Source organism: Paenibacillus profundus, from assembly GCF_021369635.1.
GTDB lineage: Bacteria > Bacillota > Bacilli > Paenibacillales > Paenibacillaceae > Paenibacillus_B > Paenibacillus_B profundus.
The window spans coordinates 110-57780 of the sequence record NZ_JAJNBZ010000016.1; the positions used below are offsets into that span (position 1 = coordinate 110).

General features: G+C 48.9%; 51 protein-coding genes (1 of these 51 cut by a window edge). 35 read left to right on the forward strand and 16 right to left on the reverse strand.

The genetic code is table 11. The features are described 5' to 3' along the window. The 6 genes from LQV63_RS18005 to LQV63_RS18030 form a co-directional block, all read left to right on the forward strand. A partial coding sequence (locus LQV63_RS18005) for a hypothetical protein (RefSeq protein ID WP_233697770.1) occupies positions 1–329 on the forward strand: 329 nt, incomplete at its 5' end. A 405-nt stretch (positions 330–734) separates the two neighbouring features. Next, positions 735–1370: an FMN-dependent NADH-azoreductase gene (locus tag LQV63_RS18010; protein WP_233697771.1), complete on the forward strand. Its 636-nt coding sequence runs from the start codon at positions 735–737 to the stop codon at positions 1368–1370. A gap of 127 nt (positions 1371–1497) precedes the next feature. After that, positions 1498–1923, forward strand: a complete 426-nt coding sequence (locus tag LQV63_RS18015) for a cell wall hydrolase (protein ID WP_019422702.1) — start codon at positions 1498–1500, stop codon at positions 1921–1923. Between the two features lie 252 nt (positions 1924–2175). Then, positions 2176–2565: a spore coat protein GerQ gene (gene gerQ, locus LQV63_RS18020; RefSeq protein ID WP_233697849.1), complete on the forward strand. Its 390-nt coding sequence runs from the start codon at positions 2176–2178 to the stop codon at positions 2563–2565. A 285-nt stretch (positions 2566–2850) separates the two neighbouring features. After that, the gene (locus LQV63_RS18025) at positions 2851–3141 is read left to right on the forward strand and encodes a hypothetical protein (RefSeq protein ID WP_233697772.1); all 291 of its coding nucleotides are present in this window, start codon (positions 2851–2853) and stop codon (positions 3139–3141) included. Positions 3142–3223: 82 nt separating this feature from the next. Continuing rightward, entirely contained in the window at positions 3224–4048 is an 825-nt protein-coding gene (locus LQV63_RS18030) for an aldo/keto reductase (RefSeq protein ID WP_233697773.1), read from the forward strand. A 134-nt stretch (positions 4049–4182) separates the two neighbouring features. On the opposite strand, the gene LQV63_RS18035 is transcribed toward LQV63_RS18030, so the two are convergent. Further along, positions 4183–4851 (reverse strand): 3'-5' exonuclease, encoded by a 669-nt coding sequence (locus LQV63_RS18035; protein ID WP_019422708.1) that lies wholly within the window; start codon positions 4849–4851, stop codon positions 4183–4185. 663 nt (positions 4852–5514) lie between these two features. On the opposite strand from LQV63_RS18035, the gene LQV63_RS18040 reads away from it, so the two are divergent. The 7 genes from LQV63_RS18040 (at position 5515) to LQV63_RS18070 (ending at position 13778) form a co-directional block, all read left to right on the forward strand. Continuing rightward, positions 5515–6564 carry an ABC transporter permease gene (locus LQV63_RS18040; RefSeq protein ID WP_233697774.1) on the forward strand — a complete coding sequence of 350 codons (1050 nt, stop codon included), beginning with the start codon at positions 5515–5517 and terminating at the stop codon, positions 6562–6564. Then, on the forward strand, positions 6565–7854 hold the full coding sequence (locus LQV63_RS18045) for an ABC transporter (protein ID WP_233697775.1): 1290 nt from the start codon (positions 6565–6567) through the stop codon (positions 7852–7854). Between the two features lie 4 nt (positions 7855–7858). Then, positions 7859–8521, forward strand: coding sequence for an ABC transporter ATP-binding protein (locus tag LQV63_RS18050; RefSeq protein ID WP_233697776.1), 663 nt, complete (start codon positions 7859–7861; stop codon positions 8519–8521). A gap of 263 nt (positions 8522–8784) precedes the next feature. Then, positions 8785–9684 carry an EamA family transporter gene (locus LQV63_RS18055; RefSeq protein ID WP_233697777.1) on the forward strand — a complete coding sequence of 300 codons (900 nt, stop codon included), beginning with the start codon at positions 8785–8787 and terminating at the stop codon, positions 9682–9684. Between the two features lie 183 nt (positions 9685–9867). Beyond that, positions 9868–10557, forward strand: a complete 690-nt coding sequence (locus LQV63_RS18060; RefSeq protein ID WP_233697778.1) for a hypothetical protein — start codon at positions 9868–9870, stop codon at positions 10555–10557. 90 nt (positions 10558–10647) lie between these two features. After that, on the forward strand, positions 10648–11142 hold the full coding sequence (locus tag LQV63_RS18065) for a hypothetical protein (protein ID WP_233697779.1): 495 nt from the start codon (positions 10648–10650) through the stop codon (positions 11140–11142). Between the two features lie 212 nt (positions 11143–11354). Then, positions 11355–13778 carry an S-layer homology domain-containing protein gene (locus LQV63_RS18070; RefSeq protein WP_233697780.1) on the forward strand — a complete coding sequence of 808 codons (2424 nt, stop codon included), beginning with the start codon at positions 11355–11357 and terminating at the stop codon, positions 13776–13778. Positions 13779–13859: 81 nt separating this feature from the next. On the opposite strand, the gene LQV63_RS18075 is transcribed toward LQV63_RS18070, so the two are convergent. Beyond that, the gene (locus LQV63_RS18075) at positions 13860–15320 is read right to left on the reverse strand and encodes a SpoVR family protein (protein ID WP_233697781.1); all 1461 of its coding nucleotides are present in this window, start codon (positions 15318–15320) and stop codon (positions 13860–13862) included. Continuing rightward, positions 15307–16467, reverse strand: coding sequence for a sporulation protein YhbH (gene yhbH, locus LQV63_RS18080; RefSeq protein ID WP_019422718.1), 1161 nt, complete (start codon positions 16465–16467; stop codon positions 15307–15309). The genes LQV63_RS18075 and yhbH overlap by 14 nt, the downstream gene beginning before the upstream one ends. A 429-nt stretch (positions 16468–16896) precedes the next feature. Here yhbH and LQV63_RS18085 point away from each other — a divergent pair, with 429 nt between their 5' ends. Further along, the gene (locus tag LQV63_RS18085) at positions 16897–18174 is read left to right on the forward strand and encodes an SEC-C metal-binding domain-containing protein (protein WP_233697782.1); all 1278 of its coding nucleotides are present in this window, start codon (positions 16897–16899) and stop codon (positions 18172–18174) included. Positions 18175–18561: 387 nt separating this feature from the next. Here LQV63_RS18085 and LQV63_RS18090 read toward each other — a convergent pair whose 3' ends face one another. The 3 genes from LQV63_RS18090 to LQV63_RS18100 form a co-directional block, all read right to left on the reverse strand. Further along, positions 18562–20019: a sulfatase family protein gene (locus LQV63_RS18090; protein ID WP_233697783.1), complete on the reverse strand. Its 1458-nt coding sequence runs from the start codon at positions 20017–20019 to the stop codon at positions 18562–18564. Positions 20020–20034: 15 nt separating this feature from the next. Next, a complete protein-coding gene (locus LQV63_RS18095; protein WP_233697784.1) occupies positions 20035–20793 on the reverse strand; it encodes an IclR family transcriptional regulator in 759 nt (252 codons plus the stop codon). Positions 20794–21082: 289 nt separating this feature from the next. Then, positions 21083–22756, reverse strand: a complete 1674-nt coding sequence (locus tag LQV63_RS18100) for a DUF4091 domain-containing protein (protein ID WP_233697785.1) — start codon at positions 22754–22756, stop codon at positions 21083–21085. 327 nt (positions 22757–23083) lie between these two features. Here LQV63_RS18100 and LQV63_RS18105 point away from each other — a divergent pair, with 327 nt between their 5' ends. From LQV63_RS18105 to LQV63_RS18120, 4 genes are all read left to right on the forward strand, one after another. After that, a complete protein-coding gene (locus LQV63_RS18105; RefSeq protein ID WP_233697786.1) occupies positions 23084–24040 on the forward strand; it encodes an aldo/keto reductase family protein in 957 nt (318 codons plus the stop codon). A gap of 274 nt (positions 24041–24314) precedes the next feature. Continuing rightward, positions 24315–24683, forward strand: coding sequence for a nitrous oxide-stimulated promoter family protein (locus LQV63_RS18110; protein ID WP_019422726.1), 369 nt, complete (start codon positions 24315–24317; stop codon positions 24681–24683). A 150-nt stretch (positions 24684–24833) separates the two neighbouring features. Next, entirely contained in the window at positions 24834–25202 is a 369-nt protein-coding gene (locus LQV63_RS18115) for a DUF423 domain-containing protein (protein ID WP_019422727.1), read from the forward strand. Between the two features lie 40 nt (positions 25203–25242). Then, a complete protein-coding gene (locus LQV63_RS18120; RefSeq protein WP_233697787.1) occupies positions 25243–27204 on the forward strand; it encodes a putative bifunctional diguanylate cyclase/phosphodiesterase in 1962 nt (653 codons plus the stop codon). A 61-nt stretch (positions 27205–27265) separates the two neighbouring features. Here LQV63_RS18120 and LQV63_RS18125 read toward each other — a convergent pair whose 3' ends face one another. Then, entirely contained in the window at positions 27266–27943 is a 678-nt protein-coding gene (locus LQV63_RS18125; RefSeq protein ID WP_233697788.1) for a hypothetical protein, read from the reverse strand. 263 nt (positions 27944–28206) lie between these two features. Here LQV63_RS18125 and LQV63_RS18130 point away from each other — a divergent pair, with 263 nt between their 5' ends. Beyond that, positions 28207–28509: a YunC family protein gene (locus LQV63_RS18130; RefSeq protein WP_019422730.1), complete on the forward strand. Its 303-nt coding sequence runs from the start codon at positions 28207–28209 to the stop codon at positions 28507–28509. Positions 28510–28679: 170 nt separating this feature from the next. Here LQV63_RS18130 and mtnK read toward each other — a convergent pair whose 3' ends face one another. Further along, complete coding sequence (gene mtnK, locus LQV63_RS18135) at positions 28680–29930, reverse strand: S-methyl-5-thioribose kinase (protein WP_233697789.1); 1251 nt, start codon at positions 29928–29930, stop codon at positions 28680–28682. A 306-nt stretch (positions 29931–30236) separates the two neighbouring features. On the opposite strand from mtnK, the gene LQV63_RS18140 reads away from it, so the two are divergent. The 7 genes from LQV63_RS18140 to LQV63_RS18170 all read left to right on the forward strand — a co-directional run bounded on the left by LQV63_RS18140 (position 30237) and on the right by LQV63_RS18170 (position 37309). Beyond that, a complete protein-coding gene (locus tag LQV63_RS18140; protein WP_019422732.1) occupies positions 30237–30725 on the forward strand; it encodes a Dps family protein in 489 nt (162 codons plus the stop codon). A 359-nt stretch (positions 30726–31084) separates the two neighbouring features. Further along, positions 31085–31867, forward strand: coding sequence for a Fe-S cluster assembly ATPase SufC (sufC, locus tag LQV63_RS18145; protein WP_019422734.1), 783 nt, complete (start codon positions 31085–31087; stop codon positions 31865–31867). A 41-nt stretch (positions 31868–31908) separates the two neighbouring features. Beyond that, positions 31909–33222, forward strand: a complete 1314-nt coding sequence (gene sufD / locus LQV63_RS18150; RefSeq protein WP_233697790.1) for a Fe-S cluster assembly protein SufD — start codon at positions 31909–31911, stop codon at positions 33220–33222. Beyond that, positions 33219–34445, forward strand: a complete 1227-nt coding sequence (locus LQV63_RS18155; RefSeq protein WP_233697791.1) for a cysteine desulfurase — start codon at positions 33219–33221, stop codon at positions 34443–34445. The genes sufD and LQV63_RS18155 overlap by 4 nt, the downstream gene beginning before the upstream one ends. After that, positions 34432–34854, forward strand: coding sequence for a Fe-S cluster assembly sulfur transfer protein SufU (gene sufU, locus LQV63_RS18160; RefSeq protein ID WP_233697792.1), 423 nt, complete (start codon positions 34432–34434; stop codon positions 34852–34854). The genes LQV63_RS18155 and sufU overlap by 14 nt, the downstream gene beginning before the upstream one ends. A 46-nt stretch (positions 34855–34900) precedes the next feature. Beyond that, entirely contained in the window at positions 34901–36298 is a 1398-nt protein-coding gene (sufB, locus tag LQV63_RS18165; protein WP_019422738.1) for a Fe-S cluster assembly protein SufB, read from the forward strand. 177 nt (positions 36299–36475) lie between these two features. Then, positions 36476–37309: a polysaccharide deacetylase family protein gene (locus LQV63_RS18170; protein WP_233697793.1), complete on the forward strand. Its 834-nt coding sequence runs from the start codon at positions 36476–36478 to the stop codon at positions 37307–37309. A 15-nt stretch (positions 37310–37324) separates the two neighbouring features. On the opposite strand, the gene LQV63_RS18175 is transcribed toward LQV63_RS18170, so the two are convergent. Continuing rightward, complete coding sequence (locus LQV63_RS18175) at positions 37325–38422, reverse strand: HD-GYP domain-containing protein (RefSeq protein ID WP_026011186.1); 1098 nt, start codon at positions 38420–38422, stop codon at positions 37325–37327. Positions 38423–38628: 206 nt separating this feature from the next. Here LQV63_RS18175 and LQV63_RS18180 point away from each other — a divergent pair, with 206 nt between their 5' ends. The 5 genes from LQV63_RS18180 to yfkAB all read left to right on the forward strand — a co-directional run bounded on the left by LQV63_RS18180 (position 38629) and on the right by yfkAB (position 46136). Further along, entirely contained in the window at positions 38629–40128 is a 1500-nt protein-coding gene (locus LQV63_RS18180; RefSeq protein WP_233697794.1) for a bifunctional metallophosphatase/5'-nucleotidase, read from the forward strand. Between the two features lie 23 nt (positions 40129–40151). Then, entirely contained in the window at positions 40152–40979 is an 828-nt protein-coding gene (locus LQV63_RS18185) for an undecaprenyl-diphosphate phosphatase (RefSeq protein WP_233697795.1), read from the forward strand. A 150-nt stretch (positions 40980–41129) separates the two neighbouring features. Further along, positions 41130–42257, forward strand: coding sequence for an HD-GYP domain-containing protein (locus tag LQV63_RS18190; RefSeq protein WP_233697796.1), 1128 nt, complete (start codon positions 41130–41132; stop codon positions 42255–42257). A gap of 289 nt (positions 42258–42546) precedes the next feature. Continuing rightward, positions 42547–44787, forward strand: coding sequence for an MMPL family transporter (locus LQV63_RS18195; protein WP_233697797.1), 2241 nt, complete (start codon positions 42547–42549; stop codon positions 44785–44787). Positions 44788–44951: 164 nt separating this feature from the next. After that, a complete protein-coding gene (gene yfkAB, locus LQV63_RS18200) occupies positions 44952–46136 on the forward strand; it encodes a radical SAM/CxCxxxxC motif protein YfkAB (protein ID WP_233697798.1) in 1185 nt (394 codons plus the stop codon). A gap of 888 nt (positions 46137–47024) precedes the next feature. On the opposite strand, the gene LQV63_RS18205 is transcribed toward yfkAB, so the two are convergent. After that, positions 47025–48008 carry a YpdA family putative bacillithiol disulfide reductase gene (locus LQV63_RS18205; protein ID WP_019422746.1) on the reverse strand — a complete coding sequence of 328 codons (984 nt, stop codon included), beginning with the start codon at positions 48006–48008 and terminating at the stop codon, positions 47025–47027. Between the two features lie 217 nt (positions 48009–48225). On the opposite strand from LQV63_RS18205, the gene LQV63_RS18210 reads away from it, so the two are divergent. Beyond that, a complete protein-coding gene (locus tag LQV63_RS18210; RefSeq protein WP_233697799.1) occupies positions 48226–48939 on the forward strand; it encodes an HAD family hydrolase in 714 nt (237 codons plus the stop codon). Between the two features lie 59 nt (positions 48940–48998). Here LQV63_RS18210 and LQV63_RS18215 read toward each other — a convergent pair whose 3' ends face one another. Genes LQV63_RS18215 through LQV63_RS18235 form a run of 5 tightly spaced genes read right to left on the reverse strand, consistent with a single transcriptional unit; the run spans position 48999 to position 55260 of the window. Further along, positions 48999–50207 (reverse strand): YheC/YheD family endospore coat-associated protein, encoded by a 1209-nt coding sequence (locus LQV63_RS18215; protein ID WP_233697800.1) that lies wholly within the window; start codon positions 50205–50207, stop codon positions 48999–49001. A gap of 20 nt (positions 50208–50227) precedes the next feature. Continuing rightward, positions 50228–51331: a YheC/YheD family endospore coat-associated protein gene (locus LQV63_RS18220; RefSeq protein WP_036704857.1), complete on the reverse strand. Its 1104-nt coding sequence runs from the start codon at positions 51329–51331 to the stop codon at positions 50228–50230. A 2-nt stretch (positions 51332–51333) separates the two neighbouring features. Continuing rightward, positions 51334–52710: a YheC/YheD family endospore coat-associated protein gene (locus tag LQV63_RS18225; RefSeq protein ID WP_233697801.1), complete on the reverse strand. Its 1377-nt coding sequence runs from the start codon at positions 52708–52710 to the stop codon at positions 51334–51336. Next, the gene (locus LQV63_RS18230; protein ID WP_233697802.1) at positions 52707–53879 is read right to left on the reverse strand and encodes a YheC/YheD family endospore coat-associated protein; all 1173 of its coding nucleotides are present in this window, start codon (positions 53877–53879) and stop codon (positions 52707–52709) included. The genes LQV63_RS18225 and LQV63_RS18230 overlap by 4 nt, the downstream gene beginning before the upstream one ends. Positions 53880–53892: 13 nt before the next feature. Continuing rightward, a complete protein-coding gene (locus tag LQV63_RS18235; protein WP_019422752.1) occupies positions 53893–55260 on the reverse strand; it encodes a YheC/YheD family endospore coat-associated protein in 1368 nt (455 codons plus the stop codon). 147 nt (positions 55261–55407) lie between these two features. On the opposite strand from LQV63_RS18235, the gene LQV63_RS18240 reads away from it, so the two are divergent. The 3 genes from LQV63_RS18240 to LQV63_RS18250 all read left to right on the forward strand — a co-directional run bounded on the left by LQV63_RS18240 (position 55408) and on the right by LQV63_RS18250 (position 57409). After that, a complete protein-coding gene (locus LQV63_RS18240) occupies positions 55408–56586 on the forward strand; it encodes a DUF445 family protein (protein WP_233697803.1) in 1179 nt (392 codons plus the stop codon). A gap of 79 nt (positions 56587–56665) precedes the next feature. Further along, a complete protein-coding gene (locus tag LQV63_RS18245; RefSeq protein WP_019422754.1) occupies positions 56666–57001 on the forward strand; it encodes a YlbF family regulator in 336 nt (111 codons plus the stop codon). Between the two features lie 102 nt (positions 57002–57103). Beyond that, complete coding sequence (locus LQV63_RS18250; protein WP_233697804.1) at positions 57104–57409, forward strand: hypothetical protein; 306 nt, start codon at positions 57104–57106, stop codon at positions 57407–57409. An 82-nt stretch (positions 57410–57491) separates the two neighbouring features. Here LQV63_RS18250 and deoD read toward each other — a convergent pair whose 3' ends face one another. Beyond that, positions 57492–57671 carry the 3' portion of a purine-nucleoside phosphorylase gene (deoD, locus tag LQV63_RS18255; RefSeq protein WP_233697805.1) on the reverse strand. Its footprint extends 525 nt past the window's final position, so the window shows 180 of its 705 coding nt (coding positions 526–705); its start codon lies off the right edge, out of view — the gene reads right to left on this strand; the stop codon is at positions 57492–57494.

Consider the following 57671-nt stretch of genomic DNA (forward strand, 5'->3'; position numbering starts at 1 on the left):
GCATTACGTCGCAAACGCATGGTCCTGAGCAAAATGTAGTGCCAAACAGCTTCCAACCGACAGGCCAGATGCAAAGCATCACGGCGCAAACGCACGGTCCTGAGCAAAATGTAGTGCCAAATAGCTTCCAGCCAACGGGCCAAATGCAAAGCATTACGTCGCAAACGCATGGTCCTGAGCAAAATGTAGTGCCAAACAGCTTCCAGCCAACGGGCCAAGTGCAAAGCATTACGTCGCAAACGCATGGTCCTGAGCAAAATGTAGTGCCAAATAGCTTCCAGCCAGCGGGTCAAGTGCAAAGCATCACGGGACAAACGTATACTTCGTAATGGATGTGAGCGGTTCGTATCGTACGGGCCGCTTTTTACATTGGCGTCAAAGTGCCTTGGGTCACTCTCCCCACGCTTCAGTAACTCCATTTTCGCAGCTTCATTAAGCAACAACTTTCACCTGATGAAAGGGGAGATCGAAGCTAGAGACACAAAAGCAGACAAACTGTTTTGCGATAGATGCCTCATGTCGTCTTGGTAGGCCGTCGCGCTGTTTACTAGGTATTTTCTTATTTTGAAAATAATTTATATTTATGTACTTGACAAAAGTAAGTGGGAATATGTTATTATACTTACATAAAGTAAGCATGTGTTATTAAATAAGCAAGTGGTCTGAGTCAACGTCAACTATCTTGCCATGTTTTCTTCATCAAAAATCAAATTTATTTACGAGGTGGAATCATAATGAAAAAAGTTCTTGTCGTCAACTCCAATCCAAAACCAAATGAAATGTCCTTCGGCTTGCGTCTAGGCGAGCACTATCTTACATCGCTGAAAGCGGCAACCGATGTTCAAATTGAACGCGTCAATCTGTATGAAGAGAACATTCCTCTTATCGATGGCAGCGTATTGGACGGATGGGGCAAAGCGGCAGCAGGCGAGACATTGTCCGAGCAGCAGCTTCAAACAATGGGCCGCATGAACGAAATCTTGGAACAATTCATCGCGGCAGACGTTGTCGTATTCATTACGCCAATGTGGAACTTGAGCTACCCGCCGCTTCTTAAAGCATACATCGACAACGTAATTATCGCGGGTCGTTCGTTCAAATATACAGCAGAAGGCCCTCAAGGCTTGCTGAATGGCAAAAAAGTCGTTCACATCGAAGCACGCGGCGGTTTCTACTCGGAAGGTCCTGCACAGGCTATGCGTTTTACAGATTCTTATCTGAGCGCCGTGATGGCATTTGTAGGCATTACCGAATACGAGAACGTTGTAGTTGAAGGGATGAACGCAGTTCCGGATCGTGCGGAAGCATTGCTTGAGGAAGCGAAGGAACGCGCAGAAGCTAGTGTTAAACGCATGTTTGCGTCGGTATAAGACGGAGCATAGTATAGATTCATTCAGAAATACCGGTCCGCATGGGCCGGTATTTTTTTGTGCTGCCGTCACCAAATAGGCTATCGCACATATGATGGTATCGTGTGAAGGGAGGGAAGCGAACGGCATGGCGGTCATTAAGACGAATTCCGGAGACGTGAGTCTGCTCGCGCGTTTGATGCGGGCCGAAGCCGAAGGTGAAGGCGAGCTTGGCATGCTCATGGTCGGCAACGTGGGCGTAAACCGGGTGTTGGTGAATTGCCTGGACTTTACGGATATCCGCTCGATGAATGATATGGTGTTCCAAAGTCCGGGCGGATTTGAAGCAGTTCAAAAAAGTTATTTTTATCAAAGGGCGCGCGACAGGGACGTTCGGCTGGCCAGGCGGGTCATCAATGGTGAGCGCACGTGGCCGGCAACCTATGCATTGTGGTTTTTTCGTCCGGCAGGCGAGTGCCCGAGCACATGGTACAATCAAGAAAACTCCGGCCGCTTCAAAGCTCATTGTTTCTTTTCGCCGTCAGGGGATGCATGCCCAGACGTGTACAGGTAACAACAAAGTGGTTCACACTCAAATAATCAGTCCGACAAGAGACTGTAAAGGAGAGAGCGTAAAATGTCTTATATGACGTATTGTTATCCTAACCAGCCGGTATATTCGGCGGCGCCGATGAGCACGCAGTCGAGAGGTGGCGCTTGCTATGGAGCATCCAATGTCAATATGAAAATGATGCCGTATACGATGCAGCAAGCTCCTCAGACGATGCAGGCAATTCCTCAAACGATGCAGGCAATTCCTCAAACGATGCAGGCAATTCCACAGACGATGCAAGCAATTCCTCAGACGATGCAGCCTGTATCCACTCCGCCTCCAGTAGCGAGCGGCAATGTGATGACTCCTTCAGGGATGGTCCTCCCTGGCGCCCTTGGCGAGCAGTCTTATATCGAAAATATTTTGCGCCTGAATCTGGGCAAAGTCGGAACGTTCTACATGACGTACGAGAACAACTCGGAATGGAATGCGAAAGTGTTCCGCGGCGTACTGGAAGCCGCCGGTCGCGACCACATCATTATAAGCGACCCAATGACTGGGCAGCGCATTATGCTGTTGATGGTGAACTTCGATTACGCGACATTTGACGAGCCTCTGAACTATCAATATCCGTTTACCCCAACCCCTCGGACGGAGGATTAGCATCATTCCATAGACGTCAGCTAGCAAGCCGCAGCCTCGCCGGAGGAAAGCGGCTTCTCTTCTTTCTTATAAAAATCTTTAAAACTGTTTAAAGCTGCGTTAAAGAAGGGCGATTATAATACGGGTAACAGGGGGAATTCGGATCGGGGGAGGCGAAGGAATGCTGCATTCGGAGGGCAAGCTGATCAGGTGGATATGGGACACAAGCCATATCCGAACAGCTTATCGAGCGGTTGACTGCCATTCCCGAGCATCAATGCGCCGTCATTTGCGGACGCAATGCGCGTGCCGCTCTTCCTTGTCCGTCCCCAACCAGGCCAAGAGCGGGAGAATGCGTGTTACTTCGCGAAGCAGGGCGCTGCTATAGTTGCCCGGCATGAGCTGGAGTTAGCCGAACAGCTTATGGAAGCCTATGCTCGTCCGGAACGCTTGTCAGCCATGCAAGCACGAATGGAGCACATAGCTCGGCCGTATGCTGCGGAGCGCATTGCGGATGATGTCATGCAGAGAATGGCAACGGAATGTGTGCTGACATTGCCGCGATGTGAATGGAATTTGCGTCATACTGCTGTTTAATACTATACTGAAATAGAGCGGCGCGGGGGTCCGCGGCGGTCAGTGTAAGGAAGTTTTTTATGATATGAAGGAGGGGTTCACAATGCTCATAACTTTGAATAATGGCGTAAGCATGCCGCAGCTCGGACTCGGTGTATGGCGGGTCGAAGAAGGACAGCAAGTCAAAGATGCGGTGAAGACGGCACTGGACACCGGTTATCGTCTTATTGATACGGCGGCAATTTATAAGAACGAAGCGGGCGTAGGTGAAGCCATCCGTGAATCGGGCGTAAAGCGCGAGGACATTTTTTTGACGACGAAAGTTTGGAATTCCGATCAAGGCTATGACGCCACATTGAAAGCTTTTGATGAAAGCTTACATAAATTAGGGACGGACTACATTGATTTGTATTTGATTCATTGGCCGCTTCCTTCGCAGGACTTGTATGTGGATACGTATAAGGCGCTCGAAAAATTGGTTCAAGACGGACGAGTTCGCGCCATTGGCGTATCGAACTTCCATATCCATCACTTGGAGCGAATCTTACAGGAGTGCACCGTGAAGCCGACCGTCAATCAGGTCGAATGTCACCCGCGCCTTGCGCAGAACAAGCTGCGTGAGTTCTGCCAGCAGAACGACATTTATTTGGAAGCTTGGAGCCCGTTAATGCAGGGCGGAGACATTTTGACTCATGAGACGGTTGCTTCGATCGCGGCAAATCATGGCAAGACTCCGGCTCAAGTCATTATTCGTTGGCATTTGCAAAAAGGAAATATCGTCATTCCGAAATCGATTACGGCATCCCGCATTAAAGAGAATTTTGACGTGTTCGACTTCGAATTGAGTGAGGACGAATTGGCGGGCATTAACGCGATGAACGAGGACAAGCGTGTCGGTCCGGATCCGGACGAATTCGCAGTTACGTAATAACATAGTTTTGCTTGATTATAGCGTGAGGGGAACGGCAAGGCATTTGCAGCGTGCAATGCTTGTGCCTTCCCCCTTTTTCATTTTGGGATAGAGAAAAGCACGGCTTGCCCCGTAAATAGGGAAAACCGTGCTTATTTGTCGGTATTCTTATTCCAACTGGCGAGCGCGGCGAACGGATTGATCGGTTCATCTTCCTGTGCATCGCGATAGACGACTTCACTTTCATAGTTCGGATGCTCCTTCACCTCGTTACGCTTCAGTTGGATGTGCTCCTTCATGCGGATATAGATGAGTGCCGTATTGTAGGCATCGTCCAATGCGCGGTGGTGTTTGCCGACAAAAGGCACCTCAAGCGCTTCAAGCGCGGCTTTGAGGCCGACCTGCTGATTGTTCTCTCGCTTCATGGCAAGAGAGACCTGCTTCTGCAAGTTGTTATGATTGCGCAGCCAGTGCATCGGAATGCGCTTCTGGCGGCATTCTTTCAGAAATTGGGTCTTATCGTCCGGACCCCACGAACATAGCGCGTAATCGTCTGTATCGATCCACGCTACGAACTGGTCCAGCGCGTCCTGCAGATGGTCAGCTTGATTGACGTCGTCCTGCGTAATGCCTGTGAACTTCACCGTATCTGTCGTCAACTTAGGGGAGAGCACGGGTTTGACGAAAGATTGAAAGGTATCCACGATGACCGTGCTGCCTTCCTCTTCCGCCACTTTAACCGCTCCGATTTCGATGATTTCCGCGAATTCCCCTTTTTTACGCTTCACGGTCATTTCCAAATCATAGATAATCGCTAACATGCAGCTGCTCCTATTCTATTCATTCTTTATTTCTTTTATTTTAACATAAGTTGCGAGAAAGGTTGGTAGGAACTACTTGGATGCCTTGGATGCATTAGCGGAAACAAGGAGATCTTTTCTCGTGAACTCGTCGTTTTAATACAAGAAAAGTACAAATTCTTATCTCAAAACTCGTGCTAAACAAACAAAATGAGACAATATTCATTTTCTTATATATACATTTCATGGAAACTATGGTACAAATATAATGTATGTAATATATGTAATTTCCTATATATTACACAAATGCAAATATTGAAGGCAAAGGATATTTTAATACTCCCAATGTTGGTTTTTCTACTCTAAATGAAAAGACATATCCAGAAAAACATAAAGGCGACGCAGAATTCGACGATCGTGAATATGGTCAGGTTAAACGCGCTGTGGCAGAAACTTGGTGGAAGGGCGTCTATCATTACTCTAGAGCAAAGTTAGTATGGATTTGGGATAGGGAAGACTCAGGAAGAGAATGGGATGATGACTACACTTACGCTGCGACAGACTGGGGAAATACAAGTTGGATCGCATACACCTATTGGGGTAATGAGGAATAACAATTAACTAATAACAAGGGTGAGATCCCAAGTTCAGCTTGAGGTCTCATCCTTTTATACGAGGTAATCGATGAAAATGAAATTATCAACCTATCATGGAGAAGGCACGTTGTATCTCGTTATACTGTATTCCTTACTGAGCATTATTATCGTTACGGCAAGTTATTATATCGCCAAGCAAGAAGAGTTAAATATATTGTCAAGAGGATTGTATGCTGAGGACAATCTATTTTTTGTAATAGAGGATACGGAGTTAACGGACATTCCTTGGAATAACCTTTCGGCAGCCCAATCGTATACGATTTTCAAAGAACTGCAAACGGGTAAAGAGACGATTAGAGCTGTATATTACAATCATGATACTTATCAACCACCTATCCGGTCAGGGAGGTATTTCAACAAGCATGATTTCTATGCCGGCAAGAGTGTTGCCGTGGTTGGTACAGAGATTGAACGCGCTAACATAGTGGACAAGCAAGGCAAGCCATATTTAACCTACCAAGGAGAACAATTCGAAATTATCGGAAAGATGGGGGCCTCGTATCCGTCCTTGATAGATCATATGATATTGCTGAATTTAGATGCGGCAGATCAGCAACATCATAACGATTCCTCGATATATGCAATCAACGCACAAGCTGGAAATTCATTGATAAATAATGGTTTGCTATCCATTGGGGATGCGGAAATGAAAGTGCGTATGTTCAAACGGGGTGACAGCGGATCGCAAAGATTTTTGGGGACAGACATGTATAGCAACATGATTATCCTTGCCATAACTGTGCTCTTAATAGGTTCAAGTATTTTATTTTCTTTTCATTGGATGAAAAGAAAGCAGCAGGAACTTCACGTGCTTTGGATTGCCGGCATTCGGCACAGACACCCTTTTAGACGGTATACGTTGCGATTTTTGGCTATGACCGCATTGTGTTATGGGATTATCGGCGGGATTGGTTTCTTGATCATGATGAATCGTTACTCATTATCTGAAGTGATTAAGTCATTTGCAACCTATCTGATAATGGGCGGCGTGGTTATGTTCATAACGTCATTCTTATCTATACTTTTAGCTGGAAAACAGATGTATGGGCAATTGGCCATAGAAAGGAATGGTCACTAAATGAACATGATTTTTACGGAAGTAAGCGAAAGTATACGGAGAAGCAGGACGGCTTCTTACTTTATCTTTTTTCAAATCATCATGTTATTTTTTCTGGTTACCATCCTGTTTCTTAACTACGCTTCTCTGGATCGAAAGACAGATCAAGCCCAAACGCTGAGCTCGCTGAACAGGTATCAATTGTCCGACACGCTGTACAATGACGGTGAATTGAGAAAGCTCATGAGTCAACCGAGCTTTTTAACCATATTAAAAAGATTATATATTAATTTAGAAGAAAACCTGGATGAAAAATACATTTATGCATTTACTCAACCCGCTAAATTATTAAACTATGATGATGCGAACAAAGAAATTTTTAGGTCTTATTATGAAGAAGGTAAGAGGATAAAGCCTTCAATGATTGATAATATAGGACCTTATTATTCCATAAAGGCTATACAAATGAACAAACAAGCTATCGATCATTTTCAGATCACAGTTATGGATGGCCAACCATTCGATATCGAAGACTTTAAAAATGTTAATAGCAAGAACATTCCTGTGCTGCTAGGTTATGAATATAAAAATATATATCAGGTTGGTGATGTGATAAAGGGTAAATACCTTTTTGAGGACATCAATTTTCATATAAAAGGATTTGTTAAAGAGAATTCATTGGTTACGACCGCCAGACGTTCTGAGCTTTATTTAGATAGATATATCATTATGCCTGCGCAACATTTTATATATTCTCCCGTGGATGATGCATCGTTCAAATTCCAACAAAAACATTATTTGCAATTGATTAATGGCGAAATACATAGCTCGAACAATGGGTATGTCGTAAGGAACAAATTTGAAGCCATTAAAAAAGAGTCTGGTTTTTTTGACACGCAGCTGCTCGGAGCCAATAATCCGTCGTATAATTTTGTGTTCGCTTCGATTAATGAACATATAGGCTTGTTAACCCTAATCGCGATATCGGTCTTCATCGTTTGCGTGATAAGTATATTCATCCTCATGTTAGACAAAGTGGATAAAAACTTCAAAAATTTCTCGGTTCATTTCATTTCTGGAGCGAATTTAAATCATATTTTCACTTACTTTTTAGCCGAGATCATCGTTATGGTCTGTCTGCCGGGCGTTGTCGCGATCTTGTTTTACAAATTTTTAGTTGATGTTAGTTTTGTATGGTATCTCATTCTCATGACAGGATGTATGGCAACCATTATATTATTAACGATAATACCAGTCTATAACAAGATTAGAAGGCTTGAGATAAGCATGTTTCTTAAAAGGGCGGGATAAGACAATGATAAAAATGGTTGATCTGCACAAATCGTATCGAGTCGGAACAGAAGAAGTAAAAGTGTTAAAAGGGATTGATTTAGAAATTAAACAAGGATCCATGGTTGCCATTATGGGAAGAAGCGGATCGGGTAAATCTACGCTATTAAATATCATTTCTGGATTGGAAAAAGGGAATGGGCGATATACTTTTAAGGATCAAAATTTAAGTGATAAATCACTAAATGAATTAGCTGACTTCAGAAGAAAGCATATCGGATTTGTATTGCAAAACTGCGCGATGTGCGATAGCAAAAATGTTTTCGATAATGTAGCGTTACCTTTGCGATATGGTAAGTACAATGAGATAGAGATACAGAACAGAGTCGAAAAAGCGCTTGAAGCCATGGAGTTAAGCGGAACTCTTCATAAGACGGTCGACATGTTGTCTGGAGGGGAATTGCAACGAGTGGCGATAGCCAGAGCGTTGATTCACAATCCGGAGGTCATACTGGCCGATGAGCCGACAGGCTCACTGGATGAACAGACGGAGCAAACGATATTGTCTATATTTAAGCAGCTTCATCGAGAAGGGAAAACCATTATTATCGTGACGCACGATCGGCAAGTGGCTGATGCTTGCGAAGAAACATTTTGTATAAGAGACGGAAAGATTCGATCCGATTGAGTCTCTATTCCTTCAGCCTTGTTCTACAGTCAGTAAAATACATTGACATTGACCGCGGCCCTTTATACAATAAACGTTGCAGAACCGTTCGGACTCTTACCAAACTCAATTCGCGTTCAGAGTGGATTGAGCGGCGGAATTTTGCAAAGGCGCCCAGTGCGGCAGCCTTTGGTTTCGTTCGCCCCCTGTCTCGTAGACAGGGGGTTTTTGGCGTGTTTACAAGCATGCTCAGCTAGAGAAACAGGAAGGGAGAGTTATCCATCATGAACCTTTTTCGCTATGCACTGCTCGTATTCATCGGAGCGTGCAGCTATGGAACGTTATCTACGATTATGAAGCTCGCGCTCGAGGAAGGCTTCACGGTACCGCAAATAATTGGCGGGCAATATTTCTTCGGATGGTCGCTGCTCGGCATCGCGACTGTGTTATTCTCCCGCCATAAGGTAAGCATTCGGCATATTTTGGTGTTGCTCGCCTGTGGATTAACTCTTAGCTGTACGTCGATTACGTACGGCATCACGGTTGGAGAATTGCCGGCTTCCATCGCGGTCGTCTTCTTATTCCAATTTACGTGGATCGGCGTATTGCTCGAAGCGCTGGTAACCCGCACGTTTCCGGAACGGACGAAGCTTCTGTCCGTCTTGCTCCTTCTCATCGGCACTGTCTTTGCAGGCGGCCTGGCCGATCACGGCTTGTCCGGCATGACCTGGAAGGGGGCGGTGTTCGGCATGATTTCGGCGATCTCGTTTGCCCTTTATATTTTTGTCAGCGGCCGGGTAGCAACGGAAGTTCCGGTGTTGAACAAAAGCTTGACAATGACAACCGGAGCCATGGTGGTCGTCTTCATGATGTTTCCCCCCACCTTTATCGTGGATGGAACGCTTGGTGCGGGATTGTGGAAATACGGGATTACGATGGGGCTGCTCGGCATTATTATTCCGGTCGTCTTCTTCGGCATCGGAGTGCCGAAGGTTGGATCTGGCATCGGTACGATTTTGGGCGCCGCTGAGCTTCCTGCCGCAGTGGTCATGTCCGTTGCCGTTCTCAACGAACAGGTGACTTGGCTGCAATGGTTCGGTATTATCATCATATTTGCGGGAATTTGTTTGCCGCAGTTGTCTCTTGTGCAGCGAGTGCGCATAAAACAATCAAAGGCAAGTTAGACAGAAATTATAGTTGTTACGACCGGGAGCGGCAGCTCTCGGTTTTTTATTTCGGATAAAAGGATGACGATAGAGGGGGATTGATCCATAATAGAAAAATATGAACAATGGTTCAACTTTTATTTAAAATTTGAAGTATTATCATAGTTAAGTATTATCAAAGCAGAAAAGAGGGAATGCGTCTTGTCAGTCAACCGTTATATGCACATTGTGCGCAGCGGGGCACACGTGCCGATGGGAAGAGCTTATCGCTTTTTTATCATTGTAGTGTTGCATGTGGATTTGATGAACTTGGATGTAGATGGAGATAGTGCGGATGCCTTAAGTAAAAGCGCACTCAATTTATCGTTTATTCCAATGGACGGAATTGAGGTGTGTGCGATATATGGATATGAGAATACCGAACAGTACGATCGCAGGATGATCGTGCTGGGTCCATCGGAGCCGGACGATATGAAGCTGGTCGTTATCGAATGTGAAAGCTGTGGGAGTTGGGACACTATCGGTGTGCAGACGATTGCTCAATGCGAATTGACGTTGGAAGGCGACGAGCAACGAGAGGGGGGACAGGCTGTCATCGAGGTTCAACAGATTCAAATGGACGTGACGGAGAGTGATTCCCCTCTATGTGCTGCAGAGCATCAGGTGGACAGGCAGCTCAAATGGATTAGGGAACTTCCGCTTCTTTCGCCTTCTTTGCATGCCCGTCGCATTACGGGGGAGAAGGAAGATCCATATTGGTTGTTTCAGCGCAAGCTTGACGAGCTTATCGTCGTCGCCATTCAAGCGCCGCAGGATGAACTTCGTCAGATGCTTCTGTACATACACGAGAAGCTGGTTCAATATGCTGATCGGTTGAAATTGCGTAATTAGTATGATTTTGTCGATTTTGAAAGCAGGGGCTGGGCGAAAAATGTCGAAGTTGTAACCACTTGACAAACCTGACGAAGGGTGATTGACGTTATGCAGCGTGTATATTACCGAAGACAAGTTGTAGCAGCCCGATTTTTTGCGTCCTTGCTATGTGCAGCAGGAATCGTCGTCTTGACTTACGCGGCCTTCACCGTGACCATGCCGGCTTCCGTTCGCTTCGGCGCTCTGGCCGCAGCCATGATTGGATACAGTTATTTTGGCAGCAATATGGTATGCTCATTCATCGCGCTACTCAAACCGGACAACGCATTGTTTTACTATGACGAGACCTCGTTATGGAATGAACGAGATTGGAAAATCGGTTGGGAAGATGTAAGTGACATTACGATAGAAGGCGTACGCGTAGGCATTTTATTTCGGCCTATTTTCCCCACATTCAACTTTCAACTGACGGATGGTTCGCATTTGAAAATTAATACGTATAACGCAATGACTGAGCTTGAAATGAAGGAATGGAAGGTAAAATTAAAACGGCAGCAGAAAGCGTATCATTCCGGCGTTCTGCCTGTGGATGAGTTGGCGTAGGCACATAAGCTTCGCATGAACGGGAGTCACGACAGTGGCTCCTTTGTTGTATGGAAATAGGAAAATAGCACTGGTATTACCTAGTAAATTGTTGCCGTAAAAAGAAAGATTCGCCCTAGTAATAGGCTCAAATTTGTAGTATCTTTTTCTATTGTGACAGAAGACCCATATCACGAAAAGATGAAGCAAATCAGCGAGGAGTTGCAGCAACAATGAAAACATGGGTGAGCAAATTATTGGTGATGCTGATGGTGGTGAGCATAAGCGTCTCAAATGCGAATGTAGCGTTTGGCGATGCCTCAGCTCCGACAGCAGCATCGAAAAAGACATTTTTGACCGATATTTCCGGTCATTGGGCGGAGAAAACGATTGAGAAATTTGCTGCTGAAGGAATGGTTCAGGGGTATGAGAATGGATCTTTCCAGCCAAACGGCACAATGAAGCGGGCTGAACTGATCACGGTTATCAATCAGTTGTTCGGATTCCAAGAGACCGGAGCCGTATCAGCGGCCGATGTCACGCCTGACGATTGGTTCTATACAGAGGTTGCAAAGGCACAGAAAGCGGGATACATAACAGGTTATACGAATGGAAGGTTCAAGCCGGAACAGGCGATAACCCGTCAGGAGACGGCAGTGTTGATTGCCCATATGCTTGATCTGGAGGTTACCGGTTCCAGCAATGCGTTTACCGATACGGTGAACAGTCCTGAATGGAGCAAGGGTGCAATCGGAGCAGTGACCGAGGCTGGAGTTATGCAAGGCTATAACGAGAATATCTTCAAACCTACAGCACAAGTAACGCGTGCCGAAGCGGTTGTCATTCTGGATAGAGCTTATCAAGCCAAAAATGTCGCTTATGACAAAGCGGGCGTATATGGACCGGAAACCGACGTAGAGAAAATCAATCAAAACGTCGTAATCAACGTTCCTGGCGTTACGCTGCAAAACATGGACATTCAAGGGGACCTTCTCATTGGCCGCGGGGTCGGTGAAGGCGACGTCACGCTGAAAAATGTCAAAGTTCATGGCACGACAACCGTGCAGGGCGGAGGCGAAAACAGCATCCACTTCGAAGACTCCATCATGGTGACGGTAGTCGTAGATAAAGTGGATGGAAAAGTGCGGATTGTCGTGAACGGCTCCACACAAATCGCCGATGTGACGGTGCAATCGAATGCGAAAATCGAAGCGCAATCCGGTGCGGAAATCAATAAGGTGACCTTATCTGAGGCACTGCCGCAGGCTTCCAATGTACAGTTGGTCGGTTCGTTCGAGACGGTCAATGTCATTGCCAAAAGCATTGTCGTTGATATCCCTAAAGGCTCGATTAAAGATTTGAACGTTGATTCGGCGGCTGCTGGAACGAAGCTTGATCTTGGCCGCGAAGCGTCCATCATCACTTTGATTATGAATGCGGCGATTAACGTAGCGGGTCAAGGCACGGTTCAGACCGCAACGGTCAATGCCGAAGGAATTTCGATGGAGAAGCCTGCGAGCAACATGAAGGTCGGCAGCGATGTTGCGAAAGAAGTGAAATTAAAAATCGGCGGTAAAGACGTTGCGGCGAATGATGCCAAACAACCGGCTTCGACGCCATCTGCCAGCGGCTCCTTGTCGAATGACAGCAGCAATTCGGACAGTGGATCGACAGGCAGCGGATCGACAGGCAGTGGCAATAACAGCGGGGAACAGCCTGGTGGCGGCATCGATATTCATCCATTGCCGACAGGTGATGTTCCGGTACTGTCGTCCGTAACCAAAAAAGCGACAGTAACCGAAAGTGTATATGCCGTCAGCGATATGGACGGTTGGGTATATATTGTAGAGAGCGGCACGACACGCAGCCAGATCGGCTTGGAAGAAGCGGTCCGGGGCGGCATAGGAAAGAAAGAAGCAGTCAAGGCCAACCAAGGCGTTTATATCGATACGACCGGATTGAGCAGAACAAAGGTTACATTCTTGGTCATCGCTCTCAGTGCAGAAGGACAGGTCTCGTACCCAGAATTTATTAAATTGTATGCAGGCAAGGACGATGCGTTGGAATACAGCGGCACTAGCCAATCGGGAAGAACGAACAGCAGCATTATATTCAACTTCAATAAAGAAATTCAAAATCATTTGCCCGATTTGGAGGCGCTGAAAGCGGCCATTACTTTTTCGGTCAATCATGAACCGTTCCAGCCTTTGCATGCGGAAGATGAAATTCGCCTGTATGCGAATAGTCTGGAGGTTGTGTTCGCAGTGCCTTATTCGGGTGAAGCCAACAAGCTTCATCTTAATGCAAGCGTCATCCAAGATACGTATGGCAATGTGTACGATCGAGAGGTTACAACCTCTGACATCAAGGCAGGCTTGAATGTTCAATTAGTGTCTGACAAGCGGGTCTTTGCCGTTGGGGACGAAATTGCGGTACGCGTGAATCAGCGGACAACGGTCTATCTCGTGCCGAGCGCCGTCCGCTTTAATACCTTATTCGATGTGGAGAATGAAGTGGTGGCCAAACGCGGAACGAAAGTAACCGTTGCGGAACAAGAGCCGGATCAGGATGTTATGATACCTACAGCGGATTTGACTCCAGGTTCGTATAGCGTTCTAGTCTGGCCAGGCAACTCTGTTCACATAACGCTTCAATAGTTTTGCCAATATCGGAGAACCGCCGGTCGACACCATCGTTCGACCGGCGGTTTATTTGTTTCGTGTGCAGTAGACTTTCGCTTACCCTACAAATTTGCGCGATACCTTTTTACCGTCATAGGTGAACATGACCGTCTTCTCTTCGACTTTCGTTTCCAGATGCACCGGCTTGCCCCACAGCGTATACACGTATGGCAGCGTGCGCTCCAAATATTTCAGATCGAGCTCCACGCCTTCGTATTGATGATTCAAATACAGCTCACCGTTGCGCTGATAATCCCCGTCCTGCACGACTAGATACGGAAATCCGCCGTTGACGCGCGAGTAGACCAGCTGATCGCGGATGTTCTCCCACCATTTATCGGTAATTTTCCATTCGGGCCCTTTCTTCTCGAAGATGTACAGATCAAGCTCATCCGTCAACTCCTTCGTCAAATAGTTGCGAATAAAGGAAAGATCGGAGTCGAGCTCGCGCACTTCGAACATTTTGGCGCGTCCCTGTCCCGGCTGGCGGCCGTAGCGCTCCCGTTCCTCGCGGGATGGCTGATCCCATCTTTTCTCAATGTCCTCGAACATCTTCACGCCTAGATAGTAAGGGTTCAGACTATGGCGGGACGGCTGCACGACAGAGCTGTTCAGCTTCGCGTACTCGAATGTCTCATCGGTCGTCAAATCCAGTTCGCGCACGATGCGCTGGTGCCAGTAAGAAGCCCAGCCTTCGTTCATGATTTTCGTCTCCAGCTGTGGCCAGAAGTAGAGCATCTCATCCCGCAGCATCGACATGATGTCCCTCTGCCAATCTTCCAGCACCGGGGAGAATTCCTGAATGAACCAGACGATATCTTTCTCCGGTTCCGGCGGGAAGCGGCGGTCAGGCAACTCTTGCAGCGCAGCCATGCCCGATTTGAGGGCTATCTTCATCTCGTCGAGCGCCCATAGATCGTCGTAGTCTCCCTGTGCTTTGGTGGGCTGTCCCTCTTGCTCCCGCTGCTCCCGCATTTTAAGCTCCATATAGCGTTGTTTATCCAGCTTCTGTGGCCGCACAACTTGCGGATCGATATGTTCTTGGATGCCTAGCACTGCATCGATAAAGCTCTCGACCGCGTGAGTGCCATACTCCATTTCGTACTCCGTGACCCGTTCGGCGGTCGCGGACATACTCTCGACCATATTTCGGTTCGAAGTGGAGAAGCGGGCATTGTTCTTGAAGAAATCGCAGTGCGCAAGTACGTGCGCTACGATGAGCTTATTCTGGATGAGCGAGTTCCCCTCGAGCAGAAACGCATAGCAAGGATTGGAATTAATGACGAGCTCATATATTTTGCTGAGACCGAAGTCGTATTGCATCTTCATGCGATGAAATGTTTTGCCGAAGCTCCAATGGCTGAAGCGGGTCGGCATGCCATATGCGCCGAACGTGTAAATAATGTCGGCGGGACAAATTTCGTAGCGCATTGGATAGAAGTCCAGCCCGAATCCTTCTGCGATTTCCGTAATTTCGGCAATAGCGTATTCAAGATCGCGGTTGTCATCGGACGTCATGACGCACCCCTCCCGGCTGCTTTTTGAAAAAATGCTTGAGCGCTTTGTACACCTCAGTCTTCTCTTTGATGACATAGTACATAAAATGGGGGAGATTGATGTTGCGGTAAGCGGACATAAGCGTGCTGCTGCGGTTGTACTGATTAACCTCGCCATAGCCGAACATATTGGAGCGCTTGAGCAGCTGGGAAATGAGCTTGACGCAGCGTTCGTTGTCGCTCGTTAAATTGTCGCCATCGGAGAAATGGAATGGATAAATATTATAGCTGGACGTCGGATAGCGATTGTCGATAATCTCAAGCGCCTTAATATAGGCGGAAGAACAGATCGTGCCGCCGCTCTCGCCGCGGGTGAAGAATTCTTCTTCCGTTACCTCCTTCGCCTCGGTGTGATGCGCGATGAATACGAGCTCGACCTTTTCGTACTGACGGCGCAGGAAGCGGGTCATCCAGAAGAAAAAGCTGCGGGCGCAATACTTTTCGAACGAGCCCATCGAACCCGAAGTATCCATCATCGCGATAATGACCGCATTGGAATGCGGCTTGACGATTTCCTCCCACGTCTTGAATCGCAGATCATCTGGATTGATGCCGTGAATGCCCGGCTGTCCCGCCAATGCATTGCGGCGCAAATTTTCCAGTATCGTCCGCTTCTTGTCGATGTTAGACATAATGCCTTTTTTACGGATATCATTGAACCGGATTTCCGTTGTTTCCAATTGGTCCTTGTCTTTCTGCTTCAGATGCGGCAGTTCTAATTCGTCGAACAGCATATTCTCGAGTTCGGCGATGTTCACTTCCGCTTCGATGACGTCTGCACCTGGCTGATTACCGGCTTGCTGACCTTTGCCTTGCCCCTGGGAACCGTCTGTGCCGAGCACGTCTCCCACTTGGCTGTCTCCATCGCCTTGCCCAACGTGCTTCTTCTTATTGAAGTTATACACGAACCGGAACTCATCCAAGCTGCGGATGGGGACTTTAATAATCTGTTTGCCGTCTGACATAATAATATTTTCTTCCGTCACGAGGTCAGGAAGATTTTGTTTGATTGCTTCGCGGACTTTCTGCTGATGGCGCGCTTGGTCCTGGTACCCCTTGCGGTGGAGGGACCAATCCTCACGGGAAACGATAAACGTTCGTGCATCCAATGGCAGACACCTCCTGATGGATGTATTTCTCAACCTGTTGAAACAGTGTATTGGCTTATGGGAAAAGAATTGCGTGTTATTCAAATATATTCAGAATGCAGGGGGTTATGTGATGGATGTGTGCAGCGGTGTTATCTGTTTACGTTATTCTGAGCATGGTATAATAGAGGATATAGCAGGAACAGATGGAGTGATTGAATATGTTCACATCGGAGGATGGTAAGAAACGTGTCCTCGATCAGAAAAGGCCCTTGCCTCCAAATACACGAAAACCCGCCGGCTGCGACAAGCCGAGTTGAGAAAATTTGTTGAGACGTGGCTCCGATTAGTGAAGCAAGCAGTCCCGTGTGGTAGAGACACGTTCTTCCTAGAATATAGGAACACGCGTCTTTTTTTTATAATATCGAAACTGTACATTGGAGGGATGGTATGAAAAAACTGGGCAGAAACGATAGCTGCCACTGTGGAAGCGGGAAGAAATACAAGCATTGCTGCTTAGAGAATGACAAGCAGTCCAACGTTGTTCCGATTGTGAAATCGGAAACGGACAATCTGCAATCGGGCGGTGGGGCAACGAAGCGCAACTCCAACCCAGAACAGGATTTGTTTGTATTCATCGAGAGGTTGCCTTGGGAGAGCGAGCTCTATCGGATACTGGCCAAGGGCATAATCAAGCATTGGAGCGGACGCCTGCCCGAACAATATGTGGCATTCGGCATCATGCTCTGGCATTACTATTCAAACGACCAAGAGCCGAATTTCCGCAAGATGGGCGTGTTCTGGGCGGCGTTGGAATACGTTGTGCGCGACCTGCATGAAGACTACGTCACACAGGCGGAAGTGGCTGAGCGGTATGAGGTGTCCGTCAGCTCGCTCGCAACCCGCGTTCAACAGCTGGACGAATATGCGATGGAATTGCTGGTAGGTCAACTTCAGGTAGATGACGACGAAGACGACGATGACTTTGATGAATTACTAGACGAGGATGCCGCAGAACGGGAACGCTCCTTCGATGCGATCGTGAACGATATGCTCGGAACTTCATCTGTGACAGAACAAGCCACTCCTGATTATTATAACGAGTTGGCTGTGACCAAAGCGAAGACGCTCGAGGAAGCACGTGATTATTATCGACAAGGCATTGAGGCGGGAACAAATGATTTGGGACCGGCGTACTTCCGTAAATATAAAGGATATTTCTGGGGCTTGGACGAAACGAGACCGTTCATGCGGAGCAAATCCGGATATGCGGAGGCAAGCTATCTTCTCGGGGACTTCGCGGAAGCCGAGTCGCATTTCGCCGACATGCTGGCGCTCAATCCTAACGACAACCAGGGCGTGCGATATTTGTATGTCAATTGTCTTATTCTTCTTGACAAATTCAAAGAGTTGGCGGACCTTCTCGATCAGCATGAGGATGACGAAGGAGCGCATGTAAGCTATCCCCGTTTTTTGCTGGCTTATTATACGAAGCAACCCGAGCCAGTGCTGCGCGAACGGTGGAAGGAAGCGCGGGCAAGCAATCCTTATGTGCCTGCATACATTCTCGGCCGCAAGCGGCTTGGAGAGGAATTGCCTGACTTTTACGGGTTCGGTGACGAAAATGAGGCTATAAGCTACATCTATTATGCTCTGCCTATATGGCAACGGGACAAGCCATTAATAAGCTGGGTCAAGAAACAAGCGACGGCGAAATCGAAACGATAGCGTACCGACAGTATATAACGTATCTATATATGTGAAAGGTTGTCCCTATACAACAGTTCTTACAAGAATGTATTCAGCAAAACTGAAAGGAAGAGTTAAAAGATGCTGATAGGTGCTACTCTTTCTAAAAGGGAGATTCAAACTCTATGCTGAGCTACAATTTTCAGACGAGGGGAAAGTTACTTTCACGGAAGAAGAGTGCACCGGATCAGCTATGATCCGAACGAGTGGCGTTACGAGGCGGTTGTGCAAGGAAGCCGTGTTGTCAACACGGCTTCCCGTACTATCGAGCTTTTACAATTGATTTGAAGTATCACAGGTATGATGCATGACTTGTATTTCATCGTCTTTCGGATTCCAGAAAGGGCAGATGCTTAAGCCGTCACTCTACTGCATCCAATGCAGTTGCTCCCATCGCTGAGCTCCTGCGTGTGGCTGCGGCGTACCCGGTGTGCTTCTGCCTTCCTTAATATATCGGGTCAGAAGCTCCTTCAGATTCTGGACGACTTCGGGATGCTGTTCAACCAGGTTCTGCCGCTCGCGGATGTCCTCACTCAACCGATACAGCTGGAACGGTGGCGCGCCCGCAGGTTCCGTCCCCGGCATCGGATCGCTCCATCCGCCTGAGCCGGGGCATAGCTCCAGCTTCCACTCGCCCTTGCGTATCGAGAAGGAGCCGTCGATGGAGTGATGCACGATGGCCTCCCGCAGCGGCTGTTCACCGGCTTCGCCCAGCCATAGAGGAAGCTGGCTTACACTATCTTCGCCTGCATTATCAGGGAGAGGCAAGCCCGCGATATCAGCTGCCGTCGCCATGAAATCCACTAAGCACACCGGCTCCCCGATCATCGTGCCTGCAGCAATCTGTTCGGGCCATCTGACCAATAGTGGAATACGGTGCCCTCCCTCATAAATATCTGCCTTATGCCCTCTGAAGACATAGCTGGGATTGTGGCCGACTTGCGCCAGTTCCTCATAATCGGCGCTCGGCGAGCAGCCGTTATCACTGGTGAACACCAGCACGGTGTTGTCCGCAAGTCCGCTGCTTTCCAGCTTGCTCATAATGAGACCGACGACATCATCGCACATGAGAACAAAGTCTCCATACAGGTTCGTTCCCGATTTCCCCTTGAATTCGGGAGTCGGGAGTATCGGCGTATGCGGGGCAGGCAGCGGGTAATAAATGAAGAACGGATCGGAACTGGAACTGGCACCGAATTGTTCAATCCGATCTAGCACCTTCTGCGTCAACCGCGGCAGCACCTCTTCGTGCCGGAAATCCGGAGCTGTCGGGCCCTCGCGCCAAAAACCTTTCTTATCGTCGTTACGCGTCACCCGGTCGGGCATCTGGGTCACCTTGTTGTTCTCGATATAGACATATGGCGGCATATCAAGCGATGCGCTGATGCCGTAGAATTCATCGAAACCGCAATCGACAGGGCCGTTTTGTATCGGTTTGGAGAAATCGACCTCCGCAGGACCATCCCCGCTTTTGTGCCAATCCAAGCCGAGATGCCATTTGCCGAAGCAAGCCGTATAGTAACCAGCCTGCTTGAGAAGAGAAGCAACCGTCATCCGCCCTTCTTCGATAATGCTGCGCGAATACCCGCCCAAGACGCCTTCCTTCAGTGCTGATCTCCAATTGTATCTTCCCGTCAAAATGCTGTACCTCGAGGGAGTGCACACGGCAGAGGAGGAGTGCGCATCGGTGAAGATAATCCCTTCTTTTCCGAGAAGGTCCAGGTTGGGCGTATTGATTTTGGAGTGTTCGTTCAAACAGGAGATATCACCGTAGCCCATATCATCAGCTAAAATGTAAATCACATTCGGTTGTCTCTTCGTCATCAATCGTTCGCTCCCTCAATGTGATATTGTGGAATCACTCAGCAGCCGTTCCACACGTACCGCCTCTTCTTGTAAAATCCGGTAGATGCGTGCAATGAATTGTTCTTCAAAGGATACGCCCGGCATGCCTATCGCAATGGAGGCGACGATACGCGAATGGGCGCGGATCGGAACGGCGATTCGGCGTATGTTCTGCAAAATAAGCCCTTTATCATCGGATAGGCCATTTTCCGAAGCCTCTTCAATGAATCGTTGGACAGAAGCCTTGTCGGGACAGCAGTTGGCGAGGCCGGCCAGATTCGCGTAATCGATGTAAAAGCGTCTTTTCTCGGCACTTGCGAGGGCAAGCAGCAAAAACCCCCAAGGGTGCAGCATGTAATCCGTTCGTACTTCGCCTATCTGCTGCATGACTACGCCTTCGGGATGAACGACTTTATCCCGGCACATCATCCGGCCGTCCCGGAAGTCGATCCAGAGTGAAGTGCTTCCAGTCTCTCTGCAAATGTAATCTAGAATAGGGCCGGTCATGTCGCTGACATCATGTAGGGAATCGGCATGCTTCATCATTCCTAACAGCTTGGCGCCCAGCACATACTGCTGGTTCTCGTTCTTGTCCACATATTGTTGTTCCAGCAGCACCTGCAAATAACGGTTAAGGCTGGCTGCATTCAATTCTAAGACAGCCTTCAATTGGTTGAAGCCGATACCTGCTTCAGATTCGGATACTAACTCGATGATGCGGAGTCCGCTGCTTAATCCGGGTGCGGAAGCCATAAATTCACCTCTTTTTTCGAACGAAAGTATTATATATATTACTTAATGGTTTCATATATATTATTTTAATCGTTAGATACCAAAATGACAATGCGCAGTATGTATTACTCTCTTCGTGGTGCCGAACTTGCTTGTCCATAGTTAGGCTCGAAGTAAGCCCAAGCGTCATCCCGATAAGTGCGAATACGAACGGTGACAGCGTCGCTTTCAGATGAATAAATGCAGGCCGGAGCCGCCAAAGCAGAAACGCTGCTAGGAGGGACCGGCCTTTAATATCATATCGTGACGATTACGTGCCTAGAGAACTCGTGCCGCATACCGCTTCCCGAATCCGCTCATTCACCAGCGCACGCTTGTTCAGCAGCCACTCCGCACTGTGCGGGTAAGAGCGGAACGTGAGAGCTTCTTCCATATCATCCTCAATGAGAGCGATAACAGCTTCGTGCCCGATGTACGACTCCAACAGCTGCAGTGCGCGCAAATCCTGCAGCGCTTCCAGCAGCACGTCTAGGCGGATGGATTCGAGCGGGCCTTCCTCTCCCGGATAGACGAGAAACGCATCTCCTGACGGAAATGCATATAATGCATCGGTCGTACGGAACGGGTCAATCCGTTTGCGCGAATATTGCGAATAGTAGAAGTTATATCCCCAATGCAGGAAGCCGTTGACCTGAAACTTATACAGCTGCCATCCTAAGATGCGGTTGCGGGCCGAAGGCATGCAGAAGAAGCGGTTCGACACTTCGCGGTATTGCGAACAGCAGTAATACGTCCAGAGCGGCTTCACGCCATGCTCGATGAACGGCTCGACATGATTGTTCGCCGGGACGGGAACCTGCACAAGACCGCTCCGATAGAAATCATAGTCGGACAGCGCATCCATAACTGGGAACTTTGCGAGAAGATCAGACACCGCTTCGACGGCTTGGCGATAGGATTCCATCTGTTCGAGCCGCGGTTCGTCCGAGATGTGGAAATGCGAGCGGTCCGCGATTCGATGCGCCTTCAGCCATGTAACCAACTCGGTTAGGAATTGGCGGAGGAATGCGCGGTATTCTGGACCGGCGGCATCCGTTTCCCATCCGAAAATGCGCTGCTCTTCTCCGTCTACGGAAGCGATAATCTTCGGAGCATGCTTTGCGCCCCACTGGGAGAACAGATGGGACATCTCGAAGTATTCCACTCCTTCGTCGAGGCACATCCGCACCCAACGGTCGAGACGCTCGAAGCCGAATGAGTAGCGCTCGCCTTCCTTCGTCACATCGACCAGCTGAACGGTCGGGCGTTCACCGCCAACCTCCGTGTCTAACGGCGGGGTGAACAATGGCGTGAGAATCATGTTGATTCCATGCTGAACGGCTGTGCGCACGAACTTCCGAATCAGGTCCCAATGAGCTTCGCTGAATATGTCAACACCATAATAAGTGGCGATTCCGTCGCAATGAAACCACTCCGTATGCATAAGCTGCTGCTTGGGCAGCGCGGTGGGGATGACGACAAGCGTAAACGTTTCTTCTCCCAACAGCTCGCCGCTTTCGCTAGCAATGCTCACCGTTATCGGATGCTCTCCTTCCGTCCAGCGCACATCTACCTCAAGGGAGATCCATAATGAGCGCCATTGTCCCGGGCAGATAACGATACCGTCCTGCTCGTGGATCGGCGTCAGCAGATCGGGATACAATCCAGGCGCAGACCTTACGAGGTTGTTGTCATGATGCGCATAGATCGGAAGTTCGGACGGAACCAATTCGACCTTCTGTACGGAGATAGCCTCCGCCACACCGCCTTGCACCTTTACAACGGCATGCTTCATGAGTTCATAACCATGATAGGCTAGCTGAAAATGAAACGATTCTCCCTGCAACGCGCTTGCGGTGCTGAAGGCTGGAGCTTGCAGCGGCTCGTCTGCAAACACCTTAATTAAGGAGCTTATGATGCGAGTGTCCAACGCATTGTTCGTCATAATCCATTCCACCTTTCCGATTATAAATACTGCCACCTAATTCGAATGGGAGCGCTTTCTACATCTTCAACATGGATGTTGATTTTCCTGTGAATGAGAGGAAAAAAGATGTCTTTGCTATTGATGCCTTTCACCATGTACGCACAGGATGTGACGGTCAAAAAGTTGTGAGTTTCTGTTATGGCTGCACCCGTTTCTCTCCTATATAATCCATATGAATCATCGCGTTCCACGGATGCATTGAATATTAATAGTGCGTGTTCGAAAAAAGGGACTTTTTGAACAACCTCTAATAATGAAATGAAGTGACAGGAGGATGAGTAAAAGATGAAGTACCGTCGACTTGGAACATGCGGATTGAAGGTGAGTGAGATTAGCCTTGGCAGCTGGCTCACCTATGGAGAATCAATCGGCCAGTCTCAATCGGAAGCCATTATCGATAAAGCTTATGAGCTGGGCATTAATTTTTTTGATACTGCGAACGTGTACCATGAGGGCGCGGCTGAGGAGATCGTTGGTAAAGCTTTGGCCAAATACGAGCGTTCATCCTACGTGCTGGCGACGAAGGTGTATTTCCCGATGGGAGAAGGGCCGAATGATGGCGGTCTGTCGCGGAAGCATATTATCGAGCAATGCGAGGCCAGCTTGAAGCGGCTCGGTACAGATTACATTGACCTATATCAATGCCATCGCTACGATTCCGAAGCTCCGATCGAAGAGACGCTGCGCGCGCTCGACGATCTTGTCACGCAAGGGAAGGTGCTGTACGTCGGGGTCAGCTCGTGGGAGGCGCATCACATTGCGGATGCCGTTCATACGGCCAGACAATTCAACTTAGACCGCATCGTATCCAACCAACCGCATTACAATATGCTGGATCGTGCCATTGAAAAGGATGTGCTTCCACTATGTGAACAGGAAGGCATCGGTCAAGTTGTCTACTGTCCGCTTGCACAGGGAGTATTGACGGGCAAATACAAGCCAGGAGCTCCGGTACCCGAAGGCACGCGGGCATCTGATGCAAGCACGAACATGTTCATGGACCGTTTCATGCAGGAGCATTATTTACGCAGGGTTGAGCGTCTGCGCCTAATTGCGGACCGGAATGGAATTTCCATGGTGCAGCTCGCACTCGCTTGGATACTACGCTATGACATCGTATCCAGTTGTATCATCGGGGCTTCCCGTCCTGAGCAGGTAGTAGAGAACAGCAAGGCGTCTGGAGTTAAGCTGTCGGAAGAAGATTTGAAGGAGATCGACGTTATTTTAAAAGAAGAGGCCTAACAGACTTTAGACGATTCAGTGAGGAGGAAGCAACATGACTGCAATGGGCTCCAGCACGTGGAACGAAGCATGGACTTTGACATCCCCCGATCGCAAGCTGAACGTATGTATGATGCTCGACGCCGAAAGGCGTCTTTTTTTGATTGCACTTTAGCATGGAGTGACTGTTTTTTTGTTATTGAAGTCATAGCAATCCATTTCTCAATCCGTTACGGTACGTAGAGAGAAGCTTGCACACAGCTTGATAAACGGATAGGAGAGGAGAATTATATATATGCGTACCAGGCAGGACGGACCGAGAATCCGTAGAGAAAAGCTAACAGTTAGTGTGATGATCTCCGTTTATTGCCGAGCTCGGCATAGCGATCGTCCAATGTCAGAGATAGATGTAGAAACAGAGAAGGTCACCCTATGCGATGAATGTAAAGAACTGTATTTATATGCACAAAAGAGACTATCCTTCTGTCGATTCGGAGAGGGCAAAACGACTTGCGGAAAATGTCATGTACATTGCTATAAGCCGGAGATGCGCGCCCGGATTCGAGTAGTGATGCGATATGCCGGACCTCGAATGATGTGGAAGCACCCGCTGTTAGCGATAAGACATGCTATTGATGGAATGCGTCCTGCCCAAGAAAAATAGAAGCGCAACCACTCTCTACGATGAAGATGTTCCACTATAATATGGACAATTCGAATATTCCTTGTGGAAAAACGCAGCACATTCAGATAAGATAGAATCGTAAAATATAGTTAAAAATTGCCGAAATTCGTTCTTAGAGGAGCTGACAACATGTTGCGACGATATACGATGATAGGAAGCTTAAATGCGTTGTTGTCCGTTGCGCTGGGGGCATTTGGCGCGCACATTATGAAGGGGTATTTGACCGCAGAGCGGATGGCTACTTATGAAACAGCAGTGCAGTACCATATTGCCCACGCCTTAGGTCTTATTCTTATCGCAATATTGGCGGACAAGCTTGCAGATCGACAGAAAGTGTTATGGGCGGCTAGACTCATTTGGATAGGGATTATTATTTTTTCCGGCAGCTTGTATTTGCTCTGCTTTACGGGAGTTGGCATGTTAGGAGCTATCACGCCGATCGGAGGAGTTGCGCTCATTGCGGGTTGGTTCATGCTAGCTTTAGCGGCACGTCGTTAAGACTGTGTCGAGATCGACTTCAAGGCCGGAAGGAAGAGATATGGTGAACAACCCGAAAGAACAGGAGCTAGAATCACGACGGCAAAAGACCCGGCTGGCTTCTACTAACGTCATTCGATTTGCTCCGGCCGCTGCAATGGGAGCTGGAGCATGGGCCTGGTGGGTAGCCGAAGGTAGTCTGCGTGTAGCGGTATCCCTCGTGCTGTTGGGGATGATTATCTATGTTGTCTACGTTGAGGTCATCATGAAGCGTTTCCGACATACAAGCCTCAGCCAAGCACTAACTGACCATACTTTGACCGGTGCATCAGTAAATACAAGTTTGAAGCATGTATATAACCATGTCCCCGTTCCCATTCTGTTTCTTAGACGAGATGGATTTGTCATAGGCGCGAACACATCGTTTTACGAAGAAACGCAATTTGACGATACTGCGCTGTCTGTTGGACAGTGGATAGATGAGCGCTATAAAGCAAAGCTTTCGAACGCATTATCCGAAGCGCTGGATGGCAGCGAGGTTCAATTGGAACTCCTCGGTTACCACAACCAAGGCTTCCCGCAGGATTGGATTGCCCATATCGCCCGTATGCCGGACTGTGTGTATCCGAATCCGTCATTAGACCACCCGCTGTTCTCGGTATGTCTGCAGGATGCCAGTCCGGACCGGCATATGGCAGAACGGATTCGGTATATGTCGTATTATGACGACATGACGGGACTTCCGAATCGGCGCATGTTCATGCAGCGGTTGGAGGAAGCGTTGAATATGGCGGCAAACGCTTCTTTTACCATCGTGGTCATGTATATGGACCTCGACCGGTTTAAGCGAATTAACGATACGTTTGGAACCGATTTTGGAGATATGCTGCTTATGCAGTGCGCCGAACGGCTCCTTCGCTCCATGACGGATAACGATGTCGTTGCGCGTATGGAGGGCGATGAGTTCGCTTGTTTTCTTACATACATAGAATCGGAGCAAGAAATGCATGAACGGGTGCGTCAATGTTTGGCTGTGATGGAGGAGCCCTTCTATTTGAATGATATCCCAGTGCATGTCACGATGAGCATTGGGGTTACCATCATTGACAAATCACAGTATCATGCGAAAGCCGGCATGGCGATAAAGCAGGCGGACTTAGCGTTGTCTCGCGTGAAAGAGCAAGGGAAGAACGGGTATTTGTTCTACACTTCGGAAATGAATGACCGTCCACTGGAACGAATTACGCTTGAGAATGACATGCGAATTGCGTTAACGAAGGAAGAATTCGAGTTATTCTATCAGCCTCAAGTGGACATGAATTCTCAACAAATTGTCGGTGTGGAGGCTTTGGTGCGGTGGAATCATCCAGAGCGAGGCCTCATTTCACCAGGAGACTTCATCCCGCTGGCGGAAGAGAACGGCTTTATCGTCGCATTGGGAACGTGGGTAATGGAAGAAGCGTGCCGGCAAAATATGAAATGGCAGAACATCGGACTTCCGCCCATCCCTGTATCCGTCAACTTGTCCGTAAGGCAATTCGAGATGAAGAACTTGGCGGAGACCGTACGGGATGTGTTAATCCGAACCGGACTTGAACCTCGCTATCTTGATCTGGAAATTACGGAGAGCATGACATTGGATGTATCCAGAGCCTCTCATATATTGAAAAAGTTGAAGGATATGGGCGTCGCGATCAGCATTGACGATTTCGGAACGGGGTACAGTTCACTTCACTATTTGAAAAACTTCCCGATTCATCGCTTAAAGATTGATCGTTCCTTCGTTCGTGACTTGGAGCATGACCCGAATGATGCTGCAATCGTATCTGCCATCATTGCTTTGGGCCATAATATGAACATGCAAGTGATCGCCGAGGGCGTAGAGACCGAAGATCAGCTTCTATTCTTGCAGAAGCATCGCTGCGATGAAATTCAAGGCTATTATTTCAGTCCTCCATTATCTTGTCAACGGTTTGAGGAACTGTTCCGACGTCATTGCAAGCAAGAAGTTACTCAAATGTAGAGAAAAACAAAGACAGCCACATCGTTAGTCGGGAGACTTTCTGTGTGGCTGTTTGATTTTCTCATAATTGCTGATTCATTTCTTCTATCTCGGACAAGTGGTAGGCGTATACTTGCTTCTGGTCGACATGATATACGTTTAACAATTGATTCGTGGCATCATAGTTGAGGAAGCGGCAAGGAAGACTGATCCTAATCCCCTTCCCTTTGTTGACGGATAATCGTACTAAGCAGTTCTGTTCAATATTTTGCTTGATTGTGCGCTCTATTTGAGTGAGCCGTTCTGTGTAAGTATCGGTTGTCGATTGTGCCGGAGCAGCAACTGCCGGCGGTCGCTCAGCCTCATGCTGCATATTCCTCTTGTTACCAACGTTACCCTTATCTATAGGCAAGTTCCCTATCTGCTCGGGATTCGCACCAGCTCGAACAGTTGAAGCGTTAGACGCCATTTGTGGAGCGTGGCTCTTCGCACGAGAAGGGGCGGAGCTTTGATTGGCGATTCGCATTGCTGTTAGCTTGCCGAACGGGGTCGTATTCATTTTTTGCTGTTGCATCGTTTCCATCATTTCTAGTAAAGAACCGAGTTCGATTCCTGATTGCACCCGAAGGTCTAATATTTCAGGATGCGTTTGCAGCAAGTGTAACAGTTGTTCTAGCGCAGCCACGTTGGATTCGCCTTGAATCATGATATCGACATTGAACTTATAGACGGACTGTTTCGCTGTAATTGGATAAAGCATATTGTGTAATTCCTCCAACCTGGACATTTTGCCTAGATGAGACCATTATAATACGGGACAAAAAAAGAATTATAGTCCTAAAGTACCAAAATGAATAAAAAATGCCCATATGAGGCAAAAAGATTGCTCCTGCATAACATATAGTGCGTGTTCAAAAAGGTCCCTTTTCAGCGCCGAATAGCTTCTTGGGATACTTCGTGATCAAAAAGAGGACTTTTTGAACAACCATTTTATTATCTTTTAACGCAGAAGGAGGTAGTTCATTGATACGATTACTGCCGATGACGATTGAGGGCCATACCGTTCTCGGAGTAGAAGTGGAACTCCCGAAGACAACCTTGTTAGCGATAACGACAAGCAAAGGCTACATTATGTGTGGAGCGCTTGATGTAGGTTTATTGAATGCGAAGCTGAAAGATCGCGGCATTATTGCCGGTCGCGCTGTCGGGGTTCGCACGTTGGAGCAATTGCTGGATGCCCCGCTTGAATCGGTAACGCATGAAGCTGAAGGACTAGGTATCCTTCCTGGAATGAGAGGCAATGATGCTTTGCTGCGCATGATCTGACATGAACGGATGCTCGCGTCGGTGAATGGATCAGAACCGCGAGGCAGGCAGAACGTTCCATTTAGGGATGGGATGTCCCACCTTCGCCTTATGTAGGAATGAACGCTTATTTGTTCATGCCCATTACCGACTCGAGCTGACGCAAAGCATTTGGATTGTGCAGTAGTACATTATGCTTGAACCCCTGCAATACCATGTTCACAAGCCGTGATTACTTCATCGATCGACTGAATGCGGCGATTCATGTTCACCAGACTTTTTCCAATAAAGAGGGCTGTGCGCTGCGCGCGTTCTCTGACATGCAGATCCGATATGCTGTCGATATCGGCAACATGAGCGAGCCCGACGATGCGGCGAATCATTTTGCACCCTGCATAGCCAACTGAATCTTGAAGCACCCGAGTTAGATAAGTGTCTTGATACCCGTCAGTCTGTGCCATGCGGTCTACGACATGATTGTCCCATAACGACCGGAATCGTGACTCGAATTGATTCCAGATATCCCGCACCATCTGCAGTAAGTAAGCTCGATATTGTCGGCGCGTCTCTTCATCGGCACTCCAATGTTCCTGAGAAATCGTATTCAAGATCAGATTGGCGATGATGGCGCCGATATCGAAGCCCATAGGTCCGTAATACGCAAACTCCGGATCAATGACTTTGGTGGACTCCGGTGTAATAAAAATACTGCCCGTATGTAAATCCCCGTGCAGCAGCGCTTGAGCCTGGGTGAGGAACTTCTCGCGCAGCAGCATCACTTCGAACTGCAGGCCGCAATCCTGCGACAGCTTCTTCAACTCGTCTTCAATCGCTGCATCACAGTTATTGTTCGGCGAAGCGGTGTATGGATCATCAAAGATGAGATCTTCCGTAATCTTGCACAACTCCGGATTGATAAAGCGTTCCACATTCCGTTTCTTATCCTGCTGGTTAAGGCCGAGATCGGAGCTGAAGAACAGCGTCTTTGCCAAAAATTCAGCAATATGTTCAGCAAAGAGAGGATAAAGATTACGCTGCATCAATCCCGCGCGCATAATCGTATAATCGCTTAAATCCTCCATAACCGTCAAAGCCAAGTCAGGGTTGTACAAATATACTTTCGGCACCAGATGAGGCACAAGTTGCCCTTGGGCGATAAGCGCTTGGCTTTCGATACGTGCACGATCTAACGTTAATGGCCATGACTCTCCCACCACTTTTGCATAAGGGAGCGCTTGCTTGATAATAATACGTCGTGGAGACAGAGCCGAATCCGTCGTGTCTTTGCTTATTTCATAAACACGAAATACTAAATTTAAATTGCCGTCTCCGATTTCTTCACATCGCAGGGAGGCAGTGGGGGAAAAGACACCTTCAATATTGCGTGCCAGTTGAACGGCATCTTCTATACACAATGGACGGTAAACTGTGGATTTCGTCATAGTGGACAAGCACCTCCCGAGTTACAATATTCCTGAACTGTGAACAATCCTGTTCCATGTCGAGACTGTTTCGAATTAGTATATAAGATTTTTTTGCCTATTGAAACACTAATTTTTAAGGAATTTCTTAATGAACGTACTGATTCATAAATGGTACAAAACGGGTACATAATCAGTAGCAAGGCAAGTGAGGATAATGGTAAAAATTACAAACTTAAAGAGCTTAATAAAGTCTTGTTAAAAACTAATTCTTATATTAGAATAATTATTAACAAGGAATAATTAAATTCTAGGAGGAATAATACAATGGCCAACCAACAAAATGCGCAACTCCAAACACTTTTGAATCAACAAGTAGCGAACTTAAATGTAATGTATGTGAAACTTCATAATTATCACTGGTTTGTAAAAGGACACTTGTTCTTCAACTTGCATGAGAAATTCGAAGAATTATATAACGAAATTACAGAGAAGATGGATGAAGTGGCAGAACGCCTGCTTACAATCGGCGGGAAACCATATGCGACGTTGAAAGAGTACTCGCAGCATACAACCATTCAAGAAGGAGTCGGAAACGAAACATCCGAAGATATGGTGAAGCAATTGATTAAAGATTTTAACCAATTGATCAAGGAGTTCGGAGAAGCTCAGGAAGAAGCGCAAAAAGTGGGCGACGAAGTGTCGAACGACTTGTTCATCGGCATGCAAGGCGACTTGGCAAAGCACGTATGGATGCTGAGCGCATACATTGGAGAAGAATCCAAAGCTGCTCATCTTAAAGCGGTTCAGAACTAATTGCGAATCACGTTACAACCGAATTTGAATTACAGCTTGTCCAATGAACTGTATTACATCGAGCGCATCCTGCAGAGGGTGCGCTTTTTGATAGGATATGAGCTGAAAATAGGAAACAAACAAAAGATTATCGATGAAAAATAAGAAGGGAAAAGGGGGATGGGGCAAGGCTTGTCCGGGGTGTTGGTTGATTTATACAAATCATTGTTTTAAAATTAAGATTGAGAATCAATGATAATCAATTTATAATGATTATAAGATAATATTTTTTATAGAGAAAAGATTCATCTCCCGCGATCAATCTTTCTTTACAGTATACATGTTCTTCACAAATCCATCAATCTGGAGGTAACACACACATGGCAACTCAATTCGTCATTAATGGTTTGAAAGCAACCATTGAAGGTAAAGAAATTTTAAAAGGTATCGACCTGGAAATGAAAGGCGGCGAAATTCACGCCATCATGGGTCCGAACGGTACAGGTAAGAGTACGCTCGCTTCGGCGCTTATGGGCCATCCCAAATATGAAGTAACAGAAGGCAATGTGACGATTAACGGCGAGGATCTGCTTGAAATGGAAGTGGATGAGCGCGCGCGTGCGGGACTGTTCCTTGCTATGCAGTATCCAAGCGAAATTGCCGGCGTAACGAATTCCGACTTCATGCGCAGTGCTATTAACGCCCGCCGCGGCGAAGGCAACGAAATCTCGCTTATCAAGTTCATTCGCCAAATGGAAGGCAAAATGAAAGAACTCGAAATGAATGAAGAATTCGCCCATCGCTATTTGAACGAAGGCTTCTCCGGCGGGGAGAAAAAGCGTAATGAAATTTTGCAAATGATGATGCTGGATCCGAAGATCGTCGTCTTGGACGAAATCGACTCCGGTCTTGACATCGACGCGCTAAGAATTGTAGCGAACGGTGTTAACGCAATGCGCAGCGAAGACCGCGGCTTCCTCATTATCACTCACTATCAGCGGTTGTTGAACTACGTCAAGCCAGACTTCGTTCACGTTATGATGCAAGGACGTATCGTGAAATCCGGTGGTCCTGAGCTCGCAGAGCGTCTGGAAGCAGAAGGATACGATTGGGTCAAGGAAGAACTGGGCATTACCGATGAGACGGTAGGAAAAGACGCTTAAAAATCAGCAATCGACAGATAGACAGGAGGAGCGATAGACCGATGAGCACGCAAACGATACTACCAGTGGACCGTGAAACGGTCGCTGCCCTCTCCAGCCGCAAGAACGAGCCGGCTTGGTTGGCGGAATCCCGCTTGCAAGCACTGGAGAATGCAGCAACACTGGATTACCCTAAATTAGAGAAAACAAAAATAGAACGCTGGAATTTGAATACGTATGGAGTATATGCGGACGCTGTAGAAGCGAAGAGCTTCAGCGATGTGCCTGCTGAAGCACGCAGCTTCCTGAACGAAGACGGCGCGCAAGATATGGATAACGTACTGGTGCAGCACAATTCCGGAGTCGTCTACCGCCGCTTGAATGCGGAATTAGCGGCCAAGGGTATTATTTTTACCGATTTGGAAACGGCTGTCCGCGAGCATGAAGCACTGGTGAAGCCTTACTTGATGCAAGCGCTCAAGGCGGATGAACACCGTATGGCAGCACTTCATGCTGCATTGTGGAACGGCGGCGCATTCCTATACATTCCGAAGAACGTAGAAGTGGATATTCCGCTGCAGGCGTTGTTCTACACGGACGATGCACAAGCGACGTTCGCGCCTCACGTGCTGATTGTCGCAGAAGCGAACAGCCGCGTGTCGTACATGGACAACTACGTTTCTGGCCAGCTGCAAGCGCCGATTGTTCATAACGGCGTCGTTGAAGTGTTCGTCAAGCCAGGAGCCAAGGTGACGTATGCATCGATCCACCACTTGGGCGAGCAGGCGACAGACGTTACGTTCCGCCGTGCTATCGTCGAGAACGATGGACGCATTGAATGGATCGTCGGTGAAATGCATAACGGCAACGCAGCTTCGGAAACGAACTCTATTCTTCAAGGCAACGGTTCAACTTCTGATGCTAAAATCATATGTGTAGGTAATGGGGAGCAGAAGCTCAATATTACGACCAAAGCGGTCCATATCGGCAAGAGCTCCGATAGCCAGATGATTACGCGTGCGGTAATGCGTGAATCGGCATCCTCGATTATTAACGGCATTACGAAAATCGAGAAGGGTGCGACGAAGGCGAACGGAGAGCAGACGGAGCGCGTGCTCATGTTGAGCCCGAAAGCGCGCGGGGATGCGAACCCGATTCTTCTCATCGACGAGGACGATGTCACAGCAGGTCACGCAGCGTCTGCTGGACAGGTGAATCAAGAACAAGTGCATTATATGATGTCGCGCGGTATATCCCGTGAGGATGCGGAGAACCTCATCATTCGCGGGTTCTTGGCTCCAGTCGTCGCGGAGGTGCCGAACGAGTATTTGCAGCAGCTGTTAAAGAGCTACATCGAAAGGAAGCTGGGACAATGATTGGACGCGAGCTTCGTGAGCAATTTCCGATTCTGAATCAGGAAGTGAATGGACATCCGTTGGTGTATTTGGACAATGCGGCGACTTCACAGAAGCCGAGGTCCGTTATTGATGCCGTGAAGAGGTATTACGAGTGGGATAATTCCAACGTACACCGCGGTGTGCACACGCTCGGCTCCCGGGCCACGGACGCTTACGAAGGCGCGCGGGAGAAAGTAGCCCGCTTCATTAATGCCAAGCGCACGGAAGAGATCGTGTTCACACGCGGGACGACGACTGCCATCAATCTAGTGGCGTCTTCTTACGGACGTACGGTATGCCAAGAAGGGGACGAGATTGTGCTCACCCCGATGGAACATCACAGCAATCTCATTCCGTGGCAGCAAGTCGCGAAAGCGACCGGAGCCACGTTAAAATACATTCCTCTGCAAGAGGATGGAACGATTTCGCTCGCTGACGTGGAGAAGACGATTACAGATCGAACGAAGATTGTCTCGGTGATGTATGTCTCGAACGTGCTCGGTGTCGTCAACCCGGTCAAGGAGATAGCCGAGATTGCACATCGGCACGAGGCCGTCATGGTGGTCGATGGTGCGCAGAGCACACCGCATATGCGCATCGACGTGCAGAATTTGGACTGCGATTTCTACACGTTATCCGGTCACAAGATGTGCGCTCCCACGGGAATCGGGGCACTCTATGGCAGAAAAGAGCTTTTGAATACTCTGGAGCCGATTGAATTCGGCGGCGAAATGATCGACTTCGTCGATTTGTACGAATCGACTTGGAAGGATGCTCCTTGGCGCTTTGAAGGCGGCACGCCGATTATTGCGGGTGCAGTCGGACTTGCGGCGGCCATCGACTTCTTGGAGGAAGTCGGTCTGGAGAACATTCAGCAGCATGAGCACCAGCTTGCAGGCTTAGCCATCGACAAGCTGGGCGCGATCGAGGGATTGACTATCTATGGCCCGCATCAGGGGCGCGTCGGACTAGTCACGTTCAACCTCGACGACATTCATCCGCACGATGTCGCCACCGTGCTCGATGCCAAAGGAATTGCCGTCCGTGCCGGACATCACTGCTGCCAGCCGCTGATGCGTTGGCTGAACGTCAGCTCGACGGCGCGCGCAAGTTTCTATCTGTACAACACGGAAGAAGACATCGACCGGTTGGCGCAAGCGTTGCGAGAGACAAAGGAGTATTTCAGCGATGCAATTGGATGATTTGTACCGCCGCGTCATCATGGATCATTACAAGAAACCACGTAATCGCGGTACGTTTGACGCCGACGTCGTGACCATTGATTTGAACAACCCAACTTGCGGTGACCGTATCTCGCTTCAGTTGCAGGTGAACGATGGAATCGTAGAGGCGGCACGCTATACCGGGGAAGGCTGCTCCATAAGCATGTCGAGCGCCTCGATGATGACCGAAGCGGTAAAAGGCAAGACGCTGGAACAAGCGTTGGAATTGGCGGACCGGTTCTCTGCCATGGTGAAGGGCGAGGACGTTACGTTTGATGAATACGAAGATATTGAAGCTTTGTCTGGCGTATGCAAGTTCCCGGCTCGCATCAAATGTGCGACATTGGCCTGGAACGCACTGCGCAAAGGAATTGAAGAGCCGATCTAGCTCGGCTTAGCAAGTGCGGGAAACCGTACGGAGGAGGTTTATTATTATGGCGAAGAAAATGCCTGAAATGGAAGAGTATAAATATGGCTTTCGCGACAACCACCAAGCGGTCTTCCAATCCGGTAAGGGCCTGACACCGGAAATCGTCAAAGAGATTTCCGGCATCAAGGAAGAGAACGACTGGATGCTTGATTTCCGCATGAAGTCGCTGGAGCAGTTCAACAAGATGGCAATGCCGCGTTGGGGTGGCGACTTGGATGAATTGGACTTCAACGATATCCAATACTATGTCCGTCCTTCCGAGAAACAAGGGAAGACATGGGAAGAAGTTCCGGCTGAAATTAAGGAAACGTTCGACAAGCTCGGCATTCCGGAAGCGGAACAGAAATTTTTGGCCGGGGTTTCGGCACAGTATGAGTCCGAAGTCGTCTACCACAGCATGCAGAAAGAGCTCGAAGATCAAGGTGTTATTTTTATGGATACCGATTCTGCGCTGCGTGAGCACCCAGAGCTGTTCCGTGAATATTTCGGCACGGTTGTTCCTCCGGCAGATAACAAGTTCGCCGCGTTGAATAGTGCCGTATGGTCTGGTGGCAGCTTCATTTACGTACCGAAGGGTGTCAAATGCGAAATTCCGCTGCAAGCGTACTTCCGCATTAACTCGGAGAACATGGGACAGTTCGAGCGGACGCTTATCATCGCCGATGAGGACAGCTTCGTACATTATGTCGAGGGCTGTACGGCTCCGATCTACAGCACGAACTCGCTGCATAGCGCAGTCGTTGAAATCATCGTGAAGAAGAACGCACGCGTTCGCTATACGACGATTCAGAACTGGGCGCCGAACATCTACAACCTGGTAACGAAGCGTGCGGTCTGCGAAGAGAACGCGAACATGGAATGGGTAGACGGCAACATCGGCTCTAAGCTGACGATGAAGTACCCTGCCGTCATCTTGAAAGGACGCGGAGCCAAAGGTTCCGTATTGTCCATCGCTGTTGCAGGCAAAGGACAACACCAAGATGCAGGTGCGAAGATGATTCACTTAGCTCCGGATACGACATCGACCATCATCTCGAAGTCTATTTCCAAGCATGGCGGAAAGGTAACGTACCGTGGTCTTGCATCGTTCGGCCGCGACTCCGACGGAGCGAAGTCGAACGTCAAGTGCGATACGCTCATCTTGGATAACGAGTCGACATCGGATACGATCCCGTACAACGAGATCCGCAACGACAACATTCAGTTGGAGCATGAGGCGACGGTATCGAAAGTGTCCGAAGATCAATTATTCTATCTGATGAGCCGTGGACTGACCGAAGACGAAGCGACGCAAATGATCGTCATGGGCTTTATTGAACCGTTTACGAAAGAACTGCCAATGGAATATGCGGTTGAAATGAACCGACTCATTAAATTTGAAATGGAAGGTTCCATTGGATAATACGATATACATGATAACGCCTTGTTCCCTTTGGGGAGCAAGGCGTTATTTGATCGAGCCGCATGAAGCGAATGGCACTTCTCCTACAGGGTCATACTAAGGGGAATATGTGAACGGAATGCAGAAGTTAGTTCATATATGCATTCACCTAATTTATGCACGGATGGAGGAGAGGTTATGAATCGTTCACCTCTGCACGGGAAGAGCAAGCGCTGGCACTGGCAGCGTACTCTATATTTGACCGCGGTCATGCTGCTCATTTTTTCGTTTATGGCATGGCCTGTGAATGCGTGGATGGAGAGTCCATCTGAGCTTCACGCGATAGCAAAGCTGCAGGAGCCGGCTCGTAAAGATCGTTCGTACTATGAGCAAAGAGGAGATATCGTATGGGAAGTGCCTTCAGCTGGCAAGCGAATCGCTCTTACCTTCGATGATGGACCTGATCCGAAAAACACGCCGAAAATATTGGAATTGTTGAAGCAATATGATGCCAAGGCGACGTTTTTTCTTGTAGGATGGCGTGTACAAAAGCATACGCAATTAGTAAAGCGAACCGTGTCCGAGGGACATGAAATTGGCAACCATTCCTACCATCACAAATATCTTCGTCGCGGCACGTCATTGGCAGTAATAAAAGACGAAATAATGCGGGCGCATCGTGTCATTGAGGAAGTGACCGGGATTGCACCTCGATTGTACAGACCACCAGGCGGATACTACAATGAAAATCTGGTGAAGGTTGCTCATGCTAACGACTATCGCATTGTGTTATGGTCATGGCATCAGGATACGAAGGATTGGAGTTCACCCGGCGTACAGAGGATTGTGAACAAGGTGTTGGATCATGCAAGAAACGGCGATATTGTGCTTATGCATGATTTTAACGATAGGAGCTCCCAGACGGTCGAAGCGCTGAAAGTGATTTTGCCGGAATTGAAGAAACGTGGATATTCCTTCGTTACCGTCTCGGAGCTCATGACACATCGCGTTAAGGCGCACACGAATCGCTAGCACTGTAAGGCGTACTTATACGTAAACCTGTTCAATAAATAGTTCTCTCGTTAACGATAAATCGATAAATTGATTATCGATTTGCACGAGCGGGCGGAAGAATTCCGTCTGATGCGTCATGACGATGAGTCCCGTTCTACCGTCGTTCAGACGAGCCTGCTTATGTATAAAGTTCGGGAGCATATTACGGATAAAAGTATGCGTAAGCGTCGGATCCAGCCCGCTAAAGCTCATATGATACAGTTCCTTCAACACGGTAAATAAATCCTGTTTCTTGCGATAGCTTCGATTCGAGGTCATGGCGCTATACACATCTACAATGGCAACGATTCGCGATACCGGATGAATGTTCTCATCGATAAGTCCATACGGATATCCGGAGCCGTCGAGTCGCTCATGGTGCTGAAGGGCGGCCAATGAGAGCCATTCATCCTCATATGACTGTCTGATGACCTCGTATCCGCTTATCGTGTGGCGCTTAATCGCTTCGAACTCCTCAGCAGTCAGGCGATCCGGCTTGTTTAATATGTCCTTGTCGATGTGAGCTTTTCCGATGTCGTGGAGGAAGCCGGCTTTGCAAATGCGCATCGCATCGACATCTTCGTAATGAAGCCACTTGGCGAGATAGAAGGCCAGCATGCCGACTTGTACGGAATGCTGGCATGTGTAATCATCCTGAGAATCGAGCATCAGCAGCAGTGAGACGACGTCGCGTTCGTTCTCGATTTGTTGAATAATTGGCATGATCGTCTGTTCGACTTGCTCGTCCTTCACAATGCCATGAGCGATAGCATCGGAGAACAGTGTCTCAACGCCAGATATAGCCTCTTTATAACTAAGGAGCATCGATTGTCTGGATTGTGATGATTGCACGGGAATATCCGGTTGGTTCTCATCACCGAAATTCTTATCCATCACAGCAGTAAGCGGTATCATAAATGTGTTGTTTTCACGAGCTTCAATATCAATCATATCCATATGGTGCCTTAGGAACAAAGCAATGTCTCGTTCCTTGATGGCTGTACCCGCGGATAGGACTAATAGACCATGATGATTGAAAATATCCTTCGATAGTCTATCCCCATCTCTAATTTGCGTAACATGAACCCGCACGTTGCATTTCACCATCCCAGTTAAATTGGCCTACATGTACGATTTATCATATCAACTCCACGAAAATGTGACAACAACATTTTCCAAATAAACTGAAAATTTGCGGTGATGAATCTTTCTTGAAGCTCGTATATGAATATAGAGGCGAGTTTGTCCCGAACGGCAATCCTAACGCAGGGCGATAGTCAAGCGATGATGTTCATGCTATGCTTGTTGATGTTTATCAGCCATGGATTGCAGGCGGAAAGGAAGGGATGAAGTTGCTGCAGTCGTTAGATTGTGGTTCGGACGATTCGATCATCCTATTGTATACCAATGACGTGCACAGCCATTGGGAAGGAGTCACCCGTCTGGCTGCTCAGATTCGCCATTACCGTGCCCGGTTAGGGAATCGGGTGCTGTTATTGGATGGTGGCGATCATATGGACAGAGCATTCTCGGAGACGGAAGGAACCTATGGGGCGGCCAATCTGCACATTATGAATGCTTTGCGTTATGATGCCGGCGTCATCGGCAATAATGAAGGGCTTACCTTTGAACCCGAAAGATTAGGCGACGTATATCGGAAGTGGGGGCAATTTCCGATGTTGGCGGCTAATGTGTTCGATCTGGACAGCGGAGAACGTCCGAACTGGCTTACACCGTGGATACGCCTTGAGCGCAACGGATACCGCATAGGTATTGTAGGAGTGACTGCATCGTATCCTGATTATTATAAGTTGCTGGGATGGGATGTAACTGACCCGATAGATGCGGTTGCCGACGCGGTTGCCGAATTGCGACCTACCGTCGATCTGCTCATCGTCCTTTCCCATTGCGGATTGCCTGTTGATGAGCGCATGGCGGAGCAAATCGATGGCATTGACCTCATTTTGGGCGGTCATACGCACCACTTGCTGCAAGAAGGCAGGCGAATCAAGGATACGTGGCTGCTTGCCGCTGGGAAGCACGGCAACTATTTAGGGGTCGTGGAGTGCTGCCGCCGTGCAGGGAAGATACATATGAAGCCTTACTGCATCCCAACGGCTGAGCTGGAGCCGGATGAGATTATTGTCCAGGAACTGGGACGTTGGCGGGAAGAAGCGGTTAGGCATTTAGCCGCTCCAGTCACGGTCTTATCTGAACCGCTTGCAGTTCACCTTGCGAAGCCTTCTCCTCTAGGTCAGCTTCTTGCTCAAGGACTTCGTTCCGCCGCCCGAGCGGACATCGGTCTCGTGAATGCTGGGCAGCTGCTCGGACATATTCCGGCAGGGGAAGTTACGGAAGGCATGCTGCACGCAATATGCCCTTCCCCTACCAACCCGGTTCGTATGCAATTGAGCGGGTCCGCATTACGTCGAGCTTTGAAGGAATGCTTGCAGGAGGAATGGATTCACAAGACGATTCGCGGATACGGATTTCGCGGAACGGAGCTTGGCACGCTATGCTTTGATGGGCTGCAGATGGAGGCCACCGTTCATGCTGACGAGACGAGGATCCGTCTATGGCGCGAAGATGGTCGGGAAATTCTAGACACGGATATGCTGTGGGTGGGGAGTATCGATATGTTTGTCTTCGGTGCTGGATATTTAAGCTTGAAGCAAGGGGAGAACATTCAGTTTTTACTGCCGGATTTTTTACGCGATATATTAAAATCTCAACTTCAAAATGAACTGGAACTAGAACGCTGCCGTGAGAGCAGATTCACATTGACTACCCTCGATTAGAGGGAGAGGAGTGGGTTGGAAGCATGTTCTACGTGATGATTGCGATTATATTAGGTATCGTTGAAGGTTTAACGGAATTCATCCCGGTTTCATCCACTGGTCATATGATTTTAACGACTCGGCTGATGGGCATTACAGAGCAGGCGGGGTGGCTGAAGACATTCGAGATCGTCATTCAGCTCGGCGCCATTTTAGCGATTACGGTTGTCTATTGGCAGCGAATTATGGAAATGCTCGGTCTGCGCAGCCAAACGGTACAGAAGGGCAATATTCCGGCCAAGCGGCTCAATCTGATTCATATTGCTCTTGGCATTGGTCCAGCTGTGCTCGTCGCGTTCTTTGCCAAAGATTATGTCAAGAGTCAGTTCGATAATACAGCAACGGTGCTTTGGACGCTTGTAGTCGGCGGGGCGTTTATGTGGTTTGCTGAATGGTTCGGCTCGAAGAAGAAACCGTCGGCTGAGTCGATGGAGGATATCTCTTATAAACAAGCGTTTCTTATCGGTCTATACCAGATCCTATCTGTCGTCTGGCCAGGATTCTCACGCTCGGGATCCACGATGTCAGGCGGTATGTTAAGCGGGGTCAGCTACCGTGCGGCAGCGGACTTTTCGTTTTTGATCGCGATTCCAATTATGGTGATGGCAAGTGGCTATGAGCTGCTCGAGAACTACAAGATGTTCACTCTAGATATTATTGGTTTTTTTGCGCTAGGATTTATCGTCTCCTTCGTGGTCGCTTATATCGTCGTCGTTACCTTTTTGAATCATATTCAGCGAATCCGCTTGCGCCATTTTGCAATATATCGCTTTGTGCTGGCCGCCTTGTTCTGGTTTTTTATCATGCGTTAACGATACATAAAATTCCATAACTATAAATTTTGAAGGTATTCTATGATTACTTTAACTATCTGACATATGGTATTATAAAATAGAATTAAGACAGGGAATACGGATACATTTCGAAATTGTAAATAACTTAACATCAGGGGTTGACTCTGCTTGCGATGGGTACCAGTTCAAGCGTGCCGACCTGGCATGCGTTTAGCAAAAAAAATATTTAATGAAGAAGGTTTTGTCCTGCTGGAAGAGCACGTCGAACTGAACGCATCCTACATCCAACGATTGCTTGCGATGGGAGTCTCCCACGTATATATCGAAGATGAGTTGACTGAAGGTATAGATGCCCCGAACCTATTGAGTGAGGATACGCGCCGTATGGCCAACAAGACGATCCGGCAGCAGTTCAAGCTGCTGATGAACGATAAGACCTCGCGCAAACGGCCAGTATCCTCGATGATGAATCGCGCTTTTATTCAAGTGCTGGATGCCATTATTGACGATCTCTCCAATCATGATGAAGCGATGGTCATGCTGAATGATATTCAAACGACTGACCATTATTTATTCCGGCACTCGCTCAATGTATGTGTCTACACAACGCTGCTTGGCATGCACTACGGCTATGAGCGAGAGGCGTTGAAGACGTTGAGTATGGGGGCGCTTCTTCATGATATTGGCAAAACGCAAATTGACCTCCAAATATTGACCAAGCCCGGCAAGCTGACCGATTCTGAATTCGACCACATCAAGCAGCATGCGGAGTTAGGTTATCGCATCCTCAAGAATGAACCGAATATCCCGATCTTAGCCGCTCATTGTGCGTATCAGCATCATGAACGATTGAATGGTTGCGGATATCCGCGGGGTATAACCTCGCCGGACATCCACGAATATGCCAGATGGATTGGGATTACCGACTCCTATGATGCGATGACTACACATCGCGTCTATCGTCAAGCCATGCTGCCCCATGAAGCTCTGGAAATTTTGTACACAGGTTCGGGAACTTTATACGAGCAATCTATGCTTGCATTGTTCCGAGATCGAATCGCCGTCTACCCGATAGGCATGTCCATCGTATTAAGCAACGGGGAAACCGGTGTTGTCGCTTCCATCAACGCGCATTGTCCGCAGCGTCCCGTCGTTCGCATCTTGTACGATTCCGAAGGGAACCGTTTGTCTGCTCCGCGAGAACTTAATTTATCTGAATGCTTGCATATGATGATCGTAGGAGCCGATACTGAGAAAATTGACCCTGGTCGCAACGAAGCTTACAATGAGACTTAGAGTTATTAGTGTGTGTTCAAAAAGGCCACTTTTCAGCACCGAGAAGGTTGCAAGAACTCGAAGCGTATGCTTTCGAATCGAGTTTTGCTCCGCAAAACTTGCAAGGAGGAGCGGAGTGTAGGCGAGACTGCATGATCACCTGAAATGTTTCCGCAGGAAACATGCTTCGGAAGCATAAGCTCTTCGAGAGTGAATGCAAGATTCGAAGCCGAATAGCTTCTCGGAATATTACGTGATCAAAAGGGGATTTTTTGAACGACCTCTATTACATAAGCAGGGGGAACAAGGAGTGCGAGAAACAGATAAACACGGTCTGTTTTGGCATTGGGGCAAGCTGATGTACCGCCGGCGCCATTTGGTGTGGAGCGTGTGGGTGATAATTTTTTTGGTTATGGCCCTTTTTGCCTTTCAAGTGCCATCTATGCTCAAAGACAATGGATTTACGCCTGCTGGCAGTGAATCTGACAACGGATTGAATGTGCTGCGGGATGAGATGGGAATTTCGGCTACAATGATGGACATTGTCTATGAAAGCAAAGATGGTTCCTCACTGATGACGGATCAGGCAATGCAATTAATCGAACAGTCCTTGTCTAAGCTGCAAGAACAGCCGTACGTAACGGATCTGCACGTGCGTCAAGACGGCAGAATCGGGAATCGTCAGGACGTCACCTCGGTGAACGTCATTTTCAATATGGATACGAACGATGCTTTGGAACAATATCCGGACATCCGCAGGCTTATCCCCGATATTCCGAGCATGAACATATATGCTAGCGGCGCTACTCCGGTCTATTATGATATGCAGGAGGCAAGTAAGCGCGATATCGTGAAGTCGGAAATGATCGGCTTGCCGATAGCGCTCATTGTTTTGCTCATTGTATTCGGCACATTGCTTGCAGGGCTGCTGCCGCTCATCGTGGGCTTGTTCAGTGTCACAGTGACACTAGGATTATTGTACTTTATTGCGCTATCTACCGATTCGCTAAGCAATTTCCTGCCGAATGTCGTTACGATGCTGGGACTTGCGGTTGGGATTGATTACGCCTTATTCATGGTTAGCCGCTTCCGTGAGGAGCTGCGGTGCCAGCCTTCGATAGAGCAAGCGGTGGCGATGACTGCACAGCGGGCAGGGCAATCCATCTTCTTCTCTGGTGTTGCCGTGTTGATTGGGTTGGTTGCGATGGCATTTATCGACTTGTCCTTATTTCGTTCGTTAAGCTTGGGCGGAGTTATGGTCGTGTCGATGTCGGTAATTGTGGGGAATACACTGCTGTTGTCGCTTTTAGCGGTATTCGGAGAGAAAATTAATCGTTATCCTGTCATTCCCCGGCGCTTTCGCCGGAGCACTGACGGGGAAGAGAGCAGGTTCTGGAGCAAGATTGCTCATGGAGTCATGAAACGGCCGGTTACGATCGTAATATTGTTGTGCGCCATCCTCATTACGTGTGCCTTGCCAGTGGGAGGCATGAAGATTGGCATACCGGCTGCTGAGGTGCTGCCGCCGAAATACGAATCCAGATACGGCGCGGATTTAATGAATGAGGTCTATGATCCGCATGAATTGACCCCGGTTCAATTGGTGCTGCGGGCAGATAAGCCTTATACAGAGCTTGATACCATTCAAGCAGCTGAGAAATGGGCCGACCAAATCCGCAAGGTAGAAGGGGTGCGCCGTGTAGACAGTTATGTTGCGGCACTTGCCCAACTCCCTACTGCGGAAGCGAAAGCCGGTGCGCTGCAGAATGAACAGCTTCGGGCGCAATTGGAAGGCAGTCACTTGGTGAAAGGCCAGCTCATCATTATGCAGGTCATACCGGATGTCCAGCCTGACGGTGATGAAGCCTTCGAGCTAGTCCGTCAACTGCGTGAATTGGATTTGGGGAGCGATGTGAACGAGAAGTATGTTACAGGCGGGCCGGCTGTTCAATTGGACATTATCGACCGGATTACGAACGCTCTGCCGTATGTCGTCGGATTCATTCTGCTCGTGACCTACTTCGTTCTGTTCATTGCCTTCCGCTCTGTTCTGCTGCCGTTGAAGGCGGTGCTCATGAATATATTGAGCTTGGGGGCGAGCCTGGGCATCGTTGTGCTTGTGTTCCAGCATGGGTACTTGGCCGACTTGTTCCAGGTCACTTCAACAGGTATTGTGGTGGCGATGCTGCCAGTCATCATTTTCTGCGTCGTATTCGGCATATCTATGGATTATGAGGTATTTTTGCTCTCACGGATTGCGGAAGAATATGACCGGACGAAAAATAATGAACATAGTACGGTAGAAGGCTTGAAGAAGACCGGCAGCATTATTACGAGCGCTGCATTCATCTTGATTGTCGTCGTAGGCGCGTTCATATTTACGGATAACGAGATGATGAAAGCTATTGGACTTGGATTAGCCACATCTGTGCTGCTGGATGCGACACTAATTCGTGTGTTTCTAGTACCAGCTTTGATGAAGCTCATGGGCAAGTTGAATTGGTGGGCACCGAGATTGTTCCAGAGCAAGTCGGAGCGCAATGCAGCTTGAGGCACAGCTTCGGCGGATTACATTGTCGTTTACTGCATAGAGAGAACTGCATAATGGTTGCCGGTTCTGACTACAGGCCGCTAACTCCTATGAGAAGACGGGCAGAAATTGTAGAATAATGAGTTGACATGAAGAGGCAACTAGAAAGTTAGGTGGAATAACAGATGAAACAGCTGCAAGTGGAGAAGGAAACGAATGTAAATCATGAGCGCATTGCGAACGGGCTTCCGGACATTTCCCCGTATTATGATCCGTGGGATCCGATACGCTCCTTGCAAACCTATGGCCATCATGTGTTGACGAGCGTCGAGATGACCGTGGCGAATGTGTGCAATATGCGGTGTGAGCATTGTGCCGTCGGACACACGCTCACGATGATTGAGCCTCCGAAGCTCCCGCTTGACCTTATGCTGAAGCGTTTGGATGAGGTGGAGCATTTGGAGACGATCAGCATTACCGGCGGTGAACCGATGTTCCATGAGAAGACGGTGAAGGAATATATCGTCCCGATTCTCAAGTATGCTCGCGATCGAGGCATTCGTTCCCAGATCAACTCCAACTTGACGCTGGATATGCGCCGGTATGAGTGGATTGCGCCGTATTTGGACGTTATGCACATTTCTTTCAACTATACGTGCATGGAAGATTTCCATGCGGTTGGGTTCACGCACACGAGCCATGAAGTTAAATCTGGTGTGGCCGCCCGGCTGTATGAGCAAATGATCGAGAACACGCGCCGCTTGAGTGAAGCGGGCATGTATATATCCGCTGAATCGATGCTCAATTATCGGACACATGACAAGATGAGCGAGATCCATCGGCTTATTGATGAGATGGGCTGCAAACGCCATGAGGTTCATCCGATGTATCCGAGCTCCTTCGCAGAGCATTTACCGACGCTGCCTATATCCGATCTGCGTCAATCGATTCATCATCTCTTAGACACGCGCAACAAGGAAATGTGGATGCTCTTCGGTACGTTGCCGTTCTATTCCTGCAATAGTAATGGAGAAGATCAGGAACTGCTGAATCGGTTGAAATCGGAACCGATGGTGACGCTTCGCAATGACCCTGACGGACGCAACCGTCTGAACGTCAATCTCTTTACGGGGGACGTGTTCGTGACCGACTTTGCGGATATCCCTGCCTTCGGCAATATTCACAACGTGAAGCTGGACGATATATTCAATGCATGGCTGCATGAGCATCCGCTCTGCAAGACGGTGGATTGCTACTGTCCGCAAGCGTCCTGCTGCGGGCCTAACCTGCTTGTAGCTGAAATGTACTATAAAGGCGTAGACTTCAAGGAGCGGGAAGCCGCGATGAATGGCAAGGTTCCGGTACTGTGACGTATTAAAAACTGCTGCTCGATTGCAAGTAAATGGTGAAGGCGTTCCCAACGATGGGGCGCCTTTTTTCAATCTTATAGAATTTTTATAGATTCTTGGCGGGAGATGTCTACTGCTATGGAATCACTTTATCCTTCACGGAGAAGATATGTCTGTTCGCTCCCTTTGCCTCACTCTCCCCTCTAATCAGACAGCGGCATATCGTTCGACTATAAACGAGTATCCTTCACAAGTATAGAAAACAGATGGATGTGCTTCCGTTCTATGACCCTTAGATCCATTCTCCCATAGAGTCAGAAAGGAGCACGAGGAAGAGGAAGAGGTACAACTACATGCCGCTTAGTAAAGACACCATACCATGAAAACGACCGATCCTGACGGCAGAGAACTTGGCAGGATGCATAGTCGACATTGTTCGTACGGACTTCTGATGGAAGGGGAGAATGAAGCAAAGGGTCAGATGAGGGAACACCGTTAGTCAGCACACGTCACAGCACTAACGTAATATTTCGTTATAGAATTCCATGAAAGCGTCCGATCCTGACGGCAGAGAACTTGGCAGGATGCATAGTCGACATTGTTCGTACGGACTTCTGATGGAAGGGGAGAATGAAGCAAAGGGTCAGATGAGGGAACACCGTTAGTCAGCACACGCCACAGCACTAACGTAATATTTCGTTATAGAATTCCATGAAAGCGTCCGATCCTGACGGCAGAGAACTTGGCAGGATGCATAGTCGACATTGTTCGTACGGACTTCTGATTGAAGGGGAGAATGAAGCAAAGGGGCAGATGAAGCGAAAGAAAAACGAAGTAGTAAGCAAGCGAGGCTGTACGGAACATCGCTCACGTACAGCCCCGTTTATTTTGCAGGCTGCGACACAGCCGTCATTGTTCCATCGTCGCGACGATATGCTCTGCGATCAGGCGTCCGTGGTGCCTGCCGGTCTCGATAAATACTTCGTTCGCGTTGCGTCCCGAAGCGATTACTCCAGCGACATATAAGCCGGGTACATTCGTCTCCATCGAGTTCTCATGGAACACGGGCTTCTCGCGATCATCCTGCAGATCAACGCCGCTTTCCGTCAACAGCTTGCGATCGGGACGAAAGCCTGTCAAAGCAAGCACGAAATCGCAAGCGACATAGTCCACTTTCCCTTCTGAATCTTGAATGTGCACCCGATCCTGCTCGATGCTCACGACCTGCGAGGAGAAGCGCATATGTATGCGTTCCTTGGTGATCATGCTTTCAAATATCGGACGAACCCAAGGCTTGATATTGTCAGACAGCTCATGGCCGCGGTATACGACGGTGACGTTGGCCCCTGCTCGCAATAGTTCGAGCGAGGCGTCAACGGCTGAATTGTTGCCTCCGATAATGATGACATTCATCCCTGCATACGGATGGGCTTCCTGAAAGTAATGCGTGACGTGCGGCAAGCTTTCACCCGGAATCCCCAACAGATTCGGATGATCAAAATAACCGGTCGCGATGACAACGAAGCGCGCTTCGCGCGTTAACGCTGAGCCGTTCCGCAGCTTCGTATGAAGCGTGAACCTCCCATCATCCTCTTTACGAATATGGGTTGCCTCTTCATATGAGCTGATGCGCAGCTGATATTGTTCCGCTACCTTGCGGTAATAGACCAGCGCCTCATGGCGAAACGGCTTGTCGTGCGGCGTAGTAAACGGCACGCTGCCGATTTCGAGAAGCTCCGGGGTGCTGAAGAATTGCAGATGCGTAGGATAACGGTAAATCGAATGGACCAGGCAATGCTTTTCAATGACTAAAGGATTAAGCCCTATCCGTTGTAATTCAATGGCTGCAGACAGTCCGCACGGACCGGCGCCAATAACTATGGCTTGTTCCAACTTAATCTCCTCCGTGTGACATGTTGTGTGGCGTTGCGATTTGATATTAGAAAATATCTTCAAGTTCCATGTTAACGGAAAGTGGAGTCCATTTCCATGGCGCATACTTACAAAAAGTTAACAATATTTATCGCTCTCTTCCTCCAGTTTTCGTACAAAGTATGTTATATTATTCTCATTGACTCATTGAATAACATAAAAAGACGGAGGGTATTCCATGACAACTTCCACAGCTGCATCTCGTTCCGGTCAATCGTTACCACGGCCGGAGGCGATGATTTTCGATATGGACGGAACGCTGTTCCGGACGGAAACGCTGCTTATCCCTGCGTATCACCGCTTGTTCGATCAACTGCGAAGCGAAGGGCTGTTCGAGGGGCCTACACCGCCGGAGGAGTTGATTCTAAGCTCTCTTGGCATGCTGCTTGAGGCGATCTGGAAGCGAGTCATGCCGGATGCCAGCGATGAAGCAAGACAGCGCGCGGACGATTTATTGCTGGAATACGAGCTTGCCGGCTTAACGGAAGGCCACTCGGAACTGTATCCACAAGTGCGTGAGACGCTATCGGAGCTTCATAAGGCGGGCGTAAAGCTATTCGTGGCGAGCAATGGCTTGGAGGATTATGTCCAAGGTGTCTCTGATGCTCACTGTTTAACAGAATTATTTACGGGAATCTACAGCGCGGGCGGAAGACAGACATCTACGAAAGTGGAGCTTGTTCAGCTGCTGCTTCAGGAACATAATATTGCCTCCGCGTGGATGGTCGGAGACCGTTCTTCGGATGTGGAAGCGGGCAAAGGAAATGAACTGACCGTTATCGGCTGCCAATATGCCGGCTTCGGAAGAGAGGAAGAGCTGCAAGGCTCCGACTGCTTCATATATCAATTTGAGGAGTTGCTGGAGCTGTACCGAACTTCTGCACGAAAATAACAATAGCCACATGTAAAAGGCGCAGCCCGAACGATGGGCTGCGCCTTCTGTACTATGAATCAGAGAGAGCTTGAGGAGGATTCAACATTATCCTCATTGGTTTCAGTATCCGCCGCTTCCTCCTCGACGCGTGTGTCGTCAGAGTGCAGATTCGCAAGTATGGTGCGGTTATTCTTCTGCTTATAGAGCCACGAGGCGTACTCTAACGGCCGTGTAATGGCCAGACGATACGTTTCCCGGTCGCCAGTGCGGATGAATACTTCACGGGCCGGCTTCGGATTGACTTCAAGCAGCCATACATGCCCGCTGCGATCGATTGCCAAGTCGAGCGCCAGCTCGCACAGGGCTCCATATTTCTGCTCCAGGAATTGGGCGATCTCCAAGCTTGCCTCTTCCGCCTCTTTTTTGACAGCTTTCATCCGCTCTTCATCGCCAATCCATTGACGCAGCAGTTCATCCATGCGGACCGCTTCACCACCGCCATGCAAATTGGACGTAATGCTCTTTATGGCACCGACGCGTCCGGCACAGCCCGTCACCGCCCATTTGCCTGAGCCATTTTTCTGCACGAGCATGCGATAATCGTGCACTCTTCCGCTTGGAAGGTTGAGGGAGATGCCCTGTTGGACCAAATAGCGCTCCTTGGCGTTCCAAGATGATAATTTGGCTGACAATTGGGATAACGTCATCTTTTGGGGACGGATGATGCGGCGTTGATGGTCGCGTCCCTGAACGTAGACAGTCTGCGTGTTGGAGCGGATTCGCTCTATGCGCAGTATGCCGCGTCCGCCAGTTCCATTAATCGGCTTCAAGTATACGAGGGGAAATTGCTTCAGCAAGAGCTGTACATCTTGCACAGATGAGTACAATCGAGTGATAGGAAGGTGCTGCTTGACGTAGGACACGGTCGAGAGTACTTGATAAATCGTCCATTTGTTGCGCAGCGGCCGATTCAGGAACAACAAGTGATTGTACTTGCTGCGAAATCGCTTTAACTGTTCAAAGCGGTAGCTCTTTTGGATACGGCAGCGGTCAAAAATCATATTCGGAAACCGGGTCCATTTCCGTGACCAGCGGCCGGTCTCCGGATGATAGCACATCGCATAAATACGTTGCTGTTGGTCATCGACATCTTGCGGCGTGAATACATATACGTCAAGTCCGATTTTTTTGCCCGCTGCAATCATTTTCTGATAGATGGGCCGTTCTTCAAGCTGTTTGTGATCATTCAAGTAAAGGGTTAGTATACCAAGAACCGGTTGAGCCAAGCGTGTTCACCTTCCTCTCGTCATCCGCTTGGTTTCGCGAGGAATGTGCTATATTGAAAAATGCGCTCCAGCGAGCGTTTGCGAATGTGAGGTTCATCAAATTTCATCGGTTTGGCATTCGCCTCGAAGAACCAGATGCCGCCGCCTGCGTCTACGCCCAAGTCCATTGACATTTCACCCAGCGTATATTCGGAGCCGCGTTCGACTTGGCGTGCGATGACAAGCGCGGTGTTTTTGGCCCGTACGAATATTCGCCTCGATTGCTCTGATCCGAAGATGGTCGTGAGCAGCTTCTCGGGATCGTCGATGCTTCCTCCGCGCGGCACGTGTGTCGTAATGCTCATGGAACCGGCTACCCTTGCGCCGACACCGGTAATGTCCCACTGCCCCTTGCTGTTCTTCTGCACCAATACTCGCAGATCAAAAGGGCGGCGGTTAATCGTTGCGAGCGAAATGCCCTGCTGCACAATGTAATCATATTGTCCTGCTTGCTTGCGAATACGGGTCCACAGCTTGGATATGGTGGCGCATTTGTAGGAGGTGTTTTTCTTTTTATCTTGTATCTTCAAGCGAAATTTCAACGCTTTCGTATGATTGACGCGGAGCGTCATGATGCCTACCCCGGCTTTCCCCGTTTCTGGCTTTAAATAGAGATAGGGATGTTTATGCAGCATTTTGCCTAAGGAAACGGATGTCTTTAACCGCCTTGTGGAAGGAATGAATTTTCGGGTAGTGCGCGACTTCTTCAGCCACTCGAACAAATGCCATTTGTTAAAGAAATATGGATTGAACATGCGAATGGTCGGATGGGCGATAATTTCTTCAATTTTGCTGCGGACTGAAGGCAGGTTCTCATCCTCTCGAAGTGGGATGCGGTTATATACCACTTGAGGCAGCGGGAACCATTCCTGCTGCCATGCCTCCTTATCAAAATGGTACGAATGTCCAATCACACGCCTTGCATGAAGCTTTAAATCTTTGGCCGTTATAATATACACGATAAATCCAAGTTCTTTTCCAGTTCGTAAAATGTCGATAAAATTGTCCCGGTTGCCGCGAAAATTTTCTTTGTCATCATCTATCGTGAGGATCGCTACTACCGGAAGCTGCTCTTGATCCAACATGCTCACGTCGATTCCTCCCTGCGAAATTTGCTCAGGTACAGGCAGTGTTCTAGGATGTGCTCAATCGACGATTGCCCTTCGTTTTTTAATGAGGGATGCTTGAAGATAGAGCGCCCTGGCTTCGCATTGGCCTCAAACATCCACACCTGCTCATCGCGGTCAATGCCGAGATCAAACCCGAGTTCTCCCAATAAATGAGGGTGATTGCGTTCGATGGCTTCTGCCAATTCGATGGCGACCTGCTTGGAATTATCTAACACCTCTTCTGCACGTGCACCGAACGCGCGCTGGAGTGCCTGCTCTGGTGTCATGAGCCTCCCGCCGTTCTTCACATGCGTGGTCACACTGCCTTTCCCCGCTTTTTTGGCTCCAATGCCGACGACGACCCATTTATCCTCTCCGTCCTTATGCATATGGAAGCGGAAGTCGATGGGACAACCGTCGATTTCGATGAGGCGCACCCCTTGCTGAACGACATAGTTGCGCAAGGAGCGTCCGTGTCTTGCTTCAAGCATTCGAATCAAGCTCGAGAACTGCTTAAAGCGCAGAAGCACATTTTTGCCGTTGTTTGTATAGCGGGCGAAGTAGCCTTTCTTAGGCAAATAAGTGAGCCGGTAAATGCCGATGCCCAAGCTGCCGGCGGTCGGCTTGTAATAGACGAACTGATGCCGATCCAGCATGGCGCGGATGATGTCGGGTGTCGGATTCATAATGGATTCGGGAACGTACCGATTCGCATTCAATTCATCTTTCAACAGAGCGTACACATCGGATTTATTAAAAAAGCTCCAGTTAAAGAACGGTATTTTCTTCTTCATAAAACGTTCGCGGAGTGCGTTGATGGACGTTGATGTTTCCGCCCTGCGGCTCGGCAGGCGGTTGTATACGACATCGGGGAGCGGAACCGTCTTCCGCACCCACGCACCTGAGTCGGTAACGAAGAAAGCATGCACGGTGTCATTTTGCCAATTGACGTCGCGCGGACTGAAGGCGAAGACGTAGGCTTTCTTGTTGCCGGAGCGCAGAATTTGCTTAATAAAGCCGGTGCGGCTGCCGAATGGACTCGTGGTTGAACGTGAAGAGGTGTCGGACATGACGCCGATTAAAGGGCCCAACTGCAAGTCACCCTCGTGTTCATTCAGCAAATAGACGAGACCGGACTTAGGTACTCGAAACGAACTTCGCAAGCCGGCCGTAACATACAGATGTTTGCCGGGTTTTTTAATCGGTTTGACCGTGGCGGGTACGCTGGTTTTCCCCAACCTGAGCCGTACGGACTTTTTTCCGGCAAGCTTCAACTGCTTCAACAGTGAGTTGGACACGTATAAGATCTTCTCGGAATTTGGCGTCAAATGGACGTTGCATACCGTCAAACTCATGGACTAACCCTCCTAAGATATCGAACCATTACATAGCGCGCATACAATATGGGGTTCTCCACGGATTTTATGGCGGCTTCCTGCTCGCCCGTCTGCCTGAAAACCGACCTGCCCGGCTTGGAATTGACTTCAAGGAGCCACAGGCGGGCTTCACGGTCAATTCCGAAATCCAGACCGACCTCAGTCAAACGACCGTGGCGCGCTTCTAGAATCGGTGGAATGATTTCGCTGTAAGAGCGAAGCTGTTGCACGAGACGTTGTACGTGTTCTGGTTCGAATTGGCTTTCCAAGAATGGAACGACCGAAACGGCATGACCGCCTCCATGTAAGTTCGAAGTGATGCTGTGCTGCCGCCCGACACGGGCGGCCATTCCCGTAAAGCTCCAACGCCCCTTCTCATTTTTTTGCATCAGGATACGTATATCAAACGGTTCACCTGTTTGCGTAACCAAAGTTAAGTAGGGCTGCACGATAAATTTACGCTTGCCGATGAACCGGGCAATCCATTTCAATCCTTCACCGGGATGCGCAAAGGTACGATGGATTGGGCGATTGCGTTCGTCCCGGCCGCGAAGTTGCAAGTAAGCTCCAAGGACAGAAGCATCTCTTTCATTACCGGCAGATGCATCGCTGCCGAACAGGCGGCGAACATGAAGTGTGGATTTGCCGTGCGTTCCACCGTGGGGCTTAAGAAATAGTTCTCCCCCGCACTCGTTCAACTGGTCGGCTAAACTGCCTGCTCCGGCGAACAATCGGGTTCTGGGCAAAATGTCAAGTAAGAACGGTTCCTTGGATAATGATTGGTATACGTCCCATTTTCCACGCAAGCCGATGCCGAGCAAGGTGACGTTTGCATCCCGAATCAGTCTGGCAATAGCGGTGCGGGTTCTTCGATATTGGTTGCTATTGGAATAAGCGCAGCGGTCATATAAGAGTGAAGGCAATGGGACGATGCGTTGCACCCATCCGTGTGTGCCGTAGACATACCCGCTTACGGTAAGGTCGTGCCAATGAACCCAACGCGGAGAGAAGACGACGACCTGTACGCCGTACTTGTGACCGATCTTGCACAGCTTGCGGCAATACGCCGCTTCGGTAAATGGAGGTGATCCTTGCGAATCGCATTCTAGCACGCCAAGCGCATATTCCTTTGGCTGGTCTTCACTCATCTATGCCACCTCCTCAGAAGCCGCTAAGAAAACGGGAATACTCGACAATCTTGCGTACGGAAGGCCGAATCTTATTGTCATTCAGGGGCGTATTGTCATTTTTGGAAGGCTTGGAATTTACCTCGAGAAGCCATACTCTACCGGAGGAGTCCACGGCAAGATCGATGCCTAATTCCCCGAAATGAGCGGGGATGTGCGTATCAACGCCTCGCGCAATATCAAGCGCCGCTTTTTTTAGACGGACATGAACATCGCTCTTGGTATTAGAAGGGAGATTCGCCTTATTGACAGCTTCCTTCACCGTGCTGAGCGAGCCGCCGCGTGCCAGATTCGATACGAAATGTTGGGTGCTTGCGATGCGGGCGACGATGGAGGTTATCGTCCATTTGCCGGTAGCATTCTTCTGTACGAGCGCGCGGAAATCGACCGGACGCTTTCCGTGATCGATTAACGTCAACCCCTGTTGAATCTGGTACCGGTTGTTCTTCATTTTGCTCGACAGACTGGAGAACAGCTTAAGCAGGCTGGTGTATTGTTGGCGTTTCGTGCCATTGATGGTGGAATACATGGCCTGATAGCCGCTGTCCTGCATACGGGTTATGCGGACGATACCTTTCCCGAGACTGCCTCTTGCGGGCTTGAGAAACACCGTATTGTAGCGGGAACACATCGACTTTAACATCGTGAAGTTCCGCAACAAATGCGATTCAGGCAAATACCGGGCGAGTTCCGCATCATGCTGCAGCGCATCGAATACCTCGGTTTTATCCAAAAACTTTTCATTGAAAATGTGGGACTGATACCGTGATTTTACTTCTTTCATAAAATGCTGTACGCTAGGTTTGTTCTCCAGTTTGCGTGAGGTCAAGCGGTTGTTGATTACGTCGGGAACAGGCGTGTTTGTCTTCTGCCAGCTTCCGTTTGCGAAGACCCAAGCTTGCACGATGTGCAGATCCTGAATTTGTTCAGGAGTGAAGAAACAGACCAGTGCCCCTTGAGATCGGCAGGCATCTACGAGTTCCTTGCAGAACATCGTAATTTGCCCGAACGGCTTATCCGGGGTATCGGGGCGATCACGGCTGATTAGCACGCCGATGAGAGGGCCGAGACAGAGTGTCTGACTGGACGGCTTGTAGACGATTCGAAGCGAGTGGCCCGAGAGGAGTCCCATGCTTCGTGCAAGAACATGATTCATTCGTAGCCCGTCAAAGCGGGGAATCGGTACGACCGACACACGGTGCTTGAAGGAGCCGAAACGCAGGGTAAGGGGCTGATTAACGGGAATTTTCCACTGTTTGACGATTGCTTCGCCCAACATGAGCACTTCTTCTCGCAAGATGCCGGAGCTTACCACCTGGAGCGTCACTTTAGATTTAGACATGAAGGATCTCCTTCCAACAACAACTTGCAGTCATTCATACGGTAAATACCCGCATGGGTCGATACAGGCAAACCGTATACGTTAATTTATCATATGAGGACATATTTCCCTTGGTGATGACCTACACCAGGAAAAGGAGGGAGAGACATGCCCAATTGGCTTTTTATTGTGTTTAGTGTCTGCGTAGCTGCCCTGGTCGGTGGAGTGACGAACCATTTTGCTATAAAAATGCTGTTTCATCCGCGCGAACCGGTTCGAATTGGGAGATGGCGTGTCCCGTTCACTCCTGGACTCATTCCGAAACGGAGAGAGGACATCGCAGCTTCATTAGGAGAGGTTGTGTCCGAATATTTAGTGACAAGCGACGGGCTTCGCGTCATGCTGGACAGACCCGATGTGCGGGAGCGTGCGGTTCAGGCTGTCACGCAGTATATCGAGGCGTGGCTCAAGGATGAACGTACCGTGAAGCAATGGACGGCTTCTTTGTTCCCGAATGAAGAGTGGGATGAATTGAAGCTCCGGTTAGCTTCGCGTCTGGATCGATTGACAGAGCAGGGGCTTACATCCTGGCTGACTGCCAAGGGATGGGACGAACGCCCGTTATCCGAATGGATTCCAATCGGAACGGAGGAGTCAAGGCAGCGCATGTCGGACAATGCCGCGGCCGCAGTGCTGCACTCGCTTCAGAAAGAGCTGACGTCACTGCAGGGTCAGCGCATGTTAACCCGAATGGCGAAGGAGGTCATTGACCGTGCCCAAGGTTTCTTCGGCGCCATGGCGGCTATAGTTGTAGATGAGGATAAGCTCGTCTCCCGGATGTCGCCTGTCATTATAGAGCAGTTGCAATCGCCTGCGGTGCAAGCTGCGGTATCGCAGTTCATATCTGGTAAGCTTGCCGAATGGGTAAGCCTGCCGCCTGCGCAATTGGTGCGCGCATGGGCAGATTTGAAGGACGAGGAAGATGCGATGGACTTCGTTATCCGGAAATTGCAGTTATGGATTCAATGGGATCAGCGCTTAGAACGGTTGGCGGAGGTGAGGCCGGCACAATGGCTGGATGAAGTGAAGTCGGCCTGGATGCCTTACGTTCCGCGTATCGTCAATGGAGCTATAACGCTGATTGACCGCAATCTGGATCAGATTGTCCGGGCGGCACGATTAGAGGAAGTCGTGCGCTCTCAGGTGGAGCAATTTCCGGTAGAACGGTTGGAGACGATTATTTTGAGCGTCTCAGGCAAAGAATTCCGGGCGATTACGTGGCTGGGGGCGTTATTGGGCGGAATTATCGGCCTGTTCCAGTCGTTTGTTCTGCTAGCTGTCGGATAAACGTCATAAATGGGAATGAAACGGTGAAATGAACTGTGTTATGCTGACTAATGTATTTTTTCCGAAAGGATGAGATGAAATGAATGTATATGACAAAGCTCATGATTTAGCACGCGCTCTGCAATCCTGCGAGGAGGCTCAATCCGTCGAAGAAGCGATGAAAGCAATTGAAGGAGATACAGATAGCAAACGCATGCTTGACGATTTCCGTGCACGCCAGATGGATATGCAGCAGAAGATGATGACTGGGGAAATGCCGGCACAAGAAGAGATGGAGAAGATGGAGAAGATGTTTGAGGTCATCAGCATGAATCCGGACATCGCCCGTCTGTTCGATGCAGAACGCCGTCTTGCGGTTATCATTCAAGACGTAAACAAGATTGTCTCTGAATCGCTAGGTCATCTGTATCAATAAGGACATCAGTCATCATTCATGAATGTCATGCATACGCTCTAGTATAGGACAAGAGCACGGCTGATTGCCTATGTCGCCGTGTCGAAAGCAAGGAGCGTAGCCATGATGAATAAATTCATGAATTCGGCCTCCGTCGGGCGCCGCAGGTGGAAGCATGTCGTGTATATTGCATTGGTCTTGGCCATGCTGCTTGTCGTGCTGCCCACCATTTCATTGAAGGAAGGCCTGACGCCGGCAGTCTGGTTCGGCATCGTGTGGGCAGCGTTCGCCCTGCTGGTCATCGCCGCCCATTTGCATCGCTTGCTCCGGGTGGATGAAGAGACGGAGCGACGGCTGAAGCACATTAAGCGGGAGAAGGTGCGCCGGTGGAAAGTACGGTTGACGCAGCGCACAGAGCGGATGAAGTAACATAACGAAGAGCCCTTGACTGCATTCACGCAGGAAAGGGCTCTTTTGAAAGGCTGATATCAGTACGAGATCAAAAGGGACATCAGGATATTGCGGTCTCCAAAGCGACTTCAATCATATCATTAAAGGTGGTCTGGCGTTCTTGAGACGACGTCTGTTCTCCGGTCAAAATATGATCGCTTACGGTCAGCAATGCGAGCGCTTGAATCTGGTGCTTCGCTGCCAGCGTGTAGAGCGCCGCCGCCTCCATTTCTACCGCAAG

Excerpts from the sequence above, each read along its gene's own strand:
- sufC (WP_019422734.1), top strand. The coding sequence starts at position 31,085 with ATGGCAACTCAATTCGTCATTAATGGTTTGAAAGCAACCATTGAAGGT.
- LQV63_RS18045 (WP_233697775.1), top strand. The coding sequence starts at position 6,565 with ATGAACATGATTTTTACGGAAGTAAGCGAAAGTATACGGAGAAGCAGG.
- LQV63_RS18170 (WP_233697793.1), top strand. The coding sequence starts at position 36,476 with ATGAATCGTTCACCTCTGCACGGGAAGAGCAAGCGCTGGCACTGGCAG.
- LQV63_RS18075 (WP_233697781.1), bottom strand. The coding sequence starts at position 15,320 with ATGACGTCCGATGACAACCGCGATCTTGAATACGCTATTGCCGAAATT.
- gerQ (WP_233697849.1), top strand. The coding sequence starts at position 2,176 with ATGCAGGCAATTCCACAGACGATGCAAGCAATTCCTCAGACGATGCAG.
- LQV63_RS18220 (WP_036704857.1), bottom strand. The coding sequence starts at position 51,331 with ATGTTGGATCAAGAGCAGCTTCCGGTAGTAGCGATCCTCACGATAGAT.
- LQV63_RS18225 (WP_233697801.1), bottom strand. The coding sequence starts at position 52,710 with ATGAGTTTGACGGTATGCAACGTCCATTTGACGCCAAATTCCGAGAAG.
- LQV63_RS18035 (WP_019422708.1), bottom strand. The coding sequence starts at position 4,851 with ATGTTAGCGATTATCTATGATTTGGAAATGACCGTGAAGCGTAAAAAA.
- LQV63_RS18105 (WP_233697786.1), top strand. The coding sequence starts at position 23,084 with ATGAAGTACCGTCGACTTGGAACATGCGGATTGAAGGTGAGTGAGATT.
- LQV63_RS18090 (WP_233697783.1), bottom strand. The coding sequence starts at position 20,019 with ATGACGAAGAGACAACCGAATGTGATTTACATTTTAGCTGATGATATG.
- LQV63_RS18210 (WP_233697799.1), top strand. The coding sequence starts at position 48,226 with ATGACAACTTCCACAGCTGCATCTCGTTCCGGTCAATCGTTACCACGG.
- sufU (WP_233697792.1), top strand. The coding sequence starts at position 34,432 with ATGCAATTGGATGATTTGTACCGCCGCGTCATCATGGATCATTACAAG.
- LQV63_RS18065 (WP_233697779.1), top strand. The coding sequence starts at position 10,648 with ATGCAGCGTGTATATTACCGAAGACAAGTTGTAGCAGCCCGATTTTTT.
- mtnK (WP_233697789.1), bottom strand. The coding sequence starts at position 29,930 with ATGACGAAATCCACAGTTTACCGTCCATTGTGTATAGAAGATGCCGTT.
- LQV63_RS18125 (WP_233697788.1), bottom strand. The coding sequence starts at position 27,943 with ATGCTTTATCCAATTACAGCGAAACAGTCCGTCTATAAGTTCAATGTC.
- LQV63_RS18245 (WP_019422754.1), top strand. The coding sequence starts at position 56,666 with ATGAATGTATATGACAAAGCTCATGATTTAGCACGCGCTCTGCAATCC.
- LQV63_RS18110 (WP_019422726.1), top strand. The coding sequence starts at position 24,315 with ATGCGTACCAGGCAGGACGGACCGAGAATCCGTAGAGAAAAGCTAACA.
- LQV63_RS18180 (WP_233697794.1), top strand. The coding sequence starts at position 38,629 with ATGCTTGTTGATGTTTATCAGCCATGGATTGCAGGCGGAAAGGAAGGG.
- LQV63_RS18085 (WP_233697782.1), top strand. The coding sequence starts at position 16,897 with ATGAAAAAACTGGGCAGAAACGATAGCTGCCACTGTGGAAGCGGGAAG.
- sufB (WP_019422738.1), top strand. The coding sequence starts at position 34,901 with ATGGCGAAGAAAATGCCTGAAATGGAAGAGTATAAATATGGCTTTCGC.
- LQV63_RS18050 (WP_233697776.1), top strand. The coding sequence starts at position 7,859 with ATGATAAAAATGGTTGATCTGCACAAATCGTATCGAGTCGGAACAGAA.
- LQV63_RS18235 (WP_019422752.1), bottom strand. The coding sequence starts at position 55,260 with ATGTCTAAATCTAAAGTGACGCTCCAGGTGGTAAGCTCCGGCATCTTG.
- LQV63_RS18155 (WP_233697791.1), top strand. The coding sequence starts at position 33,219 with ATGATTGGACGCGAGCTTCGTGAGCAATTTCCGATTCTGAATCAGGAA.
- LQV63_RS18120 (WP_233697787.1), top strand. The coding sequence starts at position 25,243 with ATGGTGAACAACCCGAAAGAACAGGAGCTAGAATCACGACGGCAAAAG.
- LQV63_RS18185 (WP_233697795.1), top strand. The coding sequence starts at position 40,152 with ATGTTCTACGTGATGATTGCGATTATATTAGGTATCGTTGAAGGTTTA.
- LQV63_RS18070 (WP_233697780.1), top strand. The coding sequence starts at position 11,355 with ATGAAAACATGGGTGAGCAAATTATTGGTGATGCTGATGGTGGTGAGC.
- LQV63_RS18015 (WP_019422702.1), top strand. The coding sequence starts at position 1,498 with ATGGCGGTCATTAAGACGAATTCCGGAGACGTGAGTCTGCTCGCGCGT.
- LQV63_RS18140 (WP_019422732.1), top strand. The coding sequence starts at position 30,237 with ATGGCCAACCAACAAAATGCGCAACTCCAAACACTTTTGAATCAACAA.
- LQV63_RS18100 (WP_233697785.1), bottom strand. The coding sequence starts at position 22,756 with ATGACGAACAATGCGTTGGACACTCGCATCATAAGCTCCTTAATTAAG.
- LQV63_RS18240 (WP_233697803.1), top strand. The coding sequence starts at position 55,408 with ATGCCCAATTGGCTTTTTATTGTGTTTAGTGTCTGCGTAGCTGCCCTG.
- LQV63_RS18040 (WP_233697774.1), top strand. The coding sequence starts at position 5,515 with ATGAAAATGAAATTATCAACCTATCATGGAGAAGGCACGTTGTATCTC.
- LQV63_RS18115 (WP_019422727.1), top strand. The coding sequence starts at position 24,834 with ATGTTGCGACGATATACGATGATAGGAAGCTTAAATGCGTTGTTGTCC.
- sufD (WP_233697790.1), top strand. The coding sequence starts at position 31,909 with ATGAGCACGCAAACGATACTACCAGTGGACCGTGAAACGGTCGCTGCC.
- LQV63_RS18055 (WP_233697777.1), top strand. The coding sequence starts at position 8,785 with ATGAACCTTTTTCGCTATGCACTGCTCGTATTCATCGGAGCGTGCAGC.
- LQV63_RS18030 (WP_233697773.1), top strand. The coding sequence starts at position 3,224 with ATGCTCATAACTTTGAATAATGGCGTAAGCATGCCGCAGCTCGGACTC.
- LQV63_RS18230 (WP_233697802.1), bottom strand. The coding sequence starts at position 53,879 with ATGAGTGAAGACCAGCCAAAGGAATATGCGCTTGGCGTGCTAGAATGC.
- LQV63_RS18250 (WP_233697804.1), top strand. The coding sequence starts at position 57,104 with ATGATGAATAAATTCATGAATTCGGCCTCCGTCGGGCGCCGCAGGTGG.
- LQV63_RS18095 (WP_233697784.1), bottom strand. The coding sequence starts at position 20,793 with ATGGCTTCCGCACCCGGATTAAGCAGCGGACTCCGCATCATCGAGTTA.
- LQV63_RS18010 (WP_233697771.1), top strand. The coding sequence starts at position 735 with ATGAAAAAAGTTCTTGTCGTCAACTCCAATCCAAAACCAAATGAAATG.
- yfkAB (WP_233697798.1), top strand. The coding sequence starts at position 44,952 with ATGAAACAGCTGCAAGTGGAGAAGGAAACGAATGTAAATCATGAGCGC.